This window comes from Polaribacter marinus (assembly GCF_022662535.1).
In the GTDB taxonomy this organism is placed as follows: Bacteria; Bacteroidota; Bacteroidia; order Flavobacteriales; family Flavobacteriaceae; genus Polaribacter; species Polaribacter marinus.
The window spans coordinates 576,714-634,384 of record NZ_JAKQYM010000001.1 but is presented as its reverse complement, the minus strand read 5'-3'; the positions used below and the strand labels follow the sequence as shown (position 1 = coordinate 634,384).

General features: G+C 29.4%; 45 protein-coding genes, 1 other RNA gene and 1 riboswitch (2 of these 47 cut by a window edge). Of the genes, 21 read left to right on the top strand and 25 right to left on the bottom strand.

Annotated features, from left to right (window positions below):
• Window positions 1-3,097: the 3' portion of a phosphoribosylformylglycinamidine synthase gene (purL, locus tag MC378_RS02865; protein WP_242177207.1), read on the top strand. Its footprint begins 596 nt before the window's first position; the window shows 3,097 of its 3,693 coding nt (coding positions 597-3,693); its start codon lies off the left edge, out of view; the stop codon is at window positions 3,095-3,097.
• Window positions 3,098-3,189: 92 nt separating this feature from the next.
• Window positions 3,190-4,407 carry a threonine/serine exporter family protein gene (locus tag MC378_RS02860; protein ID WP_242177206.1) on the top strand — a complete coding sequence of 406 codons (1,218 nt, stop codon included), beginning with the start codon at window positions 3,190-3,192 and terminating at the stop codon, window positions 4,405-4,407.
• Window positions 4,408-4,586: 179 nt separating this feature from the next.
• On the opposite strand, the gene MC378_RS02855 is transcribed toward MC378_RS02860, so the two are convergent.
• Window positions 4,587-5,333 (bottom strand): head GIN domain-containing protein, encoded by a 747-nt coding sequence (locus MC378_RS02855; protein WP_242177205.1) that lies wholly within the window; start codon window positions 5,331-5,333, stop codon window positions 4,587-4,589.
• Between the two features lie 302 nt (window positions 5,334-5,635).
• Here MC378_RS02855 and MC378_RS02850 point away from each other — a divergent pair, with 302 nt between their 5' ends.
• The 4 genes from MC378_RS02850 to MC378_RS02835 all read left to right on the top strand — a co-directional run bounded on the left by MC378_RS02850 (window position 5,636) and on the right by MC378_RS02835 (window position 10,816).
• Window positions 5,636-6,421, top strand: coding sequence for a pentapeptide repeat-containing protein (locus MC378_RS02850; protein WP_242177204.1), 786 nt, complete (start codon window positions 5,636-5,638; stop codon window positions 6,419-6,421).
• 237 nt (window positions 6,422-6,658) lie between these two features.
• Window positions 6,659-8,419, top strand: coding sequence for an AMP-dependent synthetase/ligase (locus tag MC378_RS02845; protein WP_242177203.1), 1,761 nt, complete (start codon window positions 6,659-6,661; stop codon window positions 8,417-8,419).
• A 75-nt stretch (window positions 8,420-8,494) separates the two neighbouring features.
• Window positions 8,495-10,276: an AMP-dependent synthetase/ligase gene (locus MC378_RS02840; RefSeq protein ID WP_242177202.1), complete on the top strand. Its 1,782-nt coding sequence runs from the start codon at window positions 8,495-8,497 to the stop codon at window positions 10,274-10,276.
• Window positions 10,277-10,468: 192 nt separating this feature from the next.
• Window positions 10,469-10,816 (top strand): hypothetical protein, encoded by a 348-nt coding sequence (locus tag MC378_RS02835; RefSeq protein WP_242177201.1) that lies wholly within the window; start codon window positions 10,469-10,471, stop codon window positions 10,814-10,816.
• 150 nt (window positions 10,817-10,966) lie between these two features.
• Here MC378_RS02835 and MC378_RS02830 read toward each other — a convergent pair whose 3' ends face one another.
• The 11 genes from MC378_RS02830 to MC378_RS02780 all read right to left on the bottom strand — a co-directional run bounded on the left by MC378_RS02830 (window position 10,967) and on the right by MC378_RS02780 (window position 23,567).
• A complete protein-coding gene (locus tag MC378_RS02830; RefSeq protein WP_242177200.1) occupies window positions 10,967-11,836 on the bottom strand; it encodes an anti-sigma factor in 870 nt (289 codons plus the stop codon).
• Window positions 11,837-11,912: 76 nt separating this feature from the next.
• Window positions 11,913-12,584 carry a Crp/Fnr family transcriptional regulator gene (locus MC378_RS02825; RefSeq protein WP_242177199.1) on the bottom strand — a complete coding sequence of 224 codons (672 nt, stop codon included), beginning with the start codon at window positions 12,582-12,584 and terminating at the stop codon, window positions 11,913-11,915.
• Window positions 12,585-12,652: 68 nt separating this feature from the next.
• Window positions 12,653-13,342 (bottom strand): peptidoglycan DD-metalloendopeptidase family protein, encoded by a 690-nt coding sequence (locus tag MC378_RS02820; RefSeq protein ID WP_242177198.1) that lies wholly within the window; start codon window positions 13,340-13,342, stop codon window positions 12,653-12,655.
• A 63-nt stretch (window positions 13,343-13,405) separates the two neighbouring features.
• On the bottom strand, window positions 13,406-15,673 hold the full coding sequence (locus MC378_RS02815; RefSeq protein WP_242177197.1) for an aconitate hydratase: 2,268 nt from the start codon (window positions 15,671-15,673) through the stop codon (window positions 13,406-13,408).
• Window positions 15,674-15,853: 180 nt separating this feature from the next.
• Window positions 15,854-16,156: RNase P RNA component class A (rnpB, locus tag MC378_RS02810), an RNA gene on the bottom strand.
• 193 nt (window positions 16,157-16,349) lie between these two features.
• Window positions 16,350-17,471, bottom strand: coding sequence for a molecular chaperone DnaJ (dnaJ, locus tag MC378_RS02805; RefSeq protein WP_242177196.1), 1,122 nt, complete (start codon window positions 17,469-17,471; stop codon window positions 16,350-16,352).
• Window positions 17,472-17,541: 70 nt separating this feature from the next.
• Window positions 17,542-18,090 (bottom strand): nucleotide exchange factor GrpE, encoded by a 549-nt coding sequence (locus MC378_RS02800; RefSeq protein WP_242177195.1) that lies wholly within the window; start codon window positions 18,088-18,090, stop codon window positions 17,542-17,544.
• Between the two features lie 89 nt (window positions 18,091-18,179).
• The gene (locus MC378_RS02795; RefSeq protein ID WP_242177194.1) at window positions 18,180-18,728 is read right to left on the bottom strand and encodes an NUMOD4 domain-containing protein; all 549 of its coding nucleotides are present in this window, start codon (window positions 18,726-18,728) and stop codon (window positions 18,180-18,182) included.
• 423 nt (window positions 18,729-19,151) lie between these two features.
• Window positions 19,152-20,462 carry a UDP-N-acetylglucosamine 1-carboxyvinyltransferase gene (murA, locus tag MC378_RS02790; protein ID WP_242177193.1) on the bottom strand — a complete coding sequence of 437 codons (1,311 nt, stop codon included), beginning with the start codon at window positions 20,460-20,462 and terminating at the stop codon, window positions 19,152-19,154.
• Between the two features lie 3 nt (window positions 20,463-20,465).
• A complete protein-coding gene (locus MC378_RS02785; protein ID WP_242177192.1) occupies window positions 20,466-21,116 on the bottom strand; it encodes a DUF4290 domain-containing protein in 651 nt (216 codons plus the stop codon).
• Between the two features lie 129 nt (window positions 21,117-21,245).
• A complete protein-coding gene (locus MC378_RS02780) occupies window positions 21,246-23,567 on the bottom strand; it encodes an ATP-dependent helicase (protein ID WP_242177191.1) in 2,322 nt (773 codons plus the stop codon).
• 238 nt (window positions 23,568-23,805) lie between these two features.
• Between MC378_RS02780 and MC378_RS02775 the strand changes: the two genes are divergently transcribed.
• Genes MC378_RS02775 through MC378_RS02765 form a run of 3 tightly spaced genes read left to right on the top strand, consistent with a single transcriptional unit; the run spans window position 23,806 to window position 25,658 of the window.
• The gene (locus MC378_RS02775; RefSeq protein WP_242177190.1) at window positions 23,806-24,420 is read left to right on the top strand and encodes a SatD family protein; all 615 of its coding nucleotides are present in this window, start codon (window positions 23,806-23,808) and stop codon (window positions 24,418-24,420) included.
• Between the two features lie 2 nt (window positions 24,421-24,422).
• Window positions 24,423-25,142: a DUF3307 domain-containing protein gene (locus MC378_RS02770; RefSeq protein ID WP_242177189.1), complete on the top strand. Its 720-nt coding sequence runs from the start codon at window positions 24,423-24,425 to the stop codon at window positions 25,140-25,142.
• Window positions 25,143-25,145: 3 nt separating this feature from the next.
• Window positions 25,146-25,658: a DUF7935 family protein gene (locus MC378_RS02765; RefSeq protein WP_242177188.1), complete on the top strand. Its 513-nt coding sequence runs from the start codon at window positions 25,146-25,148 to the stop codon at window positions 25,656-25,658.
• A 73-nt stretch (window positions 25,659-25,731) separates the two neighbouring features.
• Here the strand turns inward: MC378_RS02765 and MC378_RS02760 are convergent, their stop codons facing one another.
• Entirely contained in the window at window positions 25,732-27,669 is a 1,938-nt protein-coding gene (locus MC378_RS02760) for a TonB-dependent receptor plug domain-containing protein (RefSeq protein WP_242177187.1), read from the bottom strand.
• Between the two features lie 87 nt (window positions 27,670-27,756).
• Window positions 27,757-27,955, bottom strand: a riboswitch (cobalamin riboswitch).
• A 56-nt stretch (window positions 27,956-28,011) separates the two neighbouring features.
• Here MC378_RS02760 and MC378_RS02755 point away from each other — a divergent pair.
• On the top strand, window positions 28,012-29,151 hold the full coding sequence (locus tag MC378_RS02755) for an ABC transporter substrate-binding protein (RefSeq protein ID WP_338048435.1): 1,140 nt from the start codon (window positions 28,012-28,014) through the stop codon (window positions 29,149-29,151).
• A gap of 7 nt (window positions 29,152-29,158) precedes the next feature.
• On the opposite strand, the gene MC378_RS02750 is transcribed toward MC378_RS02755, so the two are convergent.
• The 4 genes from MC378_RS02750 to MC378_RS02735 all read right to left on the bottom strand — a co-directional run bounded on the left by MC378_RS02750 (window position 29,159) and on the right by MC378_RS02735 (window position 35,308).
• Window positions 29,159-30,457 (bottom strand): LuxR C-terminal-related transcriptional regulator, encoded by a 1,299-nt coding sequence (locus tag MC378_RS02750; RefSeq protein WP_242177186.1) that lies wholly within the window; start codon window positions 30,455-30,457, stop codon window positions 29,159-29,161.
• 67 nt (window positions 30,458-30,524) lie between these two features.
• Window positions 30,525-33,254, bottom strand: coding sequence for a DNA gyrase/topoisomerase IV subunit A (locus tag MC378_RS02745; protein WP_242177185.1), 2,730 nt, complete (start codon window positions 33,252-33,254; stop codon window positions 30,525-30,527).
• A gap of 13 nt (window positions 33,255-33,267) precedes the next feature.
• Window positions 33,268-33,468, bottom strand: a complete 201-nt coding sequence (locus MC378_RS02740) for a hypothetical protein (protein WP_242177184.1) — start codon at window positions 33,466-33,468, stop codon at window positions 33,268-33,270.
• A complete protein-coding gene (locus MC378_RS02735) occupies window positions 33,449-35,308 on the bottom strand; it encodes a DNA topoisomerase IV subunit B (RefSeq protein WP_242177183.1) in 1,860 nt (619 codons plus the stop codon). Before MC378_RS02735 ends, MC378_RS02740 begins: the two co-directional genes overlap by 20 nt.
• A gap of 226 nt (window positions 35,309-35,534) precedes the next feature.
• On the opposite strand from MC378_RS02735, the gene lysA reads away from it, so the two are divergent.
• Entirely contained in the window at window positions 35,535-36,779 is a 1,245-nt protein-coding gene (lysA, locus tag MC378_RS02730) for a diaminopimelate decarboxylase (protein WP_242177182.1), read from the top strand.
• Window positions 36,780-36,858: 79 nt separating this feature from the next.
• On the opposite strand, the gene MC378_RS02725 is transcribed toward lysA, so the two are convergent.
• The gene (locus tag MC378_RS02725; protein WP_242177181.1) at window positions 36,859-39,219 is read right to left on the bottom strand and encodes a CotH kinase family protein; all 2,361 of its coding nucleotides are present in this window, start codon (window positions 39,217-39,219) and stop codon (window positions 36,859-36,861) included.
• A 131-nt stretch (window positions 39,220-39,350) separates the two neighbouring features.
• Here MC378_RS02725 and MC378_RS02720 point away from each other — a divergent pair, with 131 nt between their 5' ends.
• From MC378_RS02720 to MC378_RS02710, 3 genes are all read left to right on the top strand, one after another.
• Window positions 39,351-39,863, top strand: a complete 513-nt coding sequence (locus tag MC378_RS02720; protein ID WP_242177180.1) for a GNAT family N-acetyltransferase — start codon at window positions 39,351-39,353, stop codon at window positions 39,861-39,863.
• A 76-nt stretch (window positions 39,864-39,939) separates the two neighbouring features.
• Window positions 39,940-40,695, top strand: a complete 756-nt coding sequence (locus tag MC378_RS02715; RefSeq protein ID WP_242177179.1) for an MORN repeat-containing protein — start codon at window positions 39,940-39,942, stop codon at window positions 40,693-40,695.
• 86 nt (window positions 40,696-40,781) lie between these two features.
• On the top strand, window positions 40,782-42,905 hold the full coding sequence (locus MC378_RS02710; RefSeq protein WP_242177178.1) for a Tex family protein: 2,124 nt from the start codon (window positions 40,782-40,784) through the stop codon (window positions 42,903-42,905).
• Window positions 42,906-42,936: 31 nt separating this feature from the next.
• Here MC378_RS02710 and MC378_RS02705 read toward each other — a convergent pair whose 3' ends face one another.
• Together MC378_RS02705 and MC378_RS02700 are read right to left on the bottom strand one after the other, a co-directional pair.
• The gene (locus MC378_RS02705) at window positions 42,937-44,085 is read right to left on the bottom strand and encodes an SO2930 family diheme c-type cytochrome (protein WP_242177177.1); all 1,149 of its coding nucleotides are present in this window, start codon (window positions 44,083-44,085) and stop codon (window positions 42,937-42,939) included.
• Entirely contained in the window at window positions 44,060-45,325 is a 1,266-nt protein-coding gene (locus tag MC378_RS02700) for a parallel beta-helix domain-containing protein (RefSeq protein WP_242177176.1), read from the bottom strand. Before MC378_RS02700 ends, MC378_RS02705 begins: the two co-directional genes overlap by 26 nt.
• 236 nt (window positions 45,326-45,561) lie before the next feature.
• On the opposite strand from MC378_RS02700, the gene MC378_RS02695 reads away from it, so the two are divergent.
• On the top strand, window positions 45,562-47,922 hold the full coding sequence (locus MC378_RS02695; RefSeq protein ID WP_242177175.1) for a type IA DNA topoisomerase: 2,361 nt from the start codon (window positions 45,562-45,564) through the stop codon (window positions 47,920-47,922).
• 60 nt (window positions 47,923-47,982) lie between these two features.
• The gene (locus MC378_RS02690; RefSeq protein ID WP_242177174.1) at window positions 47,983-48,921 is read left to right on the top strand and encodes a sterol desaturase family protein; all 939 of its coding nucleotides are present in this window, start codon (window positions 47,983-47,985) and stop codon (window positions 48,919-48,921) included.
• Here MC378_RS02690 and bla read toward each other — a convergent pair.
• The gene (gene bla, locus MC378_RS02685) at window positions 48,911-49,645 is read right to left on the bottom strand and encodes a subclass B1 metallo-beta-lactamase (RefSeq protein WP_242177173.1); all 735 of its coding nucleotides are present in this window, start codon (window positions 49,643-49,645) and stop codon (window positions 48,911-48,913) included. The two genes, MC378_RS02690 and bla, sit on opposite strands and share 11 nt — an antisense overlap.
• Window positions 49,642-49,860, bottom strand: coding sequence for a VF530 family protein (locus tag MC378_RS02680; RefSeq protein WP_242177172.1), 219 nt, complete (start codon window positions 49,858-49,860; stop codon window positions 49,642-49,644). Before MC378_RS02680 ends, bla begins: the two co-directional genes overlap by 4 nt.
• A gap of 135 nt (window positions 49,861-49,995) precedes the next feature.
• On the opposite strand from MC378_RS02680, the gene gcvT reads away from it, so the two are divergent.
• The 3 genes from gcvT to MC378_RS02665 all read left to right on the top strand — a co-directional run bounded on the left by gcvT (window position 49,996) and on the right by MC378_RS02665 (window position 53,033).
• Window positions 49,996-51,081: a glycine cleavage system aminomethyltransferase GcvT gene (gene gcvT, locus MC378_RS02675; protein WP_242177171.1), complete on the top strand. Its 1,086-nt coding sequence runs from the start codon at window positions 49,996-49,998 to the stop codon at window positions 51,079-51,081.
• Window positions 51,082-51,154: 73 nt separating this feature from the next.
• Window positions 51,155-52,153: a metal-dependent hydrolase gene (locus MC378_RS02670; protein WP_242177170.1), complete on the top strand. Its 999-nt coding sequence runs from the start codon at window positions 51,155-51,157 to the stop codon at window positions 52,151-52,153.
• A 94-nt stretch (window positions 52,154-52,247) separates the two neighbouring features.
• The gene (locus MC378_RS02665; RefSeq protein ID WP_242177169.1) at window positions 52,248-53,033 is read left to right on the top strand and encodes a hypothetical protein; all 786 of its coding nucleotides are present in this window, start codon (window positions 52,248-52,250) and stop codon (window positions 53,031-53,033) included.
• 47 nt (window positions 53,034-53,080) lie between these two features.
• On the opposite strand, the gene MC378_RS02660 is transcribed toward MC378_RS02665, so the two are convergent.
• The 3 genes from MC378_RS02660 to MC378_RS02650 form a co-directional block, all read right to left on the bottom strand.
• Window positions 53,081-54,268, bottom strand: coding sequence for a hypothetical protein (locus tag MC378_RS02660; RefSeq protein WP_242177168.1), 1,188 nt, complete (start codon window positions 54,266-54,268; stop codon window positions 53,081-53,083).
• A gap of 57 nt (window positions 54,269-54,325) precedes the next feature.
• Complete coding sequence (gene ychF / locus MC378_RS02655; protein ID WP_242177167.1) at window positions 54,326-55,417, bottom strand: redox-regulated ATPase YchF; 1,092 nt, start codon at window positions 55,415-55,417, stop codon at window positions 54,326-54,328.
• A gap of 212 nt (window positions 55,418-55,629) precedes the next feature.
• A complete protein-coding gene (locus MC378_RS02650) occupies window positions 55,630-55,980 on the bottom strand; it encodes a 4Fe-4S binding protein (RefSeq protein WP_242177166.1) in 351 nt (116 codons plus the stop codon).
• A gap of 70 nt (window positions 55,981-56,050) precedes the next feature.
• Between MC378_RS02650 and MC378_RS02645 the strand changes: the two genes are divergently transcribed.
• Together MC378_RS02645 and serC are read left to right on the top strand one after the other, a co-directional pair.
• On the top strand, window positions 56,051-57,112 hold the full coding sequence (locus MC378_RS02645) for an acyl-CoA reductase (protein ID WP_242177165.1): 1,062 nt from the start codon (window positions 56,051-56,053) through the stop codon (window positions 57,110-57,112).
• 23 nt (window positions 57,113-57,135) lie between these two features.
• On the top strand, window positions 57,136-57,671 hold the 5' portion of the coding sequence (gene serC, locus MC378_RS02640) for a 3-phosphoserine/phosphohydroxythreonine transaminase (RefSeq protein WP_242177164.1). It continues 529 nt past the right edge of the window; 536 of the gene's 1,065 nt are visible here — the first part of the coding sequence; the start codon lies at window positions 57,136-57,138; the stop codon falls past the right edge of the window.

Here is a 57,671-nt window from a genome sequence, read left to right as displayed (position 1 = left end):
TCCTAACGATATTGTTTCTGCATATAAAGATAATGTTGCCTTTGTAAAAGGACCAAAAGTGGAACAATTTGCTCCTAAAACAGCGGATAAACCAGATTTTTATCAAACTAAAGATTTTGAATCTGTAATCTCTTTAAAAGCAGAAACGCATAATTTTCCAACAACGGTAGAACCTTTTAACGGAGCAGCAACGGGTTCTGGTGGAGAAATTAGAGATCGTTTGGCTGGTGGAAAAGGGTCTTTACCTTTAGCCGGAACAGCAGTTTATATGACTTCGTATTCTCGTTTAGAAGCATCTATAGATTCAGTTAAGAATACAAGATATTGGGAACATAAATTTGAAGCTAGAGATTGGTTGTACCAAACTCCGATGGATATTTTAATAAAAGCATCTAACGGAGCATCAGATTTTGGAAATAAATTTGGACAACCCTTAATTTCTGGTTCTGTTTTAACCTTTGAACACGAAGAAAATTCTTCTGTAAGCGATGCTCCTGCAAGAAAATTAGGTTTCGATAAAGTAATTATGCAAGCTGGTGGAATTGGATACGGAAAAGCAGAACAAGCTTTAAAAGATACACCAAAAGAAGGTGATAAAATTGTAATTTTGGGTGGTGAAAACTACAGAATCGGAATGGGTGGCGCTGCCGTTTCTTCTGCTGATACCGGAGAGTTTGCTTCAGGAATTGAATTAAACGCAGTACAACGTTCGAATCCAGAAATGCAAAAACGTGCTGCAAATGCAGTTCGTGGAATGGTAGAAAGTGATGAAAACTTTATTGTTTCTATTCACGATCATGGTGCTGGTGGACATTTAAATTGTTTATCAGAACTAGTTGAAGATACTGGTGGTAAAATCGACTTAGATAAATTACCTGTTGGTGACCCAACTTTATCAGCAAAAGAAATTATTGGTAACGAGTCTCAAGAAAGAATGGGATTGGTAATTGCTGATGAGCATTTAGAAACTTTACACAAAATTGCAGATAGAGAACGTTCTCCTATTTACGATGTTGGTGTCGTTACAGGTGATGACCGTTTTACTTTTGAGTCTAAATCAACTGGTGAAAAACCCATGGATTTAGCTTTAGAAGATATGTTTGGTTCTTCTCCAAAAACTGTTTTAACAGATAAAACGGTTATCAGAAAATATAAAAATCCACGTTATAAAACGAAGAATTTAAAAATCTATTTAGAGCAAGTTTTACAATTAGAAGCTGTGGCTTGTAAAGATTGGTTAACAAATAAAGTAGACCGTTGTGTTGGTGGTAAAGTTGCCAAACAACAATGTGTGGGTCCGTTACAAATTCCGTTGAATAACGTGGGTGTAATGGCTTTAGATTATAAAGGTAAAGAAGGAGTTGCAACCTCAATTGGCCACTCTCCTATTTCTGCATTGATTAGTCCAGAAGCTGGTTCTAGAAATGCCATTACTGAATCTTTAACCAACATCATTTGGGCACCTTTAAAAGACAATTTAAAAAGTGTTTCACTTTCTGCAAACTGGATGTGGCCTTGTAAAAACGAAGGAGAAGATGCTCGTTTATACAAAGCTGTAAAAGCGGTTTCAGAATTTTCTATTGGTTTAGGAATCAATGTTCCTACGGGGAAAGATTCTTTATCTATGAAACAAAAATATACAGATGGAGAAGTGATTGCACCAGGAACTGTTATTATTTCTGCTGCAGGTAATTGTAATGCCATTACTAAAGTTGTAGAGCCTCTTTTACAAGTTGATGGAGGAGACATCTATTATATCAATATTTCTCAAGACGAATTTAAATTAGGTGGAAGTTCATTTAACCAAACCTTAAATGCCATTGGAAATGAAGCGCCAGATGTTACCAATGTTGCATATGTAAAAACTGTTTTTAACACGATTCAAGATTTAATTAAAGCTGATAAAATTACTGCAGGGCACGATGTTGCTTCTGGTGGATTCATTACTACTTTATTAGAAATGTGTTTTGCTGATGTAAATTTAGGAGCCAATTTTGATATTTCTACTTTGAATGAAGAAGATTCAATTAAAGTTTTATTTGCAGAAAACTCAGGAATTGTTTTTCAAGCTGATGCTTCTGTAGAAACAATTTTATCAGAAAATAATATTGAATTTTTCAATATTGGTTCTGCAAACAATTCAGGAACAGTTACTATTAAAAACAACGAAGATAATTTCTCATTTGATGTTACCGAAATGAGAGATGTTTGGTATAGAACTTCTTTCTTATTAGATCAAAAACAAACCGCTAATAATTTAGCGCAAGACCGTTTTGATAATTATAAAAAACAGCCTTTAACGTATAAATTCCCAGAGAGTTTTACTGGTAAACTTCCTAAAATTGGAAAAGACAAACCTAAAGCTGCAATTATCCGTGAAAAAGGATCTAACTCAGAACGTGAAATGGCAAATGCGATGTATTTAGCTGGTTTTGATGTAAAAGATGTACACATGACCGATTTAATTTCTGGTCGTGAAACGTTAGAAGATATTCAGTTTATTGGTGCCGTTGGTGGTTTCTCTAATTCTGATGTTTTAGGTTCTGCTAAAGGTTGGGCAGGAGCATTTAAATACAATGAAAAAGCGAACACCGCTTTAAAGAATTTCTTTGAAAGAGAAGATACTTTATCTGTAGGTATTTGTAATGGTGCTCAATTATGGATGGAATTAGAATTGATTAACCCTGAACATAAAGTTCATGGGAAATTAGGTCATAATGATTCTATGAAGCATGAAAGTTCTTTTACATCGGTAAAAATTCAGGAAAACAATTCGGTAATGTTAGCTAGTTTAGCAGGCACAGAATTAGGTGTTTGGATTTCTCATGGAGAAGGAAAATTTAACTTACCAGAAGCAGAAAAAAACTATAACATTGTTGCCAAATATGGTTATGAAGGATACCCAAATAACCCAAATGGATCTGATTTTAACACAGCAATGCTATGTGATAAAACGGGAAGACATTTAGTAACCATGCCTCATATTGAGCGTTCTACTTTTCAATGGAATTGGGCCAATTACCCAACAAACAGAAAAGATGAAGTATCTCCTTGGTTAGAAGCATTTGTAAATGCTAAAAACTGGTTAACAAAATAATTTTTGCCCTAAAATTTATATAAAAAAAGGGCTTTTAAAGCCTTTTTTTTGGGGCTTTAAAAATTGATAAAAGGACTGTTAAATAAGTAAAGATGAGAATCCCAAAAAAATATCAATTTATAGTAGAAATAGGAAAGGCCTTACATATATACGGAATTCCTTCTTATAAAATCCAATCATATTTAACACAAGTTGCTCAAACAAAAGGTATTACCGGTAGTTTTATGGATTTACCAACATGGATAAACTATGTTTTTTACGATGATAAAAACACATATAACTATGTTGAATGTATTCCTCCTGGGTCTTTAAATTTAGGAGCATTTTCTAGAATTGATGAATTAACAAATAAGGTTATTGATGCTAAAATTGGAGAAGATGAAATAGATGAAGAATTAAAGATGATTCATGCTAAAACCAAAGAAGTAAATCACCTAACATTAACTTTGGCTTATGCTTTTGCTGCTGGTTCTTTTAGTTTAATGATTGGTACCAACTGGATTTCTTTTGGATTTTCTTTACTATTAGGTGCACTTACCTATCTTATTGTCTATTTAAGTAACAAATCTAAATATGTAGAAAGTGTTTTTGAATCATTATCTGCTTTAGTGGTAACAATTATTTCTTGCCTCTTAACATTCATTTTTCCAGATTTTAATTTAGGTTTAACCATATTGGCTTCTATCATTATTTTTATTCCAGGATTGGCTATTACTACGGCCTTAGAAGAAATCACTTCTAAAAGTTTGGTTGCTGGAGGTGCCAAACTATTTGATGCCATTATTGTTTTGTTTAAACAATTTTTTGGAGTTATACTAGGCTTAGGATTGATGACGTCTTTACTTGATATTGATGTAACACATTATGTCTCTGATATGCCTAAATGGACGTTGTTTTGTGCAATCCCAATATTTTCGATTACTGTATTACCCATATTTCAAGTAAGAAAAAAAGATATGTTTTTTGGAGTTTTAACAGGTGTTTTTGCTTTTTTTATAACTGTTTTTTTATCATCTGTTTTAGGAATTTTGGTAAGTACTTTTATTGGAACATTATCTGTGGTTGGTATTAGTAGATTGTTTGGACGTATTTCTAAAACACCCAAATCCGTTTATTTAACTCAAGGTATTATCATGCTTGTTCCTGGAAGTAAATCTTTTATGGGGTTAAGTAATACTTTTTTTAACCCTTCCATTACCGCATCTGCAAATCTTTTTGAAGAGGTTGCCTTTATATTAATGGCTATTATTGGTGGATTGCTTTTTGCAGGGACATTTAGAGAAAGACCTCCTAGAAAAATGAAATTATAATTTACTTATTTTATATAAAAAAATCAGCTTTTAAAAATTCTAAAAGCTGATTTTTTTTTGTATTATTAACTGAACTTTTCATATAGCTCGAGATACTATTTCTTGGAGTTCTTTTTTGAGGAACGATAAAAAAGCGAGTCTTAAAATCCCAATCTTTGAAAACGCAAAAAAACAAAAAACTACATTACTTTTTTTATTATTGATTCCCCTATAACAATTCCTTTTTTTAATTCAGCATCACCTTTATAAAGAATTGTTGCTTCTCCATAAGAAGTTACTTTCATTTTTTTGGAAGCATTCAATTGAAAAGTTCCATCTCCGTAAGCTGTAATCTTCGTTTCATTAGAAAGTACAACTGAAGCCATTATTTTACTAGCCCCATAAGCCGTAATTTTTTGTTTATTAATGGTTCCATTGTCTATCTTTAAGAAGCTATCTCCATAAATAGAAACGTTTAACTTATCTACATCAATAGAAGTTACTGAAACTTCTGACTTTCCATAGATTCTTAAGTTACACTCCTTTTGATTTAAGGGAGTTTGAAATGTAATTTTTTCTTCACCTCTTAAAGAAAAAATAGTTACATCTACATAGGTAATAATCACTTTTACGACTCTATTTTTATACAATGGCACTTTCTTTTTAGAATGTCTAATAACAACTTTCTTATTTTTAGTATAGGTTTTAGCGCCTTCTAGATATACTTGAAGTGTACCATTTTTTAATTCGTACTTAAACTTTTCCATAGGAACATTGATGTCCTCAATTACAATACTTGGCTCAGTTCCTTTTTTAAAGACTGTTTCTATATGTGGGCTCACTATAATTTTATCAAAACTCTTATCTAGTTTTATAGTTTTTTGCGCGTTTATATTATTATTTATAAACAGTAAAGACGTCAAAAGAATAAGTATTTTAAATTTCATAATTTATATTTAAAGTTGATTTATTTATAAGTTTTTTGTTACAAACTATTGCATAACTACACCAAAGACAACACAGTTTTTAAATTGTGACTCTTTATTGTCTATTTTCTCTAGTTTAGCTGTTTTTTGATGTTATACTTCAATTCTTTAAATATTTATATAGACTTTTCTTTTATTTTTCATCTTTAATTAAACTCTTATTCAAAATTTATGAACTTCTAAAAAATAGTAAATAATTTTCTTTAACTGTCACAATTCAAAAATTGTCTTGTCATTAATACAAACACTTAAAACTTATAAAAATGAAACTTAAATTTACTTTATTATCATTAAGTCTTTTCTTATTAACAACGTTTGCATTTGCTCAAAAAACAATAGAAGCTTCAGATATTATGAAAGACATCAAAAGCGGAAAATCTATTACATATAAAAATGCAACCATTGTTGGTGTTTTAGATTTCACTTACATGGATGAGGCAATAAACAAGTTACCTAAAAAGAAAAAAAGAAGTTGGTGGAATAATAATGGAAATTCAGACAATGAAATAAAAAAAATAATTGATGTAAATATTTCTTTTGAAAATTGCACTTTTAAAAATCATGTTTTAGCATACATTCCAGATGAAGATTCTGGTTACACATTTACAGCAAGCTTTGAAAATACGGTTGTTTTTAAAGATTGTAATTTTGAAAGAAAAGCCATGTTTAAATACTCTCGATTTGAAAAGAAAGCAGATTTTTCTGGAACTTCTTTTAATGATGATAGTACCTTTAAATATGCAAAATTTGACAAAGAATCAAGTTTTGAAAACACCACTTTTGACGAAATTTCTACCTTTAAATATTCTGTATTTAATAAAAACACAAGTTTTTCTAAGGCACTTTTTAAAGACTCTGCCGTTTTTAAATACACAAAATTTCGTAATGGAGTTTCCTTTAAAAACGCAAAATTTGAAGAAGACTTAAATATAAGATATATGAATGTTTCAGGAAATTTTGATATTACAAATATGGAGGTAGCATATGACATTGATTCTAAGTACACCAAAATTAATGGTAGAAATTTTTCAAAAACATCATCAAATTAAAAACAGGTATTTATACGTGTATTTTATAACGATAATAAGTATTAATTTGCGATCAAATTGTATATGTTGGATTAGGGGCCAATTTGTATAATATCTATACTAGCTTCTTTATTGTAAAGAAGCTAGTTTTTTTTTACTTAAAATATTTTAAACCCTATAATTCAATAGTTTACTTTTTCTAATAAGTGTAATAAATAAACTTTTTTAGTAACTTGTCATAAAAAAAGCCCTTTAGTTATGACAGCAAACATTACTCGTCTTTTCGATTTTCCTTTCTATCAACTAGAAAATCATCCACAAGAAAAATGTTTCAATTATAAATCAAATAACAAATGGCAATCTATTTCTACGCAAAAATACATTCAATTAGCAAATAAGGTAAGTAGTTCCTTACTAAAACTTGGCGTAAAGCCAAATGATAAAATTGCAATAATTACAGAAAATAACAATCCTAATTGGCATATTTTAGATACAGGAATTTTACAAATTGGAGCTCAGAATGTCCCTTTGTATGCAACACTATCAGAAAAAGATTATGAATACATTTTAAATCATTCTGATGCTACATATTGTTTTGTTTCAAAACATTTATACAACAAAGTAAAATCTTTAGAAAATAAAACAAAACTAGAAGGTGTTTTTTTATTAGAGGAGTTAAACACAGATTACGACTGGAATCATTTTTTAGAAATTGGAAGTAATGATCATTTTGATTCTGAGATAAAAAAATTAAAAAACAATGTAAAACCAAATGATTTAGCTACAATTATTTATACTTCTGGCACAACGGGCACACCAAAAGGAGTTATGCTAAGTCATAATAATATTGTTTTTACTGTTTTTAAAACTAGCAAAGCTTTAGATTTAAAAACCTCTCACAACCGAGTTTTAAGTTACCTTCCTATTTGCCACATTTTTGAACGTACTGCTTCTTATTTAAATCTATATAAATCCTTTGAAATTTATTTTGCAGAAAATATAGATAAAATAGGTGATAATATTAGAGAAATTAAACCTCACTTTTTAGCTGTGGTTCCTAGATTATTAGAAAAAATATTTGATAAAATTGTAGATAAGGGAAGTGAATTAAAAGGAATAAAAAAACAATTATTTTTCTGGGCATTACATCTCGCAGAAAAATACGAGCCCTATTCTAAAAATGGGAAATGGTATCATTTTAAACTACAGATTGCAAATAAACTTATTTTTTCTAAATGGAGAAAAGCTCTAGGTAATCAATTAGAATTTATGGTTTCCGGTAGTGCTCCTTTACAACAACGATTAATTAGAGTATTTACTGCCGCTAAAATTCCTGTGTATGAAGGATATGGTATGACAGAATCATCACCAGGAGGAACTGTAAACGATGTAAGAAATAACAATTTAAAAATTGGCTCTGTAGGAAAACCTTTAGAAGGTATTGAAATAAAAATAGCATATGATGGCGAAATTTTAATGAAAGGAGAAAATGTAATGTTAGGATATTACAAAAACGAAGAGATGACTAAGAAAACTATTGTTAATCAATATTTACATACAGGAGATATCGGAGAAATAGATCGTGAAGGTTTCTTAACAATAACAGATCGAAAAAAAGAAATCTTTAAAACCTCAGGAGGCAAATACATTGCTCCTGCTGCTTTAGAAAGCGAGTTTAAACAATCTCGTTTTATAGAACAAATAATGGTTATTGGAGAAGGCGAAAAAATGCCGGCTGCTATCATTCAGTTAAATTTTGAGTTTGTAAAAGAATGGGCCAAAAGACACCATCATAAAATTACTGATATTTCTACCGATGAAAAACTAATTTTTAGAATACAAAAAGAAGTCGATTTTTATAATCAACAATTTGGAAAGTGGGAACAAATAAAAAAGTTCGAAATTACACCAGATCAATGGACTATAGAATCAGGTCACCTCACTCCTACAATGAAAATGAGAAGGAAGATTATCAAAGAAAAATATAAATTTCTTCATAAAAAAATATACAATTCTTAATTAAAAAGCTTTTATTTTTCTATTTGTTAAATCAATGTAAATTTCTTACTTTGCAATACTTCAAAATAAAAATTTATGTCGATTGAAATTACACGTTTATTTGATTTTCCTTATTATCAATTAGAAAAATACAGCCTAAAAAAAGCATTAACAACAAAGTATAATGGAAAATGGGTTTCTACATCTACAAAAGAATATATTGATAAAGCAAATCAAATTAGTAGGGGATTATTAAAACTAGGAGTACAAGCAAATGATAAAATTGCTATAATTTCTACAACTAATAGAACAGAGTGGAATGTTTGTGATATTGGTATTCTTCAAACAGGTGCACAAAACGTACCAATTTACCCAACAATTTCTAAAGATGATTACGAATATATTTTAAATAATTCTGAAGCCATTTATTGTTTTGTTTCAGATGAAACAATATTGGAAAAATTAAATCAAATAAAAGGAAAAACCAAACTAAAAGAAATTTTTACTTTTGATGATATTTCTAATGAAAAAAGTTGGAATGAAGTTTTAGAATTAGGACTAAACACCGATAATCAAAATGAAGTTGAAGCTAGAAAAGATGCCGTAAAATCTGATGATTTAGCAACCTTAATATATACTTCTGGAACAACAGGTAAACCCAAAGGTGTTATGTTATCTCATGGAAATATTGTTTCTAATGTATTAGCATGTGACGCCCCGGTTCCATTAGAATATGGACAAGATAAAGCGTTGAGTTTTTTACCTGTCTGCCATATTTTTGAAAGAATGATTTTGTATTTATACCAATTCTGTGGAGCAGAAATCTATTTTGCAGAAAGTATAGACAAACTTGCAGAAAATGCACAAGAAATTAAACCTAGTGTTATGACGGCTGTTCCTCGTTTGTATGAAAAAATTTATGATAAAATCATTTTAAAAGGAGAAGAATTAACTGGTATAAAAAAGAAATTATTTTTCTGGGCTGTAAATTTAGGTCTAAGATACGAACCATATGGAGTTAACGGATGGTGGTATGAAAAACAATTAGCACTTGCAAGAAAACTTATTTTTTCTAAATGGCAAGCTGCTTTAGGAGGTAATTTAAAAATAATGGTATCTGGTAGTGCAGCATTACAACCACGTTTAACCAGAGTTTTTGCAGCAGCAGGAATGTCTATTATGGAAGGTTACGGTTTAACAGAAACATCTCCGGTAATTTCGGTAAACTTCCTTGAAGTAAATGGAGTTAAAGGTTTTAAAATTGGTACAGTTGGTAAAATAATTGAAGGTGTTGAAGTTAAAGTTGCTAAAAGCGGAGAGATTTTAGTAAAAGGTCCTAATGTAATGCAAGGTTATTATAAAGACCCAATAAAAACTGCAGAAGTATTAAAAGATGGTTATTTTTATACTGGAGATAAAGGAGAAATAGATGCTGATGGATTTTTAAAAATTACTGGAAGAACTAAAGAAATGTTTAAAACTTCTGGAGGTAAATATGTTGTACCACCATTATTGGAAGGAGAATTAAAACAATCTTTATTTATAGAACAAGTAATGGTAGTTGGTGAAGGAGAAAAAATGCCAGCAGCCATTATTCAACCAAATTTTGAATTTTTAAAAGAATGGGCTTCCGAAAACAATATTTCTTATACTTCTAATGAAGAATTAATAGCAAACGAAAAGGTACTTACAGAAATAACAAAAGCTGTAAAAAAATGCAATGATAACTTTGGTAAATGGGAACAAATTAAAGTATTTAAATTAACTCCAGATGAATGGACAATTGATGGAGGCCATTTAACACCAACCATGAAAATGAAGCGTGCTGTCATCAAAAAAATCTATAAGCATTTATATGACGAAATTTATGATTGTTAATAATCATAATCTAAAAAGTATATAAATAAAAAGCTCTCTAATTTCTTAGAGAGCTTTTTATTTATAATGTGCTATTATTTCTTAATTTAAGTTAAATAACGTTAATAATATATTAAACCCCGCTTCTTACTGAAACCTTTTCTAATAAATACAGTCTTTAGGGTGTATAACATTTAATTTAAGACATCTATTATGAAAAGTTTAAAAACATTTATTGCCGTTATTGCTATTAGTTTATCTACTGTGTTTTCTACATCAGCAACAGAAAAAAATCCATCAGAAATCACAAAAGAATTAAGAATAGAAATCGTTTCTATTTTAGGTGATAAAATACCTGTTACTTTTAACAAACCTACCACTGTTGAAGTTTCTTTTATGATTAACAACAGAAATGAAATTGTGATTATTTCTGTAGATTCTGATATTTCTGAGTTTAGTTCATTTATAAAAAAGAAATTAAACTATAAAAAATTAGATATTAAAAGTGTAAAAAAAGGAGAAATTTATAAAATGCCAATAAAAATAAAATCAAATAAATAAAACAACTGGTTGGTTAGTTGGTGCCCAATTTTAGTATTTACTAAGTTGGGCATTTTTTTTGCAAAACAGAAAAGAGTAATTAATAAAAATTAATTACTCTTCGATTTAATCAACCATTAACATTTTAAATAGTAGATTCTCTCTTTTCTGTTACCTAGATACACTACCAGATAATACTGTTTTAGGCCCTACACTCATCGTTAAAGTTGTATGATCTATTGCATTTGAAGGAATTTCTTGCGCTAAAGGTTTTAATGTAAATGGCGCTGTATTATTATCTGGACTCGGTTCTACTGAAATGACAATAGTAACTCCTCTTAAATCTGTAGGAAAATCGATACCTGCTACAGACCCCATAACATAATCCTCTCCTGGAAACCCAGGTCCGTTACCAGAAATACCTTTATAAGGTGCTGTTAAGGCATTATCATCTGCTGCATCGGTATTTGAAAAAGTCCCTGTGCTTACAGGAGTTCCATTTAAAACTACCCATCCTTCATATTTCCATCCATCAGATAAAACTGGTAAGTCTAATCCTTTTACAGCACTTCCTGATGAGTTGTCTAAAAACCAAACTCCACTTGTTTCATTACTAGAATCCATATCTGTTGGAGTAGCCAAAATATATTTTCCTGTTGAGTTTGAAAAGTTACCCACTATAGTTTCTGAAGAAACATTGGCTGCATTACCTGAAAAATCTCCTGCCAAAATTTTTGTTGCTGATGGTTCAGGATCAGAATCTACAGTTGGCTCTATAGATAATACAAATTTTGTAGCGCTTTGTAAATCTGAATTTTGTAGAGTAAAAATTTGTGGAAAAACAACACTTGTAAATGTACCTGTACTTACTGGATTTCCATCTACAATAAGCCAACCTTCATAAACAAAGTCTGCTCCTAATTCTTCTAATCCTGTTAAATCAATTGTTAAGTTTCCTACTGTTGGTGTGTTCTCGTCATTACAAGCAACAAAAATGGTTGCCAAAGCAAATGCGAATGCTAAATTTAAAACTTTTTTCATCTTATTAATATTTAATGTTAATGTTGATGACAAAGTTATGCGCGTAAAATATATTTAAATGTTAGCTAGCGAACACTTATGCGATTTTTTGAATTAATCTTATTTCTGTTCTATTAAAGTTAATGATATTTTCTTCTTTTAATTCATTCATTAATACATTTAAATTAGATCTAGAAGTACCAATTAATGATGCTATATCTTTTTGTGTATAAGGATGGTTAATGACTTTATCTCCGCTTTTTTCACAGTCATATCCATATTCTAAACATAACTCTTGCATAAATTCTAAAAAACGAGTTTTAGTATCCTTAAATAAAATAATCTGTAGTCTTCTTTCTAATTTTTTAAAACGTAATCCTAAAAATTTATAAATTTTTAAGCTAAATGTTTTATTATCTCTCATCAAATCATGTAAAGCGTCTACACTTATCGGGCAAATTGAAGTATTATTATTTGTGCATTGGGCAAACTCATTTCTCAAAACTTCACCTAAAATAGCTTTTTCACCAAACAATTCTCCTTTTGTTAAGATGGCTTTTACAACTTCTTCTCCATTTTCTGTATAATAACCTATTTTTACTTTCCCTTTTTCAATCAGAAAAACTTTATTAGCGGCATCTTCTTCAAAATAAACATAATCACTTTTTTTGTACTCATCAAATGAATGATGTTTTTTATAGTCTTTAAATTTATGAGGGCAAAGAATGTTGAACAGGTTTACATTTTCGAAGAACCAAAAATCATTCATAGGGTATATAGGCTTTAGGTTGATTATATATAAAGTCTATAAACTAAATTATTGCTTACAAAATATTGCTATAACTTTAATAATAAGTTTGGATTAGGGCAATTTTTTTTATAAAATTCTATATTCTCTACTGATGAAACTCCAGGATAATCTCCAAAATTTCCTTCTAAATTTCTAATAATTTGAAAATGTAAATGCGGTGCATAATCACCATTTACAAAAGAGTCTCCTAAAGAACCAATAACTTCTCCTTGTAAAAATTTATCACCAATTTTTAGATTTTTTATAGATAAAGTAGATAAATGTCCGTATAAAGAATAAAACACTTCGTTCTTAATTTTATGCTGTAAAATGATAGTTGGTCCATAATCTCCATGATTATCATTCAATTTAAAACTATGAATTTCTCCATCTAATACCGCTAATACTTCGGTATTTTCTTTACACCACAAATCGATTCCTAAATGGATATTTCTTTGCTCTTTTTCTGTTTTATTTTTAAAATAATTACTTCTATCATATAAATTTCTTTGCTCTAAATATCCTCCAAAAGCAATTTTTGCTTTGTTTACCGCTAAATAAGCTTCTAAATAATTCCTCCATTCTTCTGATGATGAAACATCAAAATTTAGCAAATTTTTATTATTTTTAGAGATATCTATAGCCACATAAGAACTTAAAGAAATTGAAGAATCTAAAACTAGTAAAGACTCTTTAGAAATGTTCTTTAGAAACTGATTGAACTCAACTTTATTCATACTGATTATAACCAAAAAAACTCCCGAAATACATCGAGAGTTTTTATATCTTTTATAATATTATTATGCGTTTTGCTTCTTTATTAAATTTAAAGCAGAACCTTCATTATACCATTCTATTTGTCCTTCATTATAAGTATGGTTTGCAAGAATAGTATCCTTAGAACCATCTGCATGAACAACCTCTAAAGTCAAAGGTTTACCAGGTGCAAATTCATTTAAATCAACAAAGTTAAAAGTATCATCTTCTTGAATTAAATCATAATCTGCTTCATTAGCAAATGTTAAACCTAACATTCCTTGTTTCTTTAAATTTGTTTCATGTATTCTAGCAAAAGATTTTACTAAAACAGCTGCAACACCTAAATGTCTTGGCTCCATAGCAGCATGTTCTCTAGAAGAACCTTCACCATAATTATGATCTCCAACTACAATTGTTTTAATTCCAGCAGCTTTGTAAGCTCTTGCCGTTTTTGGAACCGCATCATATTCTCCATCAATCTGACTTTTTACAAAGTTAGTTTTCATGTTAAACGCATTTACAGCACCAATTAAACAGTTATTAGAAATATTATCTAAATGACCTCTATAACGCAACCATGGTCCTGCCATAGAAATATGATCTGTAGTACATTTACCATGAGCCTTTATCAATAATTTAACTCCTGTTAATTCATTTCCTAAAGGTGTAAATGGCGTTAACAACTCTAATCTATCCGACTTAGGGTCTACATTTATTTTAACTCCACTTCCATCTTCTTCAGGAGCTAAATAGCCGTCATCTTTTACTTCAAAACCTTTTGGAGGTAATTCCCACCCTGTTGGTTCATCTAACATTACCTCTTCTCCGTCTTTATTGATTAGTTTATCCGTTATTGGATTAAAATCTAAACGCCCCGCAATAGTAACAGCAGCAACCATTTCTGGTGAAGCAACAAATGCATGTGTATTTGGATTACCATCTGCACGTTTAGCAAAGTTTCTATTAAAAGAATGTATTATTGAATTTTTTGGTGCATTTGCCGGATCACTATATCTTGCCCATTGCCCAATACATGGTCCACAAGCATTTGTAAATATTTTAGCATCTAATTGTTCAAACACATTTAAAATACCATCTCTATCAGCAGTATAACGTACTTTTTCAGAACCTGGGTTAATTCCAAACTCTGCTTTAATACCTAAATTTTTATCAATGGCTTGTTGTGCTATTGATGCAGCTCTAGATAAATCTTCATAAGATGAATTTGTACAAGAACCAATAAGTCCCCACTCTACTTTTAAAGGCCAATCATTTTTATTAGCGATAGTGGTCATATCTGAACCAACTTTTGTAGATAAATCAGGAGTAAATGGTCCGTTTAATAAAGGGCTTAACTCTGATAAATTAATTTCAATGACTTGATCAAAATATTGCTCTGGATTTGCATATACTTCAGCATCACCCGTTAAATAATCTTTTACTTTATTTGCAGCATCTGCAACATCGTCTCTATCAGTAGCACGTAAATAACGTTCCATAGATTCGTCATAACCAAAAGTAGAAGTTGTTGCTCCTATTTCTGCTCCCATATTACAAATTGTTCCTTTTCCAGTACAAGACATTCCTGTAGCACCTTCACCAAAATATTCTACAATTGCCCCTGTTCCTCCTTTTGCAGAAACAATACCAGCAACTTTTAGAATTACATCTTTTGGAGCTGTCCAACCAGAAAGTTTACCTACTAATTTTACTCCTATTAATTTGGGGAATTTTAATTCCCAAGGCATACCTGCCATCACATCAACTGCATCTGCACCACCAACACCAATAGCAACCATACCTAAACCACCAGCATTTACTGTATGTGAATCGGTACCAATCATCATTCCTCCAGGAAATGCATAATTTTCTAAAACAACTTGATGTATAATACCTGCTCCTGGTTTCCAGAAACCTAAGCCATATTTATTAGAAACAGATTCTAAGAAATTAAATACTTCGTTACTTGTATTTAATGCTGATTGTAAATCTGAACTTGCACCATTTTTAGCTTGAATTAAATGATCACAGTGAGTAGTTGTAGGAACTGCCACTTTACTTTTACCAGCTTGCATAAATTGTAATAATGCCATTTGAGCAGTTGCATCTTGTAATGCAATTCTATCGGGAGCAAAATCTACATAATCTTTTCCTCTCACAAAAGCGTTTCCCGGAGTTCCATCCCATAAATGAGAATATAAAATCTTCTCTGCTAATGTTAAAGGTTTCCCTGTAATATTACGGGCAGCATCTACACGTTCTACAACGTTTTCGTAGACTTGCTTAATCATATCAATATCAAAAGCCATATCTATATTATTTTTTTAAGAATTAAAGTGGTACAAAATTAACATTTTTCTGTCAATTTTAAAAAATAAACAGCAACATCAAAAAATTATTGATAAATCAATAAAATAAAGTTTTAAAAAAACTGATTACGTAAAAATTTAACATTTAATTACATTATAATTACTAATGTTATAATTTAAAATAAAAGCAGACATATAAGCCGAATTCTGTTCCTTAAAAAGGTTCTTATCATTTATCTAGTTCTAAAATTACTCTTAGAATCTATCTGCCTACCCTTTAGAATCGAGCGAGTAGCCCTCAAGCTCTAATATACATGGCATTGCACCGCATAGAGTTTACCTGGTTTCACTACAGCCTAACTGTACATACTTTCTGTTGCACTTGTCCTCAACTTACGTTGGATGGATGTTATCCACTATGCTTACTCTTTGGTGTCCGGACTTTCCTACTTGTAAAACAAGTCGATAAGATTTGTCTGCTAATATTTTAATATTATAAAAATACAATCTTTTTAACAATAAAAACCCACTCAAAAAATTGAGTGGGAAAAATTGCTATGAAAAAGAAAAAGTGTTACCGGTAAAACCAGTAACACTACAAATGTAAATTATATTATTTAAAATAAAATACTTTTTAAGTATAAATAGTTATATTATTTTATTTCTTAACATAATTTTAAGAAAACATATCTTTTACTTTCTCAAAAAATGATTTATCTGATTTATTTGGACTTGGTGCAAAGTTTTCATTACTCGACATTTTCTCAAAAAACTGTCTTTGTTCTTTATTTAACTCTTGAGGTGTCCAAACATTAATATGAATTAAAAAATCACCTGTTCCGTAACGTTCTATACTTGGTAACCCTTTTCCTTTTAATCGAAGAATTTTACCAGATTGAGTACCAGCATCTATTTTAATTTTTACTTTCCCTGTAACAGTTTCTACTTCTTTAGTGATTCCTAAAACTGCTTCCGAAAAATTAATATACAAATCATAATGAATATTTGTTCCTTCTCTTTTTAGAGTTTCGTGGTGAATTTCTTCTATCAAAACTAATAAATCACCAGAAATAGAGTTATTACCCGGAGCATCATTTCCTTTTCCTCCAACTTTTAATTGAACCCCTTCTGTAACACCAGCAGGGATGTTTATTGAAACCGTTTCTTCTTTTATGATTAAACCATCAGAATCTGCTCCGTTTGGTTTACTACTTATAACTTCTCCAGCTCCAGAACAAGCACTACAAGTTGTTGCAGTTTGCATTCTTCCTAAAATGGTGTTTGTAACACGCATTTGTTGACCAGTTCCATTACAGGTAGGACAAGTTTTATATTTAACTCCTTCTGCCTGAACTTTTCTACGAACTTTAACTTTTTTCTCTACACCTTTAGCTACTTCTTCTAAAGTAAGTTTAACACGAATACGCATATTACTTCCTTTAACCCTTCCTTGACGTTGGCCTCCACCACCAAAACCACCAAAACCGCCACCTCCAAAGATGTCTCCAAATTGACTGAATATATCATCCATATTCATTCCGCCACCACCAAAACCGCCACCACCTTGTGGACCATCAAAAGCCGCATGACCATATTGATCATATCTTGCTTTTTTGTTTTCATCACTTAAAACTTCATAAGCTTCTGCGGATTTTTTAAAATTCTCTTCAGCAGTTTTATCATCTGGATTTTTATCTGGATGATATTTAATAGCCATTTTTCTGTAAGCTTTCTTTATTTCTGCTTGTGAAGCTGATTTTGAAATGCCTAATATTTCGTAATAATCTTGTTTTGCCATTTGTATTTCAATTATCAATTAACAGTAATCAGTGATCATTGGTAATTGTACATTGTTAATTGTAATTTATTTATTGTCCTATTACCACTTTTGGATAACGAATTATTTTATCTCCTAATTTGTAACCTTTTTCTACACAATCTATTATTTTTCCTTTTAAATCTTCTGAAGGAGCAGGAATTTGTGTAATTGCTTCATGCATTTCTGCATCAAAGTTATCACCTGTATTTGTTTCAATTTTTGACAATCCCTTTTGCTCTAAGGTATTATAGAATTTTTGATAAATTAAGGTTACACCTTTTCTTAATTCATCTTCATTATTATCTTCTTCAATATGTGTCAGTGCACGCTCAAAATCATCAACAATTGGCAGTAAAGATGTCATTAATTCTTGCCCTGCAGTTTTAAACAACTCTATTCTTTCTCTTGTTGTTCTTTTTTTATAATTTTCGAACTCTGCAAATAAACGTAAAAACTTATCTTTTTCTACTTGAATTAATTCTTCTGCAGTTGGTTCTTCTTTTACATCTCCTGACTCAACTTCTTGATTATCTTTATCTTGAACAGATTCTTGTTCGTTTATTATTTCTTCTTCGTTTCTGTTGTCTTTCTTACTCATTTCTTTGTAATCATTTAATTATCTACAGTTTATTGGCAAAAATGCTGCCAACAAAAAAATAGTGTCAAACTGACACTATTTTTTTGTTTTTATATTTTTACATGTCCCCAGTTTTCACCAGATTTAATTCTGTGTATTTGCATGTCTGAGACCCCAAAACGTTTGGCAATCATTGTTATTCTTGTTCTTTTATTTTTTAGTTGCCTTTTTATTATTTTCACTTTTCCTTCAGTGAGTTTATAGTTTGTTTTTTTATTTTTTTTAGATTCTATAAATACAGGGTTTTTAAACTGATGTAATTCTTTTTCTCTTTTGGTTGCCCATTTTAAATTTCCGACCGTGTTATCTGTTTTATCATAATTAATATGCAAAACAAAAATTTGTTCTTCATTTTCTTTTTTAAGAAAATGTTGAGCTACTAACTTATGTACGTATCTACTCGTAGATTTATTATTTACTGCCTGTTTTACAGAAATAGTTTCATAACCATTTATAAAACTTTTTTTCCTTAAAATTTCTTCACCGTTTTTACAACAAAGAATTCTTCCATAATTAGAAATCTTAAATTTTTTTTCATCAGAAATTTTCTCATCAAATTGAATAGACTTCCATTCTTCATTCCACAAAGTTCTTATCATAATATAAAAGCATTTTTAATTAATAAAATACTTTTTCTTAATCAGCCTTTTTTTTTAATTCTTGTACCAATAAATTTTAAACGAGTAACAAAATATTTTGCTTACTCTATCTATTTATTTTATCAATATGAATTGATTTTCAATAATTAGTAAAATATTGCTAATTATTGAAAATCAACCGTATATTATTATTTGTAAGGGGAGGGTAATCTTTTTTGTTAATTATTTCAAGTTTTTAACAATATGATTTAATTATTAAAAACTTGATTTTTTTAATCTCTTTTACGACCAGATTAAATTCTTTTTTTATTTAAGTTTCTAATATACTCATTTACGGTAAATAAAACCTAATCTAAATTTTAAATTTTTCTAAATAGTTTTGACTCCTAATAATTTTATTTAAATTTAAAAAAAAACATTTCATTAGTCATTAATTCTTTCAATTTTTGCACCAATAGATTTTAAACGGGCTTCAATATTTTCGTAACCTCTATCTATTTGTTCTATATTATTAATAATACTTGTTCCTTTTGCAGACAAAGCAGCAATTAATAATGAAATTCCTGCTCTAATATCTGGCGATGTCATTTTGGTAGCTTTTAAAGAACTTTCAAAATTCATTCCAATTACGGTTGCTCTATGAGGATCACATAAAATAACTTTTGCTCCCATATCAATTAGTTTATCAACAAAAAACAAACGGCTTTCAAACATTTTCTGGTGAATAAGAACAGTTCCTTTTGCTTGTGTAGCGATTACTAAAACGATACTTAATAAATCTGGTGTAAACCCAGGCCAAGGAGCATCTGCTACTGTAAGTACAGAACCATCTATATAATTCTGAATTTGATAAGATTCTTGCTTTGGGATATAAATGTCATCTCCTTTTTTTTCTAAAGTAATTCCTAATTTTCTAAATACATTTGGAATTTGCCCTAAATTTTCCCAACTAACATCTTTAATAGTTAACTCAGAACGAGTCATGACAGCAACACCAATCCAAGAACCAATTTCAATCATATCTGGTAAAACAGTGTGCTCACATCCTCCTAAATGTTCTACCCCTTTAATAGTTAACAAATTAGATCCAACACCTGATATTTTGGCTCCCATAGAATTCAACATTTTACATAATTGTTGAATATAAGGTTCACAAGCTGCATTGTAAATTTTGGTTGTTCCTTTTGCCAATACAGATGCCATTAAAATATTTGCAGTTCCAGTTACTGAAGCTTCATCAAGTAACATTTCTGTTCCTTGTAATTCATCTGCTTCTACTCCATAAAAATGTTCTTCTTTATTGTAACGAAATTTTGCTCCTAATCTAATAAATCCTTCAAAATGGGTATCTAAACGTCTACGACCAATTTTATCACCTCCAGGACGAGGAATATAACCTTTTCCAAAACGAGCTAAAAGAGGACCAACAATCATAATAGAGCCACGCAAAGAACTTCCATCTCTTTTAAAATCTACAGATTCTAAATATTTTAAGTTAATTTCATCAGCTTGAAAAGCGTAAGAATTACTTGTTAATTTTTCAACTTTAACTCCTAATTCACCAAGAATAAAAATTAATTTATTTACATCAATAATATCTGGGACATTATTTACAACTACTTTTTCTGGAGTTAGTAGAACTGCACAAAGTATTTGTAAAACTTCATTTTTTGCTCCTTGTGGAGTTATCGTTCCACTTAATTTATGTCCTCCTTCAATTTTAAATGATGCCATAGACTAATATCTTTTTCTATTTTTATTGTTATGATGTGGTTTCTTTTGATTGCTTTTAGTGTGATTTTGCCCTTGAGAATTTCTTTTCTTAAGTAAATTTTTACTTTCAGATAATTCTTCTTTGGTATTTCTTAGATCTAATTTTCCATCAGATAAATCATATAAGTGATTAAAAATTACGGCATCATCTACAGTGTCTTTATTCCAATTTAAATAACATTTTTTCATGTGGTTAGCAATAGTAAAAACCAATGCTTCTTTTTTATCACCATCATCCCAACTTAATGCAACATCTATCATTGTTTGAATATTGTTACCATAATAACGATATCTAGAAGCAGATTTAGGATAAGGTAAAGCTTCTGGTTTTTCTTGCAATTCTTCTTTAGAAAGTTGAGGATAAGGAGATTCTACATCTAATTTAAAATCGGCCATAATGTTTAACTGATCCCATAATTTGTGTTTAAAATCTGGCACGTCTCGTAAATGTGGTTGTAAATTACCCATTACATCTACAATAGCCTTTGCCATTTTATCGCGCTCTTCTTTAGTTTCTAAAGCAACACAATGATCTACTAATTTTTGAATATGTCTGCCGTATTCTGGTATTATCATTAACGGTCTTTCTGAATTGTATTCTAAATCGAATGTCATTTATTTATTTTTGAAGTGTTCTTGATAAGTACAAGAATTACACACTAATATATTGAAGTTATTTAAAGTCGCAAAATAATTAATAATAACGAATTATGAATGACTAATTGAGATTTAATTTCTTAATTTTTAACCTATCACTTTTAATTTTGCAAATTGTAATAACAATTTCTTTTTACCAACGGTACCAAATTTGATTTCTGCTTTTTTATTAGGACCACTTCCTTCTAAAGCAAGTACCTCTCCACTACCAAATCTATTATGTTCAACGATATTACCTACTACAATATTGCCATCAAACAAGTTTGTTTTTGATGTTGCTTGCGATACTTTTTTAAGATTTTTAGGAACTATGATTTCTTTCTTTTTCACCAAATCTCGTTCCATTTTCTTTCGTTGAATTGGTTTTTGAAAACGAATTCCTTTAGGAGCATCCTCAAAAATACTTTTGTCTATAAACCTATTAACAGAAGATTCTGGAGTTTTAGGTGTAATATAATGTAAATACTGTTCATCTATTTCTTCTAAAAATCTACTGGGTTCTGCGTCAACTAATTTCCCCCATCTATAACGCGTTTGTGCATAAGATAGGTAAGCTACTTTTTCTGCTCTAGTTAATGCAACATAAAATAATCTTCGTTCTTCTTCTAGCTCACTTCTAGTATTCATACTCATTGCAGAAGGAAATAAATTTTCTTCTAAACCAACAATATAAACATATAAGTACTCTAATCCTTTTGATTGATGAATTGTCATTAAAGAAACAGATGGTTTATCATCATCTTTTTTAGCATCAAAATCTGTAGCCAAGGCAACATCTTCTAAAAACGTAGTTAAAGAAGTATCTTGACCTTCTTCAATTTTATCGGTAATAAAATCTTTTATTCCGTTTAAAAGTTCTTGAACATTTTCTACTTTACTAACAGCTTCTGGCGTTCCATCTTTTTCTAAATCTTTAATTAACTGGGTTTGTTTTACAACTGTTTCAGCGATTTCAAAAGCATTTTTTGTTTGCGATTCTATTTGAAGTCGCAACATCATGTTCATAAAATTCTGAAGTTTATTTTTGGTTCCAGCATTTATTTTTAAATCAATTTTATCTATATATTTTATAATATCGAAAATTGATTTTTTATAATGATTTGCTGCTATAGTTAATTTATCTATTGTAGTTGCTCCAATTCCACGAGCAGGATAATTGATAATTCTTTTTAAAGCTTCTTCATCATTTGGATTGATTAAAATACGTAAATAAGACAGTATATCTTTGATTTCTTTTCTTTGATAAAAAGAAATTCCACCATAAATTTTATAATCAATCCCTTTTTTACGCAGCGCATCTTCAATAGCTCTAGATTGTGAATTTGTTCTATACAGCACACAAAAATCATCAGAACTTAATTGATGGTTCATTTGATTTTCCCAAATGGATTGTGCTACAAAACGACCTTCTTCTCCATCAGAAATTGTACGCATAACATTTATCGCATCTCCAGCATCATTAGAAGTCCAAACCTCTTTATCTAATTTGGTTTTATTTCTTGCTATTACAGAATTTGCTGCGTTTACAATATTACTTGTAGAGCGGTAATTTTGTTCTAATTTAAATGTTTTTACTTCTGGATAATCTTTTTGAAAGTTTAAAATATTCTGAATATTTGCCCCTCTAAAACTATAGATACTTTGCGAGTCATCACCAACCACACAAATATTTTGAAAGCGATCTGCTAAAGCTTTTACAATTAGGTATTGTGAGTGATTTGTATCTTGATACTCATCAACCATAATATATCTAAACCGGTCTTGATATTTTGCTAAAGATTCTGGAAAACGTGCTAGTAATTCATTGGTTCTTAATAATAAATCATCAAAATCCATTGCCCCTGCTTTAAAGCATCTATCAACATATTCTTTGTAAATTTCTCCAACTTTTGGCCTACTTGCATGTAAATCTGCTTCTTGTAAATCTGAGTTATTAAAATAGGCTCTTACCGTTATCAAACTATTTTTAAATGATGAAATTCTATTTAAAATTTGTTTTGGTTTATAACGTTCTTTATCTAAATTCATTTCTTTGATAATTGCAGAAATCAATCTAACAGAATCTTGAGAATCGTAAATCGTAAAATTGCTTGGAAAACCCAACTTATCTGCTTCCGAACGTAAAATTCTTGCAAACACAGAGTGAAAAGTTCCCATCCACAAATTTTTTGCTTCACTTACCCCAACAACTCCTGCAATTCTTTCTTTCATTTCTCTTGCTGCTTTGTTGGTAAATGTGAGTGATAAAATATTAAAAGCATCAACTCCTTGTTGCATTAAATGTGCAATTCTATAAGTTAATACACGCGTTTTACCAGAACCTGCTCCTGCTATTATTATCATTGGGCCATCTTTTTGTAAGACAGCTTGTTTTTGAGCTTCGTTTAAAGAATTTAAATAAGTATTCAATAGTTTTTTTTGAAAGAGTTTGAAAACGTGAATTTAACCAAACTATTTGTTTCTAATAAGGAAGATCTTTAATTTTTATTCACAAATTATTTTCATAAAACCATTCATTTATCTGCCTATAAACAGATAAAATATAATATCTGCTTATGAGCAGATAATTAAAAATATCTGCTTATAGGCAGATATTTTTTCGATTTAACTAAAGAAACTATATATTTGCTTAAATTTTATACTAATAATGACCAGTATTTTAACAGGAGACATCATCAAATCTAGAAAAAATGAAGATCATTTTTGGATAGAAACACTAAAAGACATCTTAAGATCATTTGGTAATGCTCCTAAAACTTGGCAAATTTATAGAGGTGACAGTTTTCAATTAGAAATCAAAAACTGTGAGCAAGCATTTTATGCAGCATTAAAATTAAAATCCCACTTAAAATCAATAGAGAATATTGATGTTAGAATCGGTATTGGAATAGGTAAAAAAGAATTTAATGTGGATGAAATCACAACATCTAACGGAGAAGCTTTTATTAATTCTGGTTTCGCCTTTGACACCTATTTAAAAAAACAAACTATTGCTATAAAGACACCATGGCAAGAACTAGATGAAGAGCTAAATATTGCTTTTGACTTGGCGTTATTGACAATGGATTCTTGGACAAAAAATTCTGCAGAAGTTTTTAAATTGTCTTTAGAATCTAAAAATATTACTCAAAATGAAATAGCTACTCTTTTAGGAATTACACAAGGAAGAGTTAGTGAAAGACAAAAACGTGCTGGATTTGAACCTATTATGAAATTGGAAAAGCGTTTTAGGAAATTAATCAAACAAAAGATAAACGTATAATTATGTTAATATTCTTAAAATTTTTATTAGCACATATTTTAGGTGATTTTGTTTTTCAACCAGAAAACTGGGTAAAAGACAAAGAAAAAAAGAAAGTAAAATCTTTAAAATTATACTTTCATATAGGTGTTCATGCACTTTTATTATTACTTGTACTTAAATTCAATTTAAAAGAATATTGGTTAGGTTTTTTATTAATTATTAGTTCTCATTATATTATTGATATTCTAAAATTATATCTTCAAAAAAAGAAAACAACACGGATTTGGTTTTTTATCGATCAAATTTCACGTCTTTTAATTCTGTTACTAGCTAGTTCGATGTATACAGATTATTCATTTTCACTAGAAGATATCATCACAGAAAAAAATTTGTTATTGCTCATTTTTTTACTCTTAATAATATCTGTTTCTGCAATTATCATTAAAATAATTATTACACAATGGAATCCTGAAAACAAAAAAGAAAATGATGACTCACTTGCTAAAGCAGGACGCTACATAGGAATTTTAGAACGCTTATTTGTTTTTACATTTGTAATTAGCAATCATTGGGAAGCTATTGGTTTTTTATTGGCTGCTAAATCAGTTTTTAGATTTGGAGACTTAACTTCGTCAAAAGACAGGAAACTGACAGAATATATTTTAATTGGTACTTTATTAAGTTTTGGCTTTGCTATCTTTTTAGGAGTTCTATATTTGTATCTTTTAAATTTAATCTAATTTATGGAAGACAAATTATTAGAAAGTATTGCCTATATTTTACCAGCTGTAGTTACCGGCTTTGTTACGTATTACATGTTTAATAGCATTGTAAAAAAAGAAAACACAGATAAAAAAATAGAACTTTTAACTGGCAAAAAAAAAGATTCTTTACCTATTAAACTACATGCTTATGAGCGAATGACATTGTTTTGTGAGCGTATTAACCCTATTAAAATATTGGTTAGAGTAAAACCAATCTCGGAGAACACCAATGAATATTTACAATTATTAATAGCAAATATAGAGCAAGAATTTGAACATAATTTAGTGCAACAAATATACATTTCTAACGATTCTTGGACGGCAATAGTTGCTGCAAAAAATGCTGTTATTAATAAATTAAAACAAGCTGCAAAAACATCTAATTCAGCAAACAACTTAAGAGAAAATATTTTAATAGATTACTCTAAAACTCTCCCCCCTACAGAAACAGCTATTTCATTTATAAAAAATGAAGTAAAGAAATTACTATAATTATAAAAACCTTCTTTAGATTTAAAGAAGGTTTTTTATAATTATCAATTAAATATTTAATAAGTAAGAAAAGTTAAAATTGTAGCCTTACTCCAAACTTAATATTTCTACCACGTGTAGAATACCCTAAAATATCATCGTAATCTTCGTTTAATAAATTTGTAACAGCACCAAACAATGTTACTGTTTCATTTAATAACTTATAATTTGCACTAAAATCTAATACTTGATAGCTCGGTAAAATTACATCGGCACCAAAAGCACCAAAAGAACCATATCTATCAAAATATGTTCTCTCCCCTACACTTCTATATGTAAAATTAAAAAAAGTATTCTCTAAGACCGTGATATCTACACCTGCAACAATTTTATTAGCTGGAATATAGTCGTTAAAATCTTCTAATTCATCTTTATCTACATAAGTATAAGATGCATTAAATGTTAAAAAACTTACTGGAGATATTACTGAATTAACTTCAAATCCATTTGAGTTAGAAGATCCATTAGCATATTTATAAGTACTATTATTATAAACAATAGCATCATCTTCTTTTCTATTAAAATATACAGCATCTAATTTTAACCAATCTTTATAGCTAGCATCAAAACCAACTTCAAAAGTTTTGTTAGATTCTGGTTTCAAATCTAAGTTGCCTGCAAAACCATCATATAATTGGTATAAACTTGGTGCTATAAACGCTGTACTATATGACGTTAATAATTTTACAGAAGCGGTTTCATTTTTTAAAACTGAATACGCTAAATTTCCATCATAAACCAAATGATTTCCATAGACATTATGAATATTTAGTCGTCCACCAACATTTACACTTAAACCATAATTTGAGATATAGACAACACTTGCATACGGATCTATTGTACTAAAATTAGCCACAGATTTATCTATAATAGCAAACGGAGTTACGGTATTATTACTGTGTTTTTGATAGTTTAACCCCGTAATTAATTGAAAATTAATCTCTTTAAAATCGTATTTATTTACCAAATCTAGATTAATACTTCTACCTACAAACTCATAATTATCTAAAGTTCCTGCATAAGAATTGAATTGATCTACATCTCTTTCTACCACATTTAAAGAAGCTAATAAATAAACTTGACCATTCTTATAAGAAAATTTAGGCTTTACTCCAACTCTAAATTGTTCTTGATTCCCTGTATTTACATCACTATCCGAAAATGCACCAGCATCAAAATTATAATCAAACTCATCATAATTTAAAAACGTTTCAACACTCATATTTTTGCTAAAATCATATCCTAATTTTAATAATGTATTTTTCCTATGAAATGCATCTTTATCAAACTCAGTATTCGTTTTACTTTTTGCAGACGACATTCCATCAATTCCAGTAATACTAAAAGATCCTAAAAAATTAAATTTTCCCAATGATCCGTTTAAATTTACATTTTGATTTTTATCAGATAAACCACTACCTGTAATCTTTGCTGTATTATTTGTACCTAAACTTGTTTCAAAAGAACCAGAGATTTGATTTTTAGAAGCTTTCTTTAAAAGAATATTGATAACTGCAGTTGCAGCTCCAGAACCATATAGCGTAGATGAAGCTCCTTTTAGAATTTCAATAGATTCTATTTGACTTAAAGCCAACAAACGTAAATCAAATTCTTGGTTTATACCTGATTGATCTGTTACAGGTACTCCGTCTATCAAAACCAAAACCTGTCTACTTCTACCACCTCTAATATTTATACTTCTAGGTTCTGATGCATTAGAATTTACCCCTCTAACATCAATCCCTGCAATCATATTTAAGATGTCAACAACATTCTTACCTGCATTTTGTTGCAATTGTTTTTGCGTGATTTTTTGAATTACTTTACCAGTATTCTCTTTTTTTAGTTTAAACTTAGTTGCAGTTAGTACAACCTCATCTAAAGTTTCTACCTTTTCTTTTTGCTGTGCAAAAAAATTGGTGTTGACAAAACTACATGCCAATACACTTACAATTAGTAATTGTTTTTTCATTTTAATAAATTTGATTTTCAATAAATCAGGTAAATTTTGTGTACAAATATAGATTGGTACATAAACTTTTATCCCGAAAGTTTTTAACTCTTTTTTTGATTTTTGGCAGGTCTCCTGACTTGCGTCTTGTAACTGACCTTCCCAACAAAAAAATGTCAGTGGTTAAAGAATTAGTTACAAGCTTTTTAGCTTACAGTTGCGGGAACAGCTCTAGATTTTAACTAGATTCCCTTTTAATTTGATGTAAAATGATTTTAACATCAAAACCAAAATCACGACAAATGTAGTTTATAAATTGATTTTACAAAACAATTTTGTAATCTTGTTGTCAAATTATTTTTGATGATGAAAAGTACACAGAATTTATTTTTTTTAATCCTTGTTATACTCGTATTTTCTTGTAAAAAAGAAATTCTAAAAGTTGACACAAAAACGACTTCTGAAAGTAACATTAAATATGCCAAAGGTTTTGATATTGTTAATGAAAAGGGCGTTAAAAAATTAATCATAAAATCTACTTACCAAAATTCTAAAGATGTTTTTGAATACATCATAAAAGAAAATAAAACCGATAGCATACTAGATTATAAATACAATATAATTAAAGTTCCTATTAAAAAAATAGTTGTAACCTCAACAACACATATTCCAATGGTAGAATTGCTCAATAAAGAAAATACTATTGTTGGTTTTCCTTATGGAAAGTATGTATCATCAGAAAAAACTAGACAATTAATTGATGAGGGAATAATAAAAGAAATAGGAAAAGAAAGTTCTTTAAACACCGAAATTCTATTAAACTTACAACCAGATTTAGTAGTAGGTTATAGTGTTTCTTCTGCAGATAAATCTCTAACAACTATAAAAAAAGCAGGAATTAATGTTGTTTATAATGGAGATTGGCTTGAAGAAACTCCTTTAGGAAGAGCAGAATGGATTAAGTTTTTTGGTATTTTATTTGATAAAGAAAAACAGGCTGATAGCATTTTTAAGGTCATTGAAAAAAATTATATAGAAGCAAAAAAATTAGCAAAAAAATCAACCAAAAAACCAACTATTTTATCGGGTGCAATTATGAGTAAAGACATATGGAGTCTGCCTGCTGGAGAAAGTTTTGTTGCTCAGTTTTTAATAGATGCTAATGTGGATTATTTATGGAAAAACACCAAAGGAAAAGGAAGTTTATCTTTAAGTTTTGAAAGTGTTTTTGACAAAGGAAAAGAAGCTGATTATTGGATTGCTCCTGGTTATTTTTCTTCTAAAGAACAGTTGCTAAAAAGTAATCAATTATACACTAAATTTTCATCTTTTCAAAATGATAAAATTTACACACCTTCTACTAAAAAAGGAAAAACAGGTGGTGTCATTTATTATGAATTAGCCTCTACAAGACCTGATTTAGTTTTAAAAGATATTATTAAAATTACAAACCCTGATTTATTACCAAATTATAGTTTTACTTTTTTTGAAAAGATGAACTAATTTTTTTTTATGCTTTTAATAAATTCTTTGCTTCTTTTCTGCTTTTAATATTTAGTTTTTCGTAAATATTTTTTACATGAAATTTAACTGTGTTAACAGAAATATTAAGTTTATCTGCAATTTCTTTGTTGGTAATTCCTACAACTATAAAATCAAATATTTCTGACTCTCTAATACTTAAATTTGTATCAACTAAGGGGGTAATATCCGTTTTCATTTTTAATTCTTTTGATAAAGAATTAACTTCCTTAGAATAATTAAGAATTTCACTTCTCATTAAATAATTCTCGTCATTTAATATTTTCATTCTATATATAACGGCAAAAGAAAGTAAAGTCATTTCAAAAAAACCTCCTAATTTTAAAATAAAAGGGCTAACAAAATAATCAGAAAAGCCAAACAGTTTCATATAATAAAAGTTGGTAGCAAAAACTAGAATAAAGAAATATCCAACCACAAATATTTTAATAAATAAATTTTTTCTAAACAACAAAACCCCTGTGAACCAGTAAATAACAAATAATAAAAAACCTAGTGATTCTAATATTACAAAATATATAAAATTATTTGTAATCAAATACATAATATAAAATACTGAAATTATAAAAAAGATAAAAGAGCCAATATATTTAACCTTAGGATAATAATTATTTATTTGCATATAATTGCTAGAAAATAACAAAGCAAAACCAAACGTTAAAAAATGGGATGTAGCCACCATATAACTGATAAAATTTTCAGAATATCCTAATAAACTTAGCATGCCGTCACTTACAAAAATCGTAACTGATATTGAAGCTAAAAACAAACTGTATAGTATAAATATTCTTCTTCTTAGATTTAAAAAATAAAGAATATTTAGTACAATTGTTATAAAAGCAAAGCCAAAATAAAAACCAATAAATAAAAAATTATTTTTTTCTTCATTAACTAATGAAGAATACGTTTTTACTTCAATAGGAATTAAGGCTTCTCTATAAGCCTCTACTCTTAAATAAATTGGTGCAGAACTTGAAGTCTTATAAGTAGGGTAACGTTCTTTTGTTAATTTGACAAGTTCTTTATTTCCTTGAAAACCTTTAGTATTTACAATTTTGTAATTTAAAACATGAACAATATAGCTACTCTTTTCTTTCTTGAAATTTTCTATTTTAACCCAAAAAACACCATTATTTAAGCCTTGGTTAATTGGCCCATTGTATGTCTTAAAATTTACAGAATCAATATTACTTATATTTAAATCTTGTTTTAAATCATGAAAATACGAGATTTTTGTTTGAGAGAAACTCAAAGCTGTAAAAATCAAAAAAAATGTATATATAAGTTTTCTTCTCAAAAATTAGAATATTAGTAGGTGTTATTTTCTGTTTTATTTAAAATAATTTAGTTTGACTTTCGTCATCGTTTTTTTTAACTTCTGCTTTCTTTTTTGCAATTGATTTTTGCAATGCAATTCTTGCTTTTTCTTCAGGAGAAACGTTTTCTGCTATTGGTTTATTTATTGTAACTTCAGGAACATCAATAGGTAATTTATCTTCAACTTCCTCTTCACCTACAAGTTCTATTTCTTCTAATTTATCTTCTTCAGGTTCTTCAAAAGGTAAAGCTTCCAATAAATTTACTTGTTTAATTTTCTCTGCAGTCAATTGGTTTCCTTGTGCTTTTATTCCCTTAACAGCTATAAATTCCTCAAGATTTACTTCTTCATTTTCTAGACTTCTTTTAGAATACACAACTTCTACAATTGGTCTATAATCTGTAGCAACTATTTCTAATTGGGATTTTGGATGTTCAGAAATAAATACTTCTTCTTTTTCTGGTATTTCAATTAAAAACCGTTTGATATAATAACGTTCTTTTTCTCCATCAAAATAAATCGCAGAAATTGGCTTATTCGGTTTCCATTTTTCTAGAACAATCATATCACTTTCAAAATGCATCGCTAAATCTGGTTTTACCGCTTTGGCTTTACCATTTTGTGTGATGATTAACAATTTATCTTCTGCTTTAAACTCTCCTAACAATTCTCCTCTTTCATCAACATTTAAGCGTTGTACAGCATCGTCAAACCAAATTTTTCTTGGCTTTAAAGTAGAAACACCTTCCGATTTAAAGTCAATAGATTTTATAGTGTACTTTGTAATGGTATTTCCACGAACAGCTCTTCCTTTTACGGCTAAATCAGCAAAATCAATATCCCATTTTAGTTTTTTTACGCTACCTACAGATCGTAAATTAACAGTAACAACTTCTGCTTCTCCGTTAGGGTTTGCTGTAAAATAATGTACTATAGAACCTTTATTTCCGTTTGTTAAATCGTATTCTTTATCTCTTGTTACAGAAGTAACATTAAAACGTTTCATATAAGACGGACCTCGACTACCATCTCTATACATAAAGTTATAAACCGTTCTTTTATCTTTCTTTTTAAAGACTGCAACATGAATAATATCTTTACCAACAAAAGTTTTAGCATCTACTTTTGTAACCATCATTTTACCATCTTTTCTAAAGACAATAATATCATCTATATCTGAACAATCTGTTACAAACTCATCTCTTTTTAATGAAGTACCAATAAAACCTTCTTCTCTATTTACATAAAGTTTTGCGTTATTCATAGCTACTTTTGAGGCAACAATATCATCAAAAATTCTAATTTCTGTTTTACGCTCCTTTCCTTTTCCGTAAGTATCTTTTAAGCGTTTAAAATAATCGATAGCAAACTCAACAAGATTCTCTAAATGACTTTTTACAACTGCAATTTTATCTTCTAAACCTTCTATAAATTGTTTGGCTTTGTCAATATCAAATTTCGATATTTTTTTGATTCGTATTTCTGTTAAACGCGTAATATCTTCTTCGGTAATTGCCCGTTTTAAATGTTTGATATAAGGCTGTAAACCTTTATCAATTGCTTCAATTACTCCTTCCCAAGTTTCTTCTTCTTCAATATCTCTATAGATTCTATTTTCTATAAAAATTCTTTCTAATGATGAAAAATGCCATTGTTCTTCTAGCTCGTTTAACTGAATTTCTAATTCTTTTTTTAATAAATCAACCGTTAAATCTGTTGAATGTTTTAACATTTCTGAAACACCAACAAATACTGGTTTATTATTTTCTATAGTACATGCTAAAGGAGATATTGAATTTTCACAATTTGTAAAGGCATATAAAGCATCAATAGTTTTGTCTGGAGAAACATTTGGTGGTAAATGCACTAAAATCTCTACTTCTGCAGCAGTATTGTCTTCAATTTTTTTGATCTTAATTTTTCCTTTTTCATTGGCTTTGATAATACTATCAATTAATGATGTAGTTGTTGTTCCAAAAGGAATCTCATTTATAACTAAGGTTTTTTTATCGAGTTGATGAATTTTGGCACGAATACGTACTTTTCCACCTCTTTTACCATCATTATAATTGGTAAAGTCAGCAATTCCGCCCGTTAAAAAATCAGGTACTATTTTAAAACTTCTACCTTTTAAATATTTAATAGAAGCATCAATTAATTCAATAAAATTATGTGGTAATATTTTTGTAGACAAACCCACTGCAATTCCCTCTGCACCTTGTGCTAATAAAAGCGGGAATTTTACAGGTAAATCTATAGGTTCTTTTCTTCTTCCGTCATAAGATAGTTTCCATTCTGTTGTTTTTGGGTTAAAAACAACATCTAATGCAAATTTAGACAAGCGTGCTTCAATATATCTTGATGCCGCAGCTCTATCTCCCGTAAGAATATTTCCCCAGTTTCCTTGCATGTCAATCAGCAATTCTTTCTGACCAATTTGCACCATGGCATCTGCAATAGAAGCATCACCATGTGGGTGATATTGCATGGTATGCCCCACAATATTTGCCACTTTATTGTAACGACCATCATCCAAATCTTTCATAGAATGCATAATTCTACGTTGAACAGGTTTTAAGCCGTCTTCTAAGGACGGGACCGCTCTTTCTAAAATCACATAGGAAGCATAATCTAAAAACCACTCTTTATACATTCCTGTAACCTTAGTAATGGTTTCTTCTTGAGGATTTTCGTCCTCATTAATCAATTCTTCTTCGTGTTCGTTTTCGTTTATTTCTTCACTCATGATAGAGAAATAATTATTTTTTTGATTCTTTAGTTTTTATTTGCAATGAAATGATGATTAACAATCCTGCTAAGACACCAAAAATAGCACCTGAGTTTTCTTTGTTTGATATATGATTCCAATCTATTTGAAATAGCCAAAACAATAAAAATAGTGCAAATAATCCAGAAATAATATTCTTAATTAACTTTGTATTATACTTCTTCTTCGACATAGTCTAACTCAACTTTTAAATTCTCTATGATAAATTTTTGTCTATCTGGTGTATTCTTTCCCATATAAAATTCTAACATTTGTTCAATAGACATTTCTTTGTCTAACATAACAGGATCTAAACGAATATCATTTCCTATAAAATGTACAAATTCATTTGGAGAAATCTCACCCAAACCTTTAAATCGAGTTATTTCTGGCTTTCCTCTTAATTTTGCAATTGCTTCACGTTTCTCTTCATCAGAATAACAATAAAAAGTTTGTTTTTTATTTCTAACTCTAAAAAGAGGTGTTTCTAAAATATACAAATGTCCTTCTTTGATTAATTCTGGAAAAAATTGCAAGAAAAAAGTAATTAATAATAAACGAATGTGCATCCCATCTACATCTGCATCGGTTGCAATTACAATATTATTATAACGTAAATCTTCTAAACCATCTTCTATATTTAAAGCTGCTTGTAAAAGGTTGAATTCTTCGTTTTCGTACACAATTTTTTTACTCAATCCGTAAGAATTTAAAGGCTTTCCTTTTAAACTAAAAACGGCTTGGGTATTTACGTTTCTAGATTTTGTTATAGAACCAGAAGCAGAATCTCCCTCAGTAATAAACAACGTAGTTTCTAAATAGTTTTCTTTTTTAACATCACCCAAATGAATTCTACAATCTCGTAATTTTTTATTGTGTAAACTGGCTTTTTTTGCTCTATCTCTAGCTAATTTTCGAATTCCAGAAAGCTCTTTACGCTCTTTTTCTGCCTGAACAATTTTTTTCTGCAGCTTGTCTGCTACTTCTGGGTTTTTATGTAAATAATTATCTAATTGAGTTTTAACAAAATCGTTAATATAGGTTCTTACTGTTGGTAATTTACCTCCCATTTCTGTAGAACCTAATTTTGTTTTTGTCTGACTTTCAAAAACGGGTTCCATTACTTTAATTGCAATTGCAGAAATAATAGATTTACGCACATCTGAAGCCTCAAAATTCTTTCCGTAAAACTCACGTATTGTTTTTACAATAGCTTCTCTAAATGCTGCTTGATGAGTTCCACCTTGCGTGGTATGTTGTCCATTTACAAAAGAATGATATTCTTCTGAATATTGTGTTTTACTATGTGTGATGGCAACTTCAATATCATCTCCTTTAAGGTGAATTATTGGATATAACATATCATCTTGATTGTTATTATCTTCCAATAAATCTTTCAATCCATTTTCTGAAAAAAACTTTTCACCGTTAAAAATAATAGTTAAACCAGGATTTAGATACACATAGTTTTTTAGCATCTTAGCTACATATTCACTTCTGAATTTGTATTTCTTAAAGATTTCTTCATCTGGAATAAAAGAAACTTTTGTTCCTTTTCTTCTTGATGTTTCTTCTAAAAAATCTTGATTTTCTAAATTTCCTTGACAAAATTCGGCCGAAGCAGATTTTCCATCTCTAGAAGATTCAACTCTAAAAAAAGAGGAGAGTGCATTTACTGCTTTGGTACCAACACCATTTAAACCTACCGATTTTTTAAACGCTTTAGAGTCGTACTTACCACCCGTATTCATTTTAGAAACTACATCAACAACCTTTCCTAAAGGAATTCCACGTCCATAATCTCTAACTGTAACTTTACTTCCTTGTATAGAAATTTCGATGGTTTTCCCTGCACCCATCACATATTCATCAATAGAATTATCTAAAACTTCTTTTACAAGAATGTAAATTCCATCATCAGCAGAAGAACCATCTCCTAATTTACCAATGTACATTCCTGGACGCATTCTAATATGCTCTTTCCAATCTAATGACCGAATATTATCTTCTGTATATTTTGTTTCTTGACTCATAAAAATCTCTTTCTACTATTACCTTTGAAGTACTTGCTAAAATAGCATTTAACCGATTAAAATAAAATGCCTTTGCTAATTAGTTATTAACAGATTTTCAACGAAATTATAGCTATAAAAGCTAATTTAAAAAACACAAAAGGCAACAATCTGTTTTATTTTTAAACAATTAGGTTTTTATTTATACTTTTATTTACTTTTGACACAATTAATAAAATATTTTACATTGGAAAGAACACAACTTTTAGAATTAGCAAATAAGTACGGAAGTCCTTTATATGTTTACGATACCGAAAAAATTGAATCTCAATACAAAAGATTAACTGATGCTTTTAGTAGCGTAAAGAATTTAAAATTGAATTATGCTGTAAAAGCACTTTCTAATATTAATATTTTAAAGTTTTTTAAAAATATGGGAGCTGGTTTAGATACCGTTTCTATACAAGAAGTACAGTTAAGTTTAACAACAGGAATAGATCCTAAGAAAATTATTTTTACGCCCAATGGTGTTTCTTTAAATGAAATTGAGAAAGTTGCTAAACTAGGTGTACAGATTAATATTGATAATCTTTCTATTTTAGAGTTATTTGGACAAAAACACCCAGATATTCCTGTTTGTGTTCGTATCAATCCTCATATTATGGCAGGCGGAAACTCTAAAATCTCTGTAGGTCATATCGATTCAAAATTTGGAATCTCTATTCACCAAGTTCCACATATAAAACGTGTTGTAGAAAATACCGGAATGAACATTAACGGAATTCATATGCACACAGGTTCTGATATTCTAGATATTGATACATTTTTACGTGCAACAGAAATTTTATTTGATGTAGCTAAACAGTTTGAAAATATCGATTTTATAGATTTTGGAAGCGGATTTAAAGTGCCTTATAAAGAAGGAGATATTTCTACAGATATTGAACAATTAGGATTACAGTTATCAGAAAGATTCAATGGATTTTGCAAGGAGTATGGCAAGGAAATTACTTTAATGTTTGAACCAGGTAAATTTTTAGTTTCTGAAGCGGGTGTCTTTTTAGCTAAAGTAAATGTTGTTAAACAGACAACCTCTACAGTTTTTGCTCATGTAGATTCTGGTTTTAACCACTTAGTTAGACCCATGATGTACGACTCTTATCATCATATTACAAACATTTCAAACCCAGAAGGTAGAGATCGTTACTATTCGGTTGTAGGTTATATTTGTGAAACAGACACCTTTGGTTCTAACAGAAGAATTGCAGAAATTTCTGAAGAAGATGTTTTATGCTTTCACAATGCAGGTGCATATTGTTTCTCAATGGCCTCTAATTATAATTCTAGATATTTACCGGCAGAAGTTATGGTATACAAAGGAAAAGATTACTTAATTAGAAAAAGACAAACTATGCAAGACATACTTCATAACCAAGAGGTAATTGCTTTTCCTGAAAAAAATATTACTAAAAAAGAAAAAGCATCTCTATAATTAAACGCTCTTTTTAGACAAAAAAAGGTTTCAAAAAACTACTTTACATTTTTGAAACCTTTTTTTATGGAGTATTAATTTACATATTTATTACTTTAACTACTTTTGAATTATTGATAGTAACAAAATAAACTCCTTTAGAAAAACTTGAAAAATCTATTTCAGTTTTTGTCTTATTTACACTTTTTTTATAATATAATACTTGTCCTAACAAAGAACTCACTTTTAAAGATTGAATTGGATTCATATTACTTTCAATATTTAAAGTGGATTGGATTGGATTTGGATAAAAACTAACATTCAAATCTAGTCCTATTGTTTCTGTTGATAAAGCTGTATCATTATTTACACCAAAAGTTGGTGCTTGAATGACAAAATTTCCTGTTCCATTTGGATTTCTTGCATAACTCATATCATCCGTTTGTGCTCCAAAAGTTATATTTTCAATTATTGTACCATCTGCATAAGACAAAATTGCACTTTCACCACCTGCAGAAAATTTTATATCTGCATGCAATCCTTCTTGATCATCATCTTTATCACACCAAACAATTAAATAACTATCTGGAGCTATTGTTAATCCTTCCGGAAATTTCCAAACTAATAAATCATCTGGATCATCAGATAAATACAAATTATCTAAGCTTAAGGTTTCCGAACTATTGTTATATAATTCTAACCAATCATCATATTCTCCATCTTGATCTGTTATGGTTGTTTCATTTGAAGCCATTATTTCATTAATAACAAGATTTCCTTCTGTAATTGTTGAGTAAGTTGCCTCAATTGTGTGAAATTCATATTCTGCTCTTGCAGGAGAGAAAGATCCAATATTATCATTTTCTGCATATATATAATAATGCATATAATCTGCATCTATAATTACATCAGTTCCATAGATATTATCTCCTGCTGTACCATCATTATGAGCACCATCATCATACATCAAAACTTTTCTAAATGGCTTGGTTTCATCAATTCTATATCCTAAATAAACAGCATCTGTATTTGTATCCGATATATTAGCTGTAATCGTAATTGTGTCTCCAATGGTTGGTATAGAAACAGAAGATCCTACATCGCTAATTGTTGGCTGTATATTATTAAAATCTGTTTGAGATAATAAATGAGTACTTCTTTCACTCATTAAATTGGTTAAACCAGGAGCCGTATTATTACCTACATTATAATCCGTAGTAATGTTTCCTGTAAATTGCGCATCTGTATAAAACTTATTGGTATCTGCAGTTACAGCTGTAGCAATAATTGATTGGTAGTCATTTGCTAAAGTTAAGTAGTTAGAATTACTTATGTTTTCAATTAAAATTGTTTTATAATGTGCTAAATACATTCTCTTATATTTTGGCACTGCCATCAATTTAGAAAACAAAGGAAAACCATCATCATTGATGTGTAATAAATGATCTAATTTAGCTTTATCTGTAGTCGTACTTAAACCACTATTACCAGGACCACCTGGACCTCCAGGTCCTCCGCCTCCTGGGCCACCTGGACCTCCGCCAGTACTACTTTCTCCTGTCATACTAAATGTTCCAAAAGACATATTTAAATCCCACATTACGGGTTTAAATTGATTATTATCATCTTTATATAAATAATAGTTTTGTTTAAATTCTCCTATATAACTATCTAGATTTACCAAAACATTATTTAATGCTAACATCCAAATAGCCATATCGACATCAATCACATTTTCAATATTTTCAATATCATTATTTAAAATATTTGTCAGTTCTATTAACTCATTCCAATGTGCTATTTCGACTGTTGGATCTTCTTCATCATCCGATTTAATTTCATAAGCATCTTCGTAACTAGAAGAAGCTGTTCCTAAATATTCTAAACTAGGTAAAACTGTAGATTCTGGACCCGCTCCATCCGGAGGACTACAACTAAAAAAAGCATTTTTCTTAGAATTAAAATGCTTATTTACAAACTTCTTAGTAATCGCTTCTGTATTTGTATACAGTCCTAATAAAGTTCCATTTACATAAACATTTGCATAATTTGCTTGTGGTGCGTCCATGTATTGATTTACAATAGAATAAGCAACGGTTTCTCTTACAAACGATGGGTCTGCAAAAACATTTGCCAATTTAATATCTGTATAGCCTTGATATTCTTGATCTACATAAGTATCTAATTCTATATGAAACGGATTTTTTACTTCGTTAGCATTGTATGAACTATTTCCTTTATACTTTACTCCCACACTATAAAAAGTAGTTCCATTAATTGTTACAGATGTTGCTTCTGTGTAATTATTCTCTCCTGCTTTTTCTGTATCTAGTAACTGATCCCAATTACTTTCTTCAAACACAATTTCGATGGTTTGAATTGTATTTATATCATACAAATCTTGAGAAAACCCTACAGAAGTAATTAGAAACATCAGTAAGAGTTGGGTAATTTTTTTCATTATTTTTAATTTTTATTTCGGTTGTATATTATATAGATGTTTTTATTAAAAAAAACTTGCAGAAAATTTATTATTTTTTTCTATTTTTCAATTTATAATTACTTTTTAACTATTATGTCCAATACCCATTCATGAAAATTCAACTTTCTACAACTAAAAATATTCCTGCCATAATGGAAATTATAAATGATGCAAAACATCTTTTGGCCTCATTAAATATTGATCAATGGCAAAATGGCTATCCAAATGCAGCACAAATAGAACAAGATGTTCAAAATGGAGAAAGTTATGTTGTTGTTAATGATAAAAATCAAGTAATGGCAACATCTATGTTTACTACAAACCCAGAACCCACTTACCTATTTATTGATGGGAACTGGTTGGTTGATGAACATAAAGTTTACGGAGTAATACATAGAATGGCCATTAAAAAAGAGTTCAGAAAATTAGGCTTAGCAACTTTTCTTTTTGATGCTTTTCATCAACAATTAAAAAATAAAAACATAAAAAGCTTAAAGATTGATACACATGAAGACAATCTTGGAATGCAGTCTTTAATCAAAAAATTAGGATATCAATATTGTGGAATCATTTACACAGATTATGGCGCAAAAAGATTGGCTTTTGAGAAAATAATTTCTTAAAAATACGTCATTTGTCGTATTGATAAAAGTATAAATCTCTCATAATTTTGAAAACTAATATTTTAATATCAATCTTATGAAAAAAGCTTCACTCTTATTAATTCTATTCTTATTTTTTCAATCTTTAATTTACTCGCAAAATGGAATTTGTGAGGGTGGAAACTGCAAAAATGGCTTTGGCCATCACTATATAAAAACAACCAATGAAATTTATCATGGATATTTTAAAGATGCCAAATATAATGGTATTGGAATGTATAGCAATAATGAAGGCATGTACTATAGCCAATTTACAAATGGTAAAATGAATGGTTATACCGTGTATTATCAAAAAGGAAATATTTCAGCAGGAAATTTTATTAATGGTATAAAAAACGGTGTACATTTTATAAATGCTGATAAACAAGGTAGTATTGATAGAATTGTGGTAACCTATGAAAAAGGAAAGGAGTTGAGTAGAGAATTCCTTAAAGTAACCTCAGAAAATTTTAACAGCGGTAAAGACTGTATATCTGGAGATTGCGATAATGGAAACGGTATATTCTTAATTAAAGCCCAAAATGTATTAGTGATTGGTAAATTTGAAAAAAATGCTATGGTAGAAGGAGAGTATTTAAATATTCAGTATGGAGAATCAGATTATTTTGCAGTACCAAAAGACTTGACCAACCCTTATTTTAAATTCTCGAAATTACCTATGAAAGAAGGAGGCCTTCTGGAGATTGCTGCCATGTATATTACAAGTAAAAAAAATGGGCAAGCAGTTATGTATCAAACCAAATCAAAAGAAATTAGTGGTGTTATTTATAAAAATGATGAACTTGTAAAATAAGAAATAAACGAAATAACAATTATATTTACAACCTCATAAATTCATTTTTATGAGGTTTTTTTTTCTGATAAAATTCAAATAAAAAAATGCAAATACTTCAATATATAGTTCAGCAAACACAACTTTCTTCTAAATCTGTAGAAAACACTATTTCATTGTTAAATGAAGATGCTACAATTCCTTTTATATCTAGATATAGAAAGGAAATGACTGGTAATTTAGATGAAGTAGAAATAGGAGAAATTGTTAAGTTTAAAGAAATTTTTGAAACTTTAGAAAAACGAAAAAAAGCCATTCTAAAAGCTTTAGTAGAACAAAATGTTTTAACATCAGAATTAGAGCAAAAAGTAACTACTTCTAGAGACTTAATTACTTTAGAAGATTTGTATTTACCTTTTAAGAAAAAGCGTAAAACCAAAGCAGAAACTGCACGTTTACAAGGTTTAGAACCCTTGGCAAAAATGATGATGAGTCAGCGTGTAAACGATTTAGAACATACAGCCTCTAAATACACATCCAACGAAGTTGAAACTATTGAAGAAGCTTTAGAAGGAGCAAGATTTATCATTGCAGAATGGATTAATGAGCGTACAGATATTCGTGGAAATATTAGAAGAGAACTAGAAAGACATGCTACGATTTCATCAAAAGTGGTAAAAACTAAAAAAGATGATGAAAAAGCACAAAAATTTAAAGATTATTTTGATTGGAGTGAATCTTTAAGCAGAATTCCTTCTCATCGATTTTTAGCCATTTTAAGAGCAGAAAGTGAAGGTTTTATTCGTGTTAAAATAGAAATTGATAATGAAAGAATGCTTCAAAAAATGGAAGAAAGAATCATTAGAACTCAAAACGAATGCACACCTCAAATAGAACTTGCCATTAAAGACGCTTTTAAACGTTTGTTATTTCCTTCTTTGTCTAACGAAAGGCTATCACTTGCCAAAGAAAAAGCAGATGAAGAAGCAATTACCGTATTTTCTAAAAACTTAAAACAATTACTTTTAGGCGCTCCTTTAGGCGAAAAGAGAGTTTTAGCTATTGACCCTGGTTTTAGATCGGGTTGTAAAATTGTATGTTTGAATGCACAAGGAGGTTTAGAACATAACGAAACTATTTTTCCGCATGCCCCACAAAATCAAACCATAGAAGCTATCAAAAAAATAAGTTCTTTGGCAGAAGCCTATAAAATTGAAGCCATTGCCATTGGAAATGGAACAGCATCTAGAGAGACTGAGCAATTGCTAAAGAAAATTCAGTTTAAAAATAACATTGAGGTATTTGTTGTTAGTGAAGCTGGTGCTTCTATTTATTCTGCTTCTAAAATTGCCCGAGATGAATTTCCTAATTACGATGTTACGGTTCGTGGTTCGGTTTCTATTGGACGTAGACTACAAGATCCTTTGGCAGAATTGGTAAAGATTGATGCTAAATCGATTGGTGTTGGCCAATATCAGCACGATGTAGATCAAACAAAACTAAAAAAATCATTAGATACCACAGTAGAAAGCTGTGTTAACACTATTGGTGTAAATATTAATACCGCAAGTGAATCTTTATTGAGTTATGTTTCTGGAATTGGACCAAAATTGACAAAAAATATTGTGAATTACAGAAACGAAAACGGCTCTTTCTCATCGAGAAATGAAATTAAAAAAGTTCCTCGTTTGGGCGGAAAAGCCTACGAACAAGCCGCTGGTTTTTTAAGAATTAAGAATGGAAAGAATCTATTAGATGATTCTGGAGTGCATCCCGAAAGTTATGCTTTGGTAGATAAAATGGCAAAAGACAATCACAAAAAAGTGTCAGAACTTATTGGAAATAAAGAGTTGATTCAAAAAATAAATTTAAAAAGTTATATTACAGAAACGGTTGGTTTACCCACTTTAGAAGACATTGTCAAGGAATTAGAAAAACCAGGAATTGATCCAAGAGGAAAAGCAAAACTGTTTTCTTTTGATCAGAATATTAAAACAATTGCTGATTTAAGAACAGGACAAATCTTGCCCGGAATTGTAAATAATATTACTAATTTTGGATGTTTTGTCGATATTGGTATCAAAGAAAGTGGTTTAATTCACGTTTCTAATTTATCAGATACTTTTGTAAAAGATATAAACGCTATTGTGAGTTTACAGCAACAAATTACTGTAAAAGTATTAGAAGTGGATGTAGTGAGAAAACGAATTCAGTTAGCTTTGGTGAAGTAAAAAATAATCTTCAAATTCATATGGATTAAGCTTATAATTTATTAGGAATCGTTTCTAAAGAAGAAATCCAATTTTTAATTAAATCAATACCTTCTTTGTGCAACAAATTTTTACCAATTTCTGGCATTACAATATCAGGTTCTAAATGTTTCATCCTATACAACAAAATAGATTGAGAGGGTTTACCTATAACAATATCATAAGATAAATTTCCAGATCCTTTCCCTGCTGCCACTGGTGATTTATTGATACCAATTTTATAATTATCTTTTTCTTGATACATTAAGTGTAAACCTGATGTTTTAGCAGAACCACCTGCTTGATGACAATGTGCACAATTAACATCTAAATACGCTCTTGCTCTTTCATTTAACGACCCAGAATTGGTGTCTAAATAATTTGGTAATTTAGAAATTGCTGTTAAAGAACTTATCCCTTTTAACATCTCATAATTTTTTAAATACCCTAATTGATTTTGCGTAATTGAATCAAACAGATTATTTCTATTTAACTGTCTTGGTGTTGGACCTAATGGAACTAATCGTTGATTTTTAACATGACAATTTTTACACATGTTAATATTGGGTACGGTATATTTAAATGCTATTTGTTTTTCATTTTGATTTGGTTTTTCTATAACCATATCAATATCCTTCCCTAAAATATACAAATAGGCTTCCGTTTGTGCTTCATTCCATATATAAGGTAATGTTTTCCATTCATTTGATTCTTTATCTTTTATCAATAGACGTGTTTCTATAATAACATCAGAATTGATGGTTTTTAAATCACTATTTTTATAATAAAAATTTTTAATAATTACAGTTCCCTTTGGGAAATCTAAGGCTGTTTCATCCGTTTTATAGGCCGCTGATGTTCCTTCCGGAAAAGAAATAAAACGCTTTTTAGAGGCATAATCCGTAAATAAAGGCGAGTTTAATTCGTAAGGAATAATTTGTTTTGTTGCTGGAATTAATTGATTTATTGGTTGTTTGAAAAAACCATAATCAGAAAGTTTTTTTAATCCAATATCATCATAACTCACTAAGGTATCTTTAGAAGTTAAAAGTCCAGAAACACTTACATATTCATCAATTTTAGTTGAACTATTTTTAGTTTGACAACTTATTATCAATAAAGTAGAAAGTAAAAAACTACTTACACATAAATTTCGAAACATCGCTCGTAGTATTTTTAAAATCATTTAACACATCCAAACTAAAAAAAGAAACATTTTCGTTTTCAAAACAAATAGCATCACCTTCTTTTGGATCTTTTACTCCATCCCAAAGTACGTCTATCGTTTGAAAGGGTTTCTTAAACAATAAAATTCTACCAAAATCATTGTTAATTGTTGGGAAAATATGAGAATCTGCATACGCATTTTTTCCAATTTTTATTTTTCTTGGATATGGATTGTAATTTTTATCTGATAAATATTTATCATTAATCCCTCTAGTTGAACCAACAACATCATCAGATTCTGTTTCTAAAGAAGATGCATTACGCTTTCCCATTTCATATATCAACACATAACTAGCAATAGCAATAGACACTGTTTTATTATCTTTAAAAATATTGTCATGAATATATACTTTTTCAGTTCCTAAAATCAAACTTCCTGTTCCGCTAGGTACTTGCCCAACAATAGAACCTTTTGCCGCAAAGTTTTTAGTATTATTTTGATAAATTTCGTTATTATAAACTTCTACATTCGAACCATTTTGAGTCAATCCTGGCAAATCAAACACTAAAATTCCACCTGTATTTTCATAAGATTTATTACCAAATATTTTAACATTTTTAGAATTTTCACTTTCAATACCAGCAACATTATAAAAGACTTCATTATTACTTATAGTAACATTATTAGACTGACCTACATAAATCCCTGCATCTGAAGAACCAATAGACCTACATTGATCTATGATAACATTATTGCATAGAACAGGATAAAAAGCATACGCCCCATTATCTTCACTTACTTTACCCGTCCATGAACATTCTACATTTCTAAAAGTAATTCCATCGGTATCCATCACTTTTATATTATCTCCCTTAGCATTTTCAACAGTTAAATCTTGAATGGTTATTGATTTACTATTTGTAATTCTAATACCTTCTGCTCCTTTTGTTTGCCCTTCAAAATTTAAGACTGTTTTATGTATTCCCTTTCCTTTAATTGTTACATGACTTACCCCATCTAATATTAAAGATTGTGACAATGTAAAATGACCATCTGCTAATTCTATAACTGTACTGTCTTTAGCTAATAAGAATTTAGAAAGGATTTCATTTTCTTTTCCTTCTATATAATTTCTTTCAGGGTTATAAGATGGAGTTGGTTCACTTTTTAAAACAAAAAACAGAATTACAAGGCCTGTTATCAAAATTCCTAAAAAATATAATAGTTTTTTCACCTTGTTGTTTTTTTATATTATTGATAACAATAATACAAAAAATAAGACTAAACATCAATAAATAACTACTTTTATCAACTATTCATTATATTTAAAACATTTATTTGTAAAATTTCATAGTAAAAAAAATAGAAATATTAAAGATTTAAAATACTATTCAAATTTTAAATAAGTTACTGAAGGATTTATAAAATTTTATAAATATTTTCTTAAATTCGACCTCGTAAAAAGAATCAATGAAAGTCTGTATTGCCGAGAAACCAAGTGTTGCAAGAGAAATTGCTAATATTCTAGGAGCCAACACAAAACGTGATGGTTACTACGAAGGCAATGGATATGCAGTAACCTATACTTTCGGACATTTATGTACACTTTTAGAACCTAAAGATTACAAACCACATTGGAAAAGTTGGGATTTGAACAATTTACCCATGCTTCCAGAACGTTTTGACACCAAAGTTACGGGCGATGCAGGAATTAAAAAACAATTTAATATTGTTAAATCTTTATTCGAAAAAGCAGACGTAATCATTAATTGTGGGGATGCGGGAACAGAAGGAGAATTGATTCAACGTTGGGTAATTAATCAATGTGGTTATAAAGGCGAAGTACAACGTTTATGGATTTCATCCTTAACAGAAGAAGCCATTAAAGAAGGCTTTAATAATTTAAAACCCGCAGAACAATACGATAACTTATATTATGCAGGCTATTCTAGAGCCATTGGTGATTGGCTTTTAGGTTTAAACGCAACGCGTTTGTATACGGTAAAGTTTGGAGGATATAAACAAGTATTATCCGTTGGTAGAGTACAAACTCCTACCCTAGCGATGTTGGTAAATCGTTATTTTGAAATTGAAAATTTTAAGCCGCAACCTTATTGGGAATTACAAACCACTTATAGAAATACACTTTTTAATTACGAAGACGGACGTTTTTTAAAACAAGAAGACGGACAAGTTTTAGCGAATAAAGTAAAAGAATCTGATTTTGAAATTGTTTCTGTCACCAAAAAGAAAGGAAAAGAATATGCTCCTAAATTATTTGATTTAACGGGTTTACAAGTATATTGTAATAATAAATTTGGATTTTCTGCGGATGAAACACTAAAAATGGTGCAGAAGTTATATGAGATGAAGGTAGTTACTTATCCTAGAGTTGATACTACTTTTCTACCCAATGACGTGTATCCAAAAGTGGTAGGAATTTTATCTAAATTAACCAATTATAGCGAATTGACACAACCGCTTTTAGGTCAGAAAATAAAGAAATCAAAACGTGTTTTTGATGATAAAAAAGTAACCGATCACCACGCAATTATTCCTACTGGAATTCAAGGAAATTTACAATACAATCAGCAACAAGTGTATGATATTATTACCCGTAGATTTATTGGTGCTTTTTATCCAGATTCTGATGTTTCTAATACTTCTGTTATTGGTAAAGCAGCAGATGTTCCTTTTAAAACTACGGGTAAAGAAATTTTAACTAAAGGATGGCGCGTTGCTTTTGAAACAGAAGAAAGCAAGATTAAAAAAGAAATGAATGAGAAACTAACTTTACCTTCTTTTGTGAAAGGAGAAAAAGGAGCTCATGAACCTTCATTTTTAGAAAAAGAAACAAAACCACCAAGAAATTATACAGAAGCAAGTTTATTACGCGCCATGGAAACTGCCGGAAAACAGGTAGATGATGATGAAATGCGCGAATTAATGAAGGAAAACGGAATTGGAAGACCTTCTACAAGAGCAAGTATTATAGAAACTTTATTCCGTAGAAAATATATTGAGCGTAAGAAAAAATTGGTTTTACCAACCCAAACAGGAATCGATTTAATTAATATTATTGATAATGAACTTTTAAAATCTGCCGAATTAACCGGACGATGGGAAAAACGTTTAAAAGAAATTGAACGAGGAGAATTCAATGCAGGAACATTTATCAATAACATGAAAAAAATGGTAGATGAATTGGTTTATGAAGTCCGTTCTAATACTTCTAAAAAACGAATTTCTTCCAATACTACTCTTGTTGAGAACTCATCAAAAGCTAAAAAAGATACTGAAACAAGTTCAGCACGTAAGAAAAAACAAGTTGTAGGTAAAACCTGTCCGAAATGTAAAAAAGGAATCATCTTAAAAGGATCTTCTGCTTATGGTTGTTCTGAATATAAAAACAATTGCGATTTAAAAATTCCTTTTGAAATCTATGGAAAGAAAGTTTCCGAAAACCAATTGATCCGATTGATTGATAAAGGTTGTACTACCAACCTAAAAGGTTTTATAACAGAAACTGGCAAAGTAGAAGGCTTAATTAGATTTGATGATGAGTTTCAATTAAAATTAGAGCCGAAAAAACAAGCTGTCACTTCGAGCATTTCGACTCCGCACAACAGAGACTCCTCTGAAAAAAAATCTGATAAAATAATTTGCCCCAAATGTAAAAAAGGAACCGTTTTAAAAGGAAAAACTGCCTATGGTTGTTCTAATTATAAAACAGGTTGTGATTTCGTTTTTACGTTTGATAACATCAAAAAAATTGCCAACGGTAAACCTTTAACCAAAGAGTTAGTTCTTAATATTATAACTTCAAATTAGCCTCTTTACTATTATTGCCTTACATTTATAAAAATTAAAGATTAAAGATTAAAGTAATAAATGGATTTCACAAACCCACTAGTGTATGGTGTTCCTTGTTTTTTAGGACTAATTTTAGTAGAACTTACCTATAGCAAACATCATAAAAAAGAAGAAAATAAAAAACTATATAAATGGAAAGATTTAGCTGCGAGCCTTACAATGGGTATTGGTTCTGCTATTTTGGCTCCTTTAACAAAAACGATTGCTGCCATTGTACTATTTAATTTTGTTTATGAAATTTTCAATCCAATTGTTGATGGAATTCGTACCAATATCATGGGATATGAATCTTTTGGATACGCTTGGTACATTTGGTTAATCTGTCAATTATTAGACGATTTTAGTTATTATTGGTTCCACAGACAAAACCATAATATTCGTTTTCTTTGGGCAGCGCATATTGTACATCATTCTTCAGATAATTTTAATTTAGGAACTGCAGTAAGAAATGGATGGTTTACTATTTTTTACAAACCTTTTTTTTATATGTGGATTACCGCCATTGGTTTCCCTCCAGAAATGTTAGTAGTTTGCTTAGGAATTGAAGCCTTATGGCAATTTCAATTGCACACCGTTTATATTGGTAAATTAGGTTTCTTTGATAAAATATTTAACACACATACCATGCACCAAGTGCATCATGCTCAAAATTTAGAATATATGGATAAAAATCATGGGGGATTTCTAAATGTTTTTGACAAAATATTTGGAACTTGGAAAGAGCTAGATGAAAATATTGATATTAAATACGGTGTTACTCATGCACCAAACTCTTACAATCCTTTGGTTATTTTAACACATGAATATAAAGATATTTGGAATGATATGAAAAAATCTAAAAACTGGTATCATAAATTCATGTATGCATTTGCAGCACCTGGATGGAGTCATGATGGAAGTACTTTGACCATTAAACAAATACGAAATGAAAATAGCAGTAATTCTATTATTGTTTAAATAATTGAATGGTATAATCTAGTAATTCAGCATCGCCAACTTTTCCATGCCCAGGAATGATATTTTTTATTTTCGGAAATGTTTCCTTTACTTTAGTAACCGTACTAGACCATTCAGAAATATTTGCATTTCCTAGATATCCCTTTTTAGCTTTTAAAGATTTAATCAGACATCCTCCAAAAAGTGTGTTTTCACTTTCTACATAACTAACTATATTGTCTTTTGTATGCCCTTCTCCTAAAAACTGAGTAATCACTTTATTAGAACCAAGCATCAAATCTAATCGTTTATCAAATCCATATAAAGGAACAGTAATACTATCTTTTCTAGCTAAATTTATAGTGCGATTGTTTGCATAAGAAGCTATATTCTGTTTATGAAATTCTTTTAACCCTCCTAAACAATCGTCATGAAAATGATTTACAATTATGCCATTTATCACAGACTGTTTAGAGGTTTTAATCCATTTTATCAACTCTTTAGAAACCTCATCAGTTGTTGGACTATCAAAAACCAAAGCTTTATTGTCTGTTATATAAATCATTCCATTACAAGGAACATAACCAAAATCATCGGTCTGTAAATAAGAAACATGTTTAAAAATATGAGGTGTAATTTGCTCTATAACTAAAGAATCTGTTTTATAAATTGTCTGATGATTCGTTTTTGTAGTACAACTAATAAGGCTCAATAAAACAGCAACTAAACTAAGAGCTTCTCTCATAACATATTTTTTAAATAGAATTGCTCTACTTTTTCTCTTGCCCAAGGTGTCGTTCTTAAAAATTTTAGAGAAGATTTATAAGTTGGGTTATTTTTAAAAGCATTGATATTTAAAGAATATCCTAACTCTTCCCAACCATACTCTTTATAAAGTTCCTCTAACATGGTTGCTAATTTTATTCCGTGTAACGGATTATTGGGTTGTTCTGTACTCATTTTTATTTTAAAAAAATTATAATAGTATCAAATGTAATGCTATTATTTTTTTCATTTCAAAAATATTAACAATTATTAGCAATCATTTATTCCTGATTTTTCAATAATTTAGCAAAAATTTTAAGATATTAATACATGAAAAATATTGCATTACATTCAATTCACGAAAATCTTGGAGCAAAAATGGTCCCTTTTGCAGGTTATAATATGCCTGTTCAATATGAAGGTGTTACAGCAGAACATTTAACAGTAAGAGAATCTGTAGGTGTTTTTGATGTAAGCCATATGGGTGAATTTTTGGTTGAAGGAGAAAATGCCTTAGCATTAATACAAAAAGTAACATCTAACGATGCTTCTAAATTAGAAATTGGTGACGCACAATATAGCTGTTTTCCTAATGAAGACAACGGAATTGTAGATGATTTAATATGCTACAGAATCAAAGAAAATACATACTTATTAGTCGTAAATGCTTCTAATATTGAAAAAGATTGGAATTGGATTTCTACATATAATAAAGAATTTAAAGCTGATTTAAAAGATTTATCTGAAGATTATTCTTTACTAGCAATACAAGGACCAAAAGCTGTTGAAGCAATGCAATCTTTGTCTTCTTTAGATTTAACTGAAATTGAATTTTATAAGTTTAAAATTGGTGATTTTGCAGGAATTGAAAATGTAATTATCTCTGCTACAGGATATACAGGTTCTGGTGGATTTGAAATTTACTGCAAGAATTCTGAAGTTGAACAAATCTGGACAAAAGTTTTTGAAGCAGGTGCTGATTATGGTATCAAACCAATTGGTTTGGCAGCAAGAGATACTTTGCGTTTAGAAATGGGGTATTGTTTGTATGGAAATGATATAGATGACACTACTTCACCAATTGAAGCTGGTTTAGGATGGATTACAAAATTTACCAAAGACTTTGTAAATCATGAAGCTTTAGCAAAAGAAAAAGAACATAAACCAGAAAGACGTTTAGTGGCTTTTGAATTAAATGAAAGAGGAATACCAAGACATGATTATGATATTGTTGATGGTAATGGAAACATAATTGGAAACGTAACTTCTGGAACAATGAGTCCTAGTTTAGGAAAAGGAATTGGAATGGGATATGTACCTAGATTATTTTCTAAATCGGGAACACAAATACACATACAAATTCGTAAAAAAGCAATTCCGGCTACGGTCGTAAAATTGCCTTTTTATAAAGGATAAAACAAGAAAAAAACAGATTCTATAAAAATTATAGGATCTATTTTTTTTGATTACAACATAAATTAATTATCAATTGGATTCATTAACTCAAATAGTTTTAGGAGCTGCAGTTGGAGAAGCTGTTTTAGGAAGAAAAATTGGTAACAAAGCAATGCTTTATGGTGCCATTGCAGGTACAATTCCTGATTTAGATATTATTTCTTCTTTCTTTGCAGATAAAGTTACAGCATTAGAAATACACAGAGGCTTTACACATTCAATATTTTTCTCAGCTCTTTTTGCTCCTATTGCTGCTTTTATTGTTAGCCAATTCGAAGCCTATAAAAACAAAAAAGATTGGTCTTGGCTTTTCTTTTGGGCTTTTATAACACATCCTCTTTTAGATGCACAAACAACTTGGGGAACGCAACTGTTTTGGCCTTTAGATATAAGACTCGCTTTTAAAAATATTTTTGTTATAGATCCACTTTACACTCTTCCTTTTTTAGTGTTTTTAATTTTAGCAATGCGTCAAAAAAAGACCTCTAAAAAAAGACGTTTTTATAATAATTGTGGATTGATTATTAGCAGTTCTTACTTAATATTTACTCTTATATTAAAATGGATTTCTTATCAAACTTATACCAAAGAATTGGCTGCTCAAAATATTCAATACATAGAAATAGAAACAAAACCAACACCATTAAATACTATTTTATGGACTGCAAATGTAGAAACAGACAATGCTTTTTTAATTGGACATGCTTCCTTTTTTGATCAAAATTCAATAAATTTCTCTCGTTACCCTAAGAACCATCATCTTTTAGGAGATTTAATAAATCACCCAAAAATGAAACGAATGATTGCCATTTCTAAAGGTTGGTACATCATCAATAAAGAAAAAAATAATTTATATTTTAATGATCTACGTTTTGGTGCACTAAGTATAAAACCAAATGCTACCAATTTCGTTTTTAAATATAAAATTGATGTCGATGACAATGGAACTCCTTTTTTTATTGAAGAACCCAAAAACAAACAAGACGGTCAAAAATTGTTATCAGAATTGTGGTTAAGAATAAAAGGAAATTAACTAGTTTTCTAACTAAAACAAAAAATATGTAAGGATTACAAAAAATAAACGATTACTTATAATTAAACCTTATATTAACAATATAAAACCTTAGATGAAAAAATCAATTACTACCCTGTTTATAAGTTTAATGCTTATAATAAGTTGTCAGAATAAACCTGCAGCAGAAAAGCAAATTAAAGAAGTAAAAAAAGAAAAAACATTTTCAAATAAAATTGAAATAGCTCATAAAAAAGCAAGTTTTTTAAAACACCAAGCTATACAATTTGAGGCTAATATTGAATTTGGAGGAAATGAAGTTTTCAATGCAAAAGTGAGCATTTCTACCACATCAGATATAGCAAAAATAACTTATAAAAATGGTGATGAAATTTTTGTAAACAAAGAAACTATTTTTGTTTCTCCAAGTTTAAAAGACAACGCTGGAGTTCGTTTTCATGCCTATACGTGGAATTATTTTTTCCTTTTTCCTTATAAATTAAGTGATAATGGTACAAAGTGGAATGATAATTTTAAAACAAAAGAAACAAATAACCCTTTTGATACTGCAAAATTAAGCTTTGGAGAGAATATCGGTGACGCACCAGATGATTGGTATATTGTGTATGCTAACAAAGAAAATAACCTTTTAGACCATGCTGCTTATATTGTTACTGTTAATAAAAGTACAGAAGCCGCTGAAGCAGATCCTCACGCAATTAAATATTTAAATTATAAAGAAGTTAGTGGTGTTCCTTTTGCTAGCAATTGGGAATTTTATGAATGGAACATAGAGCAAGGAATGTCTAATAAAATTGGAAGTGCAAAAATTACCAATATACAATTTATTGAAAATTTTAGAGAACACTTTTCGGTTCCAAAAAACTATATACAGAAATAAAATCTACAAAAAAATTCCCAATGAATATTCATTGGGATTTTTTTGTTTTAATTTCTAAATTTATTTCGAGTAATAATATTTTTTAATCGTTGTTTTAGATCTTCTCCTGTATCATAAATCATTTGTTCATTACTTGGAAAAGAAACAACACGTTGTGTTGTTAAATCTAAAAAAGATTTTTCTAAAGCTCTTTTATCGCCTTTATAATTTGCGTAAACATGCTGAAAAGAAAATTCAGTTTCTATAGGATATGTTTGTATTAGCTGATTTGTATTGAAATCTATGTACATTACTTGTCCAACAACTTTTGCCGTTTTGTATTGTGTAAATTGATATAATTGACAACGTGCATTTACAAACTTATCTACTTTAATTTTTTTTCCATTTTTATCAAGAACTTGATTTCCATTATCATCTAAAAGATATTTATAACCATCTTTTACCTGTTTTTCCTTTATAATTTCCTTCTCTCTTACTTGTTCAGGAGAAACTTGAATATTTCTAAGGTTTAATTCTAACCCAAAATCATAATTTATATTAGGATCTTTTCTTCCATGATATACGGTCCATAAATCATTTAAACCGTAAGTATCAAAATTTAATAAATCTTCTTCTAATCTTTTTGGAACCACTTTATCTGTTTCATTTTTCATAGAAACAAACACAAAATCCAATCCTCTTTCATGTGCAACATCCATTAAACTACGAGTGTCTTTAAAATTAGGATTTATTCTTTCTAAATATTCTAAATCTTCATAAGCATTTCTATAATCAAGCTTATTATCAGCATTAAATAACTTTTTTGCTTTTGCATATAAATAATCTGACAATTGATTTTTTGTTGCTATGATTTCATCATCATAATTATTAAATTGAAACTTAGCATCTCTACCTTCTTTAAGAATTGATAGAGGGAGTAGTGGTTTTATAACTTCTTGTCTATTTTTTAAATTTTCATACAAGACAAAAATAGTTTCTATATTTTCTGGGTTGCTCTCTTTTTTTAAAAAATTAATTCTGTCTAAATCTTTAGAAGTTGCTTTTGCATAAGCTTCTTCTAACATAAGTACGTATGGTTGATTTCCTTTCTTTACTTTGTTGCTTTTTAAATTATCAACAGCTAAATTAATAGCTTTATCATAATTTCCATTACTGATAGCTTCTTGTGTAGTTTTAACGCTACTACAAGAAATCATAAAAAAAATGGAGATGATTAAGAATAAAAAATTTTTCATAGTTATTTTTTTTATATAAAATACACTAGCTGTGTACCAAAGATTGATTACAAGCTATTAAACATTAAACCTAAAATGCATAATATCTCCATCTTTTACAATGTACTCCTTACCTTCTACTCTCATTTTACCAGCTTCTTTTACTTTCGCTTCAGAACCATAAGCTACAAAATCTTCGTAAGCAATAGTTTCTGCTCTAATAAAACCTTTTTCAAAATCTGTATGAATTACACCTGCAGCTTGTGGTGCAGTAGAACCAATAGGAATTGTCCAAGCTCTTACTTCTTTTACACCCGCTGTAAAATAGGTCTGTAAATTTAACAATTTATAAGCTGAACGAACTAATCTAGCAACACCAGCTTCTTCTAAACCGATATCTGCCAAAAACATTTGTCTTTCTTCGTAATCGTCTAATTCTGTAATATCTGCTTCTGTACCCACAGCTAAAACAATTACTTCAGCATTTTCATCTTTTACAGCTTCTTTAATTTTATCTACATAAGCATTTCCAGAAACAGCAGAGCCTTCATCAACATTACAAACATACAGTACTGGTTTTGCTGTAATAAATTGCAAAGGTTGTACAAACTCCATTTCTTTCTCAGAAAAATCTAAAGTTCTTACAGAAATCCCTTTTAATAAAGTTTCTTCAATTTTTAATAAAACAACCAGTTCTGCTTGTGCTTCTTTATTCCCCGTTTTAGCGGTTCTTTTTACACGCTCTAAACGTTTTTGAACAGTTTCTAAGTCTTTCAATTGCAATTCAAAATCGATCGTTTCTTTATCTCTAACTGGGTCTATAGAATTATCTACATGAATAATATTATCATTATCAAAACAACGTACTACATGTAAAATGGCATCTGTTTCTCTAATATTTGCTAAAAACTGATTTCCTAATCCTTCACCTTTACTAGCTCCTTTGACTAAGCCAGCAATATCTACAATTTCTACAGTTGCAGTTTGAACTCTTTCTGGGACAACTAATTCTTCTAACTTTTTTAAACGTGAATCGGGCACATTTACAACTCCTAAATTCGGTTCAATAGTACAAAAAGGAAAGTTGGCACTTTGCGCTTTTGCATTAGATAAACAGTTAAATAAAGTTGATTTCCCTACGTTTGGTAATCCTACAATTCCGGCTTTCATGTAAATATATTTTGCGTAAAAAAGAAAGTCTTTAACTTTAATTAATATACTTTCTTAAGTTTTAAGAATGCAAATATACTGTATCGTTTTATAAAAAAACATACATTTCTTAATGAAGTTAATTTAATAAAAATAATGTATAAAGTCTATAATTCATAAAAACCTCGAATTTCTTCGAGGTTTTTATGAATATCAAAATTTAAGACACATAACTAATCATTATGCATAAAACGTTGTTTCTCTAGTAACTCTTCTTCTGTTTCAACATGCTCATCATCTGGAACACAACAATCTACAGGACAAACTGCGGCACATTGTGGTTCATCATGAAAACCTTTACATTCTGTACATTTATCTGCTACAATAAAATAAACTTCATCCGAAACAGGTTCTTGATCTTCATCTGCATTTGCCGATTTACCATTTGGTAATACAATATTTCCTGTTAAATCTGTTCCATCAGAATATTTCCAATCATCTGCTCCTTCGTAAATTGCTGTATTTGGACATTCTGGTTCGCAAGCCCCACAATTTATACATTCATCTGTTATTATAATTGCCATAATTTTCTTTTCTGTTTTTGTACCTTTGCAATTGCAAAAATAAAGCCAAAATTATAGACAACCAAAATAAATGGATAGTATTCAAAATAGAATTAACGCTTTTGTAAAATTAGGTGATTTTTTAAGTCAATTTTCAAACGATAAACTAGAAAAAAAAGACAACATAGATCATAATGAGTTATTTTTTGATGGATTTAAGCATCAACTAAAAATTGCTCAAGAAAATAATTCTTGGTTTACCAGAGATAACCTTTTATTTGCCTTAGAGAGTTGGTCTAAAACATTAACAAAAAACAACTTAAACACTTGGATTACCAAAGAAAACATCTCTATAACCAAACCTAAAAAAGTTGCTATTATTATGGCTGGCAATATTCCTTTAGTGGGTTTTCATGACTTTATATCTGTCTTAATTACAGGACATTCTGTGTTGGTAAAACAATCATCTAACGATAAAAGTTTATTACCCTTTTTAGCCAAATATTTAGAATATGCTGAAGAAAGTTTTAAAGGAAACATCACATTTACAGAAGAAAAACTTACTAATTTTGATGCTGTTATAGCAACCGGAAGTAATAATACTGCACGTTATTTTGAATATTACTTTAAAAACAAACCCAATATTATTAGAAAAAGCAGAAATTCTGTTGCTGTTATTACAGGGAATGAAACAGAAGAAGACTTGCAAAAATTATCTGATGATGTTTTTCAATATTTTGGATTAGGATGTAGGTCTGTTTCAAAATTATACGTTCCGAAAGGATATGATTTTAATAACTTCTTTAACGGAATGTATGTTAAAAAAGATCTTATTAACAATGCAAAATATGCCAATAATTACGATTATAATAAAGCGGTATATTTGATGAGTGAATTTGATTTATTAGAAAATGGATTTTTAATGATTAAAGAAGATGAAAGTTATGCATCACCTATTGCAACTATTTTTTATGAATATTACGACAACTTAGATGATTTAAAAATTAAGTTATATGAAGACAGAGATAAAATTCAATGTGTCGTTTCTAAAGGTTTTATAGAAAATGAAATTGCTTTTGGTGAAACTCAAAATCCACAACTTTGGGATTATGCAGATGGAGTAAATACACTCGAATTTTTATCTTCAATTTAACTAATAATACAACAAAATAAAAAATGAAAAAACATAACTTTAGTGCTGGTCCTTGTATTTTACCCGAATCTGTACTACAAAAAGCCTCTGAAGCTATTGTTAATTTTAATAATGATAATTTATCTTTAATTGAAATTTCTCACAGAAGTAAACCTTTTGTTGATGTTATGGAAAATGCAAGAAGTTTAGCTTTAGAATTATTAGGGTTAGAAAACAAAGGCTATAAAGCCCTTTTTTTACATGGTGGAGCAAGTACTCAATTTTTAATGACTGCTTATAATTTATTAAACAAAAAAGCAGCATATTTAAATACCGGAACTTGGTCTGATAAAGCTATAAAAGAAGCAAAATTATTTGGAGAAATTGTAGAAGTGGCATCTTCTAAAGATAAAAACTTCAATTACATTCCTAAGGGATATAAAATCCCTACGGATGTAGATTATTTTCATTGCACAAGTAATAACACTATTTTTGGTACACAAATAAAAAACTTTCCTGAATTTAATGGAGTAAACGTTTGCGACATGAGTTCTGATATTTTTTCTCGTCAGTTAGATTT

Excerpts from the sequence above, each read along its gene's own strand:
- MC378_RS02715 (WP_242177179.1), top strand. The coding sequence starts at position 39,940 with ATGAAAAAAGCTTCACTCTTATTAATTCTATTCTTATTTTTTCAATCT.
- bla (WP_242177173.1), bottom strand. The coding sequence starts at position 49,645 with ATGAGAGAAGCTCTTAGTTTAGTTGCTGTTTTATTGAGCCTTATTAGT.
- MC378_RS02720 (WP_242177180.1), top strand. The coding sequence starts at position 39,351 with ATGAAAATTCAACTTTCTACAACTAAAAATATTCCTGCCATAATGGAA.
- MC378_RS02710 (WP_242177178.1), top strand. The coding sequence starts at position 40,782 with ATGCAAATACTTCAATATATAGTTCAGCAAACACAACTTTCTTCTAAA.
- MC378_RS02695 (WP_242177175.1), top strand. The coding sequence starts at position 45,562 with ATGAAAGTCTGTATTGCCGAGAAACCAAGTGTTGCAAGAGAAATTGCT.
- MC378_RS02665 (WP_242177169.1), top strand. The coding sequence starts at position 52,248 with ATGAAAAAATCAATTACTACCCTGTTTATAAGTTTAATGCTTATAATA.
- MC378_RS02705 (WP_242177177.1), bottom strand. The coding sequence starts at position 44,085 with ATGTTTCGAAATTTATGTGTAAGTAGTTTTTTACTTTCTACTTTATTG.
- MC378_RS02840 (WP_242177202.1), top strand. The coding sequence starts at position 8,495 with ATGTCGATTGAAATTACACGTTTATTTGATTTTCCTTATTATCAATTA.
- MC378_RS02650 (WP_242177166.1), bottom strand. The coding sequence starts at position 55,980 with ATGGCAATTATAATAACAGATGAATGTATAAATTGTGGGGCTTGCGAA.
- murA (WP_242177193.1), bottom strand. The coding sequence starts at position 20,462 with ATGGCATCATTTAAAATTGAAGGAGGACATAAATTAAGTGGAACGATA.
- MC378_RS02855 (WP_242177205.1), bottom strand. The coding sequence starts at position 5,333 with ATGAAATTTAAAATACTTATTCTTTTGACGTCTTTACTGTTTATAAAT.
- MC378_RS02785 (WP_242177192.1), bottom strand. The coding sequence starts at position 21,116 with ATGACATTCGATTTAGAATACAATTCAGAAAGACCGTTAATGATAATA.
- MC378_RS02660 (WP_242177168.1), bottom strand. The coding sequence starts at position 54,268 with ATGAAAAATTTTTTATTCTTAATCATCTCCATTTTTTTTATGATTTCT.
- MC378_RS02800 (WP_242177195.1), bottom strand. The coding sequence starts at position 18,090 with ATGAGTAAGAAAGACAACAGAAACGAAGAAGAAATAATAAACGAACAA.
- MC378_RS02770 (WP_242177189.1), top strand. The coding sequence starts at position 24,423 with ATGTTAATATTCTTAAAATTTTTATTAGCACATATTTTAGGTGATTTT.
- MC378_RS02690 (WP_242177174.1), top strand. The coding sequence starts at position 47,983 with ATGGATTTCACAAACCCACTAGTGTATGGTGTTCCTTGTTTTTTAGGA.
- MC378_RS02830 (WP_242177200.1), bottom strand. The coding sequence starts at position 11,836 with ATGAAAAAAGTTTTAAATTTAGCATTCGCATTTGCTTTGGCAACCATT.
- MC378_RS02845 (WP_242177203.1), top strand. The coding sequence starts at position 6,659 with ATGACAGCAAACATTACTCGTCTTTTCGATTTTCCTTTCTATCAACTA.
- MC378_RS02825 (WP_242177199.1), bottom strand. The coding sequence starts at position 12,584 with ATGAATGATTTTTGGTTCTTCGAAAATGTAAACCTGTTCAACATTCTT.
- ychF (WP_242177167.1), bottom strand. The coding sequence starts at position 55,417 with ATGAAAGCCGGAATTGTAGGATTACCAAACGTAGGGAAATCAACTTTA.
- MC378_RS02820 (WP_242177198.1), bottom strand. The coding sequence starts at position 13,342 with ATGAATAAAGTTGAGTTCAATCAGTTTCTAAAGAACATTTCTAAAGAG.
- MC378_RS02725 (WP_242177181.1), bottom strand. The coding sequence starts at position 39,219 with ATGAAAAAAATTACCCAACTCTTACTGATGTTTCTAATTACTTCTGTA.
- MC378_RS02835 (WP_242177201.1), top strand. The coding sequence starts at position 10,469 with ATGAAAAGTTTAAAAACATTTATTGCCGTTATTGCTATTAGTTTATCT.
- MC378_RS02815 (WP_242177197.1), bottom strand. The coding sequence starts at position 15,673 with ATGGCTTTTGATATTGATATGATTAAGCAAGTCTACGAAAACGTTGTA.
- MC378_RS02645 (WP_242177165.1), top strand. The coding sequence starts at position 56,051 with ATGGATAGTATTCAAAATAGAATTAACGCTTTTGTAAAATTAGGTGAT.
- dnaJ (WP_242177196.1), bottom strand. The coding sequence starts at position 17,471 with ATGGCAAAACAAGATTATTACGAAATATTAGGCATTTCAAAATCAGCT.
- MC378_RS02735 (WP_242177183.1), bottom strand. The coding sequence starts at position 35,308 with ATGAGTCAAGAAACAAAATATACAGAAGATAATATTCGGTCATTAGAT.
- gcvT (WP_242177171.1), top strand. The coding sequence starts at position 49,996 with ATGAAAAATATTGCATTACATTCAATTCACGAAAATCTTGGAGCAAAA.
- MC378_RS02775 (WP_242177190.1), top strand. The coding sequence starts at position 23,806 with ATGACCAGTATTTTAACAGGAGACATCATCAAATCTAGAAAAAATGAA.
- MC378_RS02680 (WP_242177172.1), bottom strand. The coding sequence starts at position 49,860 with ATGAGTACAGAACAACCCAATAATCCGTTACACGGAATAAAATTAGCA.
- MC378_RS02765 (WP_242177188.1), top strand. The coding sequence starts at position 25,146 with ATGGAAGACAAATTATTAGAAAGTATTGCCTATATTTTACCAGCTGTA.
- MC378_RS02755 (WP_338048435.1), top strand. The coding sequence starts at position 28,012 with ATGATGAAAAGTACACAGAATTTATTTTTTTTAATCCTTGTTATACTC.
- MC378_RS02795 (WP_242177194.1), bottom strand. The coding sequence starts at position 18,728 with ATGATAAGAACTTTGTGGAATGAAGAATGGAAGTCTATTCAATTTGAT.
- MC378_RS02745 (WP_242177185.1), bottom strand. The coding sequence starts at position 33,254 with ATGAGTGAAGAAATAAACGAAAACGAACACGAAGAAGAATTGATTAAT.
- MC378_RS02850 (WP_242177204.1), top strand. The coding sequence starts at position 5,636 with ATGAAACTTAAATTTACTTTATTATCATTAAGTCTTTTCTTATTAACA.
- MC378_RS02740 (WP_242177184.1), bottom strand. The coding sequence starts at position 33,468 with ATGTCGAAGAAGAAGTATAATACAAAGTTAATTAAGAATATTATTTCT.
- MC378_RS02860 (WP_242177206.1), top strand. The coding sequence starts at position 3,190 with ATGAGAATCCCAAAAAAATATCAATTTATAGTAGAAATAGGAAAGGCC.
- MC378_RS02760 (WP_242177187.1), bottom strand. The coding sequence starts at position 27,669 with ATGAAAAAACAATTACTAATTGTAAGTGTATTGGCATGTAGTTTTGTC.